Genomic DNA, 57,671 nt, shown 5'->3' on the forward strand with positions numbered 1-57,671 from the left:
ATCAGGTGGCGAAGGCGGGTATTGCGCGTACGTTCCAGAACATCCGTTTGTTCGGCGGCATGACCGCGTTGGAAAACGTGATGGTGGGGCGCCACGTGCGCACGAAGCACGGCCTGATCGGCGCGGTATTCCAGACGCCGGCCGAGCGCAAGGAAGAGCGCGAGATCAAGGAACGCGCAGTCGAACTGCTGGAATACGTCGGCATTGCGCAGTACGCGGACTACACGTCGCGCAATCTGTCGTACGGTCACCAGCGCCGCCTGGAAATCGCCCGCGCGCTGGCAACGGATCCGAAGCTGCTCGCACTGGATGAACCGGCTGCCGGCATGAACGCAACGGAAAAGGTCGAACTGACCAAGCTGCTCGACAAGATCCGCAGCGACGGCAAGACGATTCTCCTGATCGAGCACGACGTGAAACTGGTGATGGGTCTGTGCAACCAGATGACGGTGCTCGACTACGGCAAGGTGATTGCGCAAGGTCTGCCTTCAGACGTGCAGAAGGATCCGAAGGTGATCGAAGCTTATCTGGGTGCGGGGGTCCACTAATGGCTACGGCAATGTTGAAAATCAAGGGCCTGCAGGTTAATTACGGCGGCATCCAGGCAGTCAAGGGCATCGACCTCGAAGTCGCGCAGGGCGAACTGGTGACGCTGATCGGCGCGAACGGCGCGGGCAAGACCACGACGATGAAGGCGATCACGGGTCTGAAGCCGTACTCGGCAGGCGACATCGAGTACATGGGCCAGTCGATCAACGGCATCCCGGCGCACGAACTTCTCAAGCGCGGTCTGGCTATGGTGCCGGAAGGCCGCGGTATTTTCGCGCGCATGTCGATCGTCGAAAACATGCAGATGGGCGCTTATCTGCGTAACGACACGGACGGCATCAAGGCGGACGTCGATCGCATGTTCGGCTTCTTCCCGCGCCTGAAGGAACGCGCGACGCAGTACGCGGGCACGTTGTCCGGCGGCGAGCAGCAGATGCTGGCAATGGCGCGCGCGATCATCAGCAAGCCGAAGCTGTTGTTGCTGGATGAGCCGTCGATGGGTCTGTCGCCGATCATGGTCGAGAAGATCTTCGAAGTGGTGCGGTCGATCTCAGCGGAAGGCATGACTGTGCTGCTGGTCGAGCAGAATGCGCGTCTCGCCTTGCAGGCGGCGAATCGCGGCTACGTGATGGACTCGGGTCTGGTCACGATGTCCGGTGACGCGAAGCAGATGCTCGATGATCCGAAGGTTCGGGCGGCTTATCTGGGCGAGTGAATCCAGGGTGGGCGGTAGGAAACGAGGGTTCCGTCACGATAAGGCAGTCGGCTATGATGGCTTTGTCAGGTTGCGGAGTTGGTCGCGTAAGACTGCATGATGAAGAAACCGAAAACGCTCCATCAAGGCCAGCGTTTTCCAGCCGGCGTCGTTGGTTGCGTGATGCGCTGGTACTCCCGCTTCCAGTTGAGCTTGCGTGACATCGAGGAGTTGCTTTTTGAGCGCGGCATAATCGTGACGTATGAGTTGATCCATTGCTGGTGCAATAAGTTCGGCGGCGGCTTCGCTCACTGGGTGAAAGCGGCGCGCCGCAAGCCGAGTGGTACTTGGCATCTTGACGAGATGTACGTCACACTGCGCGGCGAACGCTTCGTCGCGTCGCGCGAATTCTGTGAACTCGCCCAAAATCCATCGACGGATTTTTTGAACAACGGGATCACCTGTCATCGCCTTGTCTCAAACTCATCAACTTGACAACGCGCCGAGAACCACTCTTGGGCTTCTGAAATGAAACCACGAGCTGCACGGGAGAGTGGTCGCCTGGCGTCGTAGGCAACCAGCACTTGCTGTAGTGGCAAACGATCGGTGATCGGCCTATGAACCAGCGGTTTTCCATCGTACGCGTAATCACCGAACGGACTTGTGTAGGCGATCGCCACGCCGAAACCGTTCGCCACCATGCTTCGCTGCATCTCGAAAGAACGCATTTTCCCTAATACAGACGGAGACAGGTCGTGGAGTTGGAACAAGCTCAAAATGTATTTCCAGCTGTCTTCCTGGTCGCTCAACACCAGCGAGTAGCGCGCCAGTTCAGCAAGGCTGACGGATTTGCCGCGAGTCAGCGGATGATCGGCCGGCAATAACGCGTATGGCTCCAACGTACGGAGTACCTCGACCTCGACGTCGGGCGGAAGGGCGATGTTATAGGTCAGCGCAATGTCGATTGCGCCTTCGACCAGCCTTCGACCGAGTGCATGAAACGATTCTTCACGCACAGTCGCACGGATGTGCGGATGGCGTTCCTTCAGGCGGTGCAGTAGGGCGGGCGCGCAATACGGAGCAAGGTCTTCGAAGCAGCCGACGTTCACCTCGCCGACAAGCGCGTCCTCGTCAAAGGCAAGGCCCTCAAGCTCTTCCATTTCGGCGACGATTCGCGCGGCCCGGGTCAACACGGCGCGACCGAACGGAGTCAGGCTGACACCAGCGCCGCGTTGCCGCACGAACAGCGGCTGACCCATCACGTCTTCGATCTGGGTTATCGCGACTGAGATAGACGGCTGCGAGACATTCAGTTCGTTGCCCGCCAATGTCAGGTTTTCGTGACGACCGGCGGCAAGCGCGTATCGCATCTGACGCAGGGTCAGTCTCATAAGATTTTCCTATTTGAAAAATACGATCTTATTATTTTACACGCGAATAATCGCTACTGATGATCAGTCATGCCAACACGGAGACACCTCACATGACTACCTCAACCTCTAATTTCTCTATCACTGAAGATCAGGTTTCGGCGTTCGCACGCGACGGTGCAATCTGCTTGCGAGGCATCTTTGCCGATTGGGTACCAACGCTTGCAGCAGGTATCGAACGCAATATGAAGGAGCCCGGCATCTACGGATCTGACATTGCTAGCGGCAAGCCGGGCAAGTTCTTTGACGACTACTGCAACTGGCAGCGCATACCCGAATTTCGGGATGCCGTTATGAACTCGCCGGCAGCGGCGGTCGCCGCAAAAGTAATGGGTTCGAAGACCGCGCAGTTCTTCCACGACCATGTCCTGGTCAAGGAAGCGGGCACGCAAAAGGCGACGCCCTGGCATCAGGACATTCCTTACTATTTTTTAAGCGGCGAACAATCGGTTAGCTTCTGGATACCGGTCGACCCGGTCAAGGAAGCGACCCTCCGCCTGGTCGCGGGCTCGCATCGCTGGAGCAAAATGATTCGCCCGGTCCATTGGGTTGATGACAGCAGCTTCTACGGCGGGGAAGACAAATACCGGGACGTACCTGATCCCGACAACGAGGAAGGAACGCGTGTCCTAGAGTGGGAAATGGAGCCAGGCGACGCTGTGCTGTTCAATTTTCGCACCGCTCATGGCGCGCGCGGAAACACGACGACGGCTCGCAGACGCGTGATTTCTCTGCGCTGGATCGGGGATGACGCCCGCTATGCGAGCCGACCAGGTAAAACCTCGCCGCCGTTTCCCGGGCACGGCATGGCCGACGGCGACCGACTGCGAGAAGACTGGTTTCCCGTTGTCTGGACCGGCGGTACAGACGCTGGCGCTGCCTCGTAAATCGCTTGTTCAGGCAGTTTTCTTGGGTTGCCGGGCTTTGAAGTCGTAATTGCGCAACCGTGCCGGCACGGTCGAACATGCCTCGTCCGCCTCCATCTATGGGTCACTGATGCGAACTATAACTTTGGAAAACTCGCTTACGTGGAGCGAGATAGCGGAAATCGCGGATGGTGCGCGTTTGAAACTGTCGGAGTCGGCCCGTGCCCGCGTGATCGCTGCGCGAAAGATCGTTGACGCGGTTGTCGCTCGTGATATCCGAAGCTACGGATTAAACACTGGCGTTGGCGCATTCCAGAATGTGCGGATTGACCGCGACAAGCAGCGTCAGATGTCGCGCAATGTCGTCATGAGTCATTCAGCCGCTGTTGGCGCGCCGCTTGGCATCGCGGAAACACGCGCAATTATCGCGGCGCAGGTCAACAACTTTGCCCACGGATATTCGGGTGTGCGCATTGAGGTGGTCGATCATCTCCTTTTGCTGCTAAACGAGGGCTGTACGCCGGTCGTCCCCTCGAAGGGATCCGTCGGCTATCTCGTTCATATGGCCCATATCAGTGCGGTGCTGATCGGCGAAGGTTTCGCCCGGATCGGCGATGAGGTGTTGCCTGCGTCTGAGGCATTCACCCGTCTCGGTAGGACGCCCCTCGTTCTTGATGCCAAGGAGGGCCTGAGTCTCGTCAACGGTTCGCCGTGTGCGACTGGACTGGCTTCTTTGGCGCTGGCCCGTGGCGAACACCTGCTCGACTGGGCGGATGCGATTGCGGCCCTCTCCTTTGAGGCATTGTCCGGCCAACTCGCTAACTATGCCGAGGAATCGAAGGAACTCCACCGATCGCCGGGCCTGAATGACACGGCTGCCGTCCTGCGCGCGTACCTTGGAGACAGCAAACGGTTGCTCAATGCGGGTGGTAGTCGGACGCAGGATGCGCTATCGGTGCGAGCGATTCCGCACGTGCACGGTGCCGCACGAGACGCGTTTACATACGTCAAGCGTCGTGCAGCGGGAGCTTGATTCCGTGACCGATAACCCCGTGGTTTTTGGCACATCCGGAACTCCGATTGTCAGGATGGAGGCCAACGCAGTCGCCGCGGGGGTGGGTATTGCGATGGACACACTCGCCATTGCCATTGCGGAAGTCGCGGCGCTTGCGGAACGGAGACTCGATCGGATGGTGAATCCGCTTGTCAGTGGCCTACCGGCTTTCCTCGTTGCGGAGGAAGGGGTGCGTTCCGGGCTGATGATCGCTCAATATACGGCAAGCGCGCTGGTCAGCGAGAACCGGCGTCTGGCAGCCCCCGCAAGTCCCGATAACGGGATTAGTTCGGCGTTGCAGGAAGATCATCTCGCCCATGCTACCCCGGCCAGCTTGAAAGCGTTGAGCATTGTCGAGAACTTCGCTTATATCCTCAGCATAGAACTCGTTTGTGCGACACAGGCGGCAGAATTTTTCGACCGAAACGAACTCGCGTCCGCAACGCACGCCTTGTTCCGCCGGGTTCGCTCTCTGGTGGAAAGTTACGATGACGACCGCCCACTCGCGCTCGACCTGGAACGTATCAAAACGCTGCTATTGGAGGAGTACCCGGACCGACAACGTGATGATCGGCGAGTCGCTCGCGTGAGTGCATCAGCGTCAGGTGTTTTCGCTAACTAGTCTTTGGATTGACCGGACATATTGATCAACCCATGCTGGCGATTTCATCTGTCTGGATAGATCGCCTGGTTTTCCTCCCTAATCAACGCTTCGGACTCTAACCATGAAAAAGCTTCATGTGAACCAGCAAAGGCTCGACGTCATCCGACGCGGCCTGACGTCGCAGCAAAACCATGTCATTGATGAATTCGCCGCCTCCCACATCAGTCGACGAGACTTCTTGCGTTTTGGCAGCGTGTTCGGTGTGGGTATCCCGGCCATTAGTGCAGCGCTCGGTGCATTCGGACTCACGGAGTCCCCGAAGGCACTAGCAGCCGGTAAACCCGGTGGGACGATCCGGATCGCACTCACAACGCCGGCGGCGGCAATCGATCCGGTCCTCTCGGCCGATGGCTCGTCCGCGACGCTGCTGCAGCAAACGGGCGAATATCTGATCAACGACAATCCTCAATTGGTCCTTGAGCCCGCACTCGCCGAAAGCTGGTCGCCGAACACCGATGGCAGCGCATGGACGTTCAAGATTCGCCGAGGCGTCAAGTTTCATGATGGTAGTTCGATGACCGCGGACGACATCGTTGCGACCTTCGACCGGCTGACCGACCCAAAAAATTCGTCAAACGCACTTACGGCGTTCGCGGGAACGCTATCGAAAGGCAATACCAGGAAGGTCGACGACTACACGGTGGTTTTCCATCTCGACGGACCGAACGGAAACTTCCCGTATTACGTCTCGTCGGACAACTACAACGCGATCATTTTGCCGCGAAGCTATTCGGGCAACTACGAGAAGACGTTCGTTGGTACGGGTCCGTTCAAGCTGGAAAAATTCACGCCAAAAGTCAGTGCATCGTTCGTTCGCAATCCAGATTACTGGGGCAAGAAGGCGCTCGTAGACCGGACCACGTTCAGCTTCTATGCCGACTTCCAGTCGCAGATGCTCGCCATGCAGGGGCGGCAGGTGGACATTGTGGCTCAGGTACCGGTCCAAGGCGGCCAGGCGCTGATCCACAATCCCGCCGTGCGTCTGATCACCGTCAAGTCGAGTTGGAACAATCAGGTGCATATGCGCTGTGACGCCGGCCCGTTCAAAGATAAACGAGTGCGTCAGGCATTGGCCTTGAGTCTGAATCGGGAGGGCATCATCAAGGGGTTGTTGGGCGGCATGGCTGACATCGGCAACGACCACCCGTTTGCACCGATCTTTCCGTCGAGCGATCACAGTGTTGCCCAGCGTAAGCAGGATCTTGCGAAGGCCAGGCAGTTGATGGCAGAAGCTGGCCTCGCAAACGGTTTTTCGACAACGCTAACCACCGAGCAATACATCGAGATACCTGCCTATGCCCAGGTCATTCAGGACTCTGCCCGACAGATCGGCATCGCGATCAATTTGAAGGTGGAAAGCCAGGATAGCTATTACGGAAAGGCTGTTTTCGGGCAATCCGACTGGCTTGATTCGCCACTGGGCATCACCGACTATTCGCATCGAGGCGTTCCTAATCTGCTTGTGTCCGAATTGACCTCTACAGGGGGCTGGAACGCGGCCCACTTCAAGAGCCCCGAGTACGATCAACTTGTCGCGCAGTACATCGCAACACTTGACCTTGGCGCCCAGCGCGCAGTGGCCGGAAAGATCGAACGACTGTTGCAGGATGAGACACCCGTCATATACGGCTATTTCTCAAATTTCATTACTGCGACGACTCCGAACCTTAGCGGGGTGGTCCCGACGGCCAACAACCAGTTGTTCCTGAACGGTGCGTCATTCTCCTGAGAGGGGGCGGCGACACACCCAAAAGAGGGAATGCAATGCGCAACATGCTTCAAGTTCTAGTCTGGCGGCTGTTCCTCGCGCTCGTCACACTCTGGCTGCTAAGCCTGATCGTGTTCGCCGGCGCTCAGGTTTTGCCGGGGGACGTCGGCCGCACCATGCTCGGCCCACTCGCTGACGCGCAAGCGGTGGCCGTACTTAATCATCAACTCGGTGTTGATCGCCCGCTCGTCGTGCAATACGTATCCTGGATCGGCAAACTGCTTCAAGGCGATCTCGGGCAATCGTACTCGTACGGCGCGCCGGTGAGCAATTTTCTCGGCGATGCTTTAGTGAACTCACTCAAGCTTGCAGCGGTGGCGCTCGTCATTGTCGTACCGCTTGGCATTGCCGGTGGTGTGTGGGCCGCACTGCGGGTCGGGCGAGTGGTCGATCGTCTCATTTCGATCGGTGGTTTGACAGCATCGGTCATTCCTGAGTTTGTCTCGTCAATCTGCCTGATCCTGGTGTTGGGTGTCTGGCTGAATCTGCTACCGGTCTCGGCCGTCTGGCCACCGGACGCAGGCGTATTGACGCAGATTCATTACCTTCTACTTCCTGCCATGCCGTTTGTGTTTTCGTTGTTCGGGTACCTCGCAAGAATGGCCAGAGCAGGAATGGTCGAAGTACTCGACTCGGATTATGTCCGCACTGCCGTGCTGATGGGGCTCCCATTCAGAACCGTCATCTGGCGTCACGCGCTGCGCAATGCGCTGTTGCCGAGCATCAGCGTCGTCGCAACGCAGGTTGGCTACCTGATTGGAGGCTTAATCATCGTCGAAACCATCTTTCACTATAACGGGATCGGCGGGCTGATCTATACCGCGGCGCGTGCCAAGGACTTTCCAATGCTCGAAGCGGGTGTACTTTGCATTGGCCTGATCTACACGATATCGATGCTGCTCGCCGACATTCTGTACGTGGCCCTCAATCCTCGGATTCGCTCGGGAGCTCGCTCATGACCCAAATTACGCAAGCAACAGCGCTCCTGTCGACCCGGCGCAACAGCTTGAGCCGGCGACCCAGAAGCTTCGTGTTGCTACGCTCACCGACTCTTATCGTGGGGGCGCTAATCCTTGCCTTTTGGGTCTGCTGCGCGACGTTCGGCAGTCACCTGACGCCCTATGATCCGTTAGCCACCGATATGCTGAATGTGCTTTCTCCGATCTCGCCGCAACACTGGTTCGGCACCGACCAACTTGGGCGCGATGTGTTTTCGCGTGTCATTGTCGGTGCTCGCGACGTCCTGATCGTCGCTCCACTTGCGACGCTCCTGGGCGTCATGCTCGGGACGGTCGGTGGACTAACGACAGCCTATTTCGGCGGGATCGTCGAGGTCATGATGAGCCGTGTTATCGAAGCTCTCCTGGCACTGCCTGTCGTTGTGGTTGCCCTGCTGGCACTCGTTGCCATCGGACCGTCAAATGTCACTGTTGTGATTGTGATCGGTGTCGTATTCGCGCCCAGCATTGCGCGCACTGTCCACGCCGCAGTTCTCTCGGAGCGCTCGCTCGAATACGTCAGCGCAGCCCAGATGCGTGGCGAGAACTCGCTCTACATCATGTTCATCGAGATACTGCCGAACGTCAGCGCCCCGATCATTGTCGAAGCGGCGGTGAGACTTGGCTATGCGATTTTTACCGTTGCGTCACTCAGTTTCCTCGGCTTCGGAATCCAGCCGCCGTCCCCTGACTGGGGGCTCGCGGTATCGGAGAGTTATGGTCTGCTGGCCGGCGGGTATTGGTGGACAGTCGTATTTGACGGGCTTGCGACCGCCTCGCTGGTTGTCGGCGTCAACCTGATGGCGGATGGTGTCGAGGGAGCTTTATCGTCACGATTGCTAAAACGACAACCGACAATACCGAGGTACTCCGCATCGAGAACCTGCATGTGGACTATGTCGTACGCGGACGCCGGCTGGCGGTACTGCGTGGACTCGACCTGACGATACGTAAGGGCGAGGCATATGGTCTTGTTGGGGAGTCTGGATGCGGCAAATCGACTGCTGCGCTGGCTGCGGTTCGATATCTGCCGCGCAACGGGGTCGTCAACGCTGGGCGTGTGATGCTCAACGGGACCGACGTGCTCCGTGCCGATGCAGCGGCGTTGCAGGACTTGAGACAGCACGCTGTCTCAATGGTTTACCAGGATCCGGGCCGCGCGTTGAACCCTGCTATCAAGGTTGGGCGACTTCTCAGCGAAGTGTTCGAAGTCACAGGGGTAGGCCGCAGACAGGCGAAGGAACGTGCGCTTTCGATGCTGGAAAGAGTGCAGATCGCTATGCCGTCACGCGTCATGGATGCCTATCCGCATCAACTCTCCGGAGGGATGCAACAACGGGTGATTATTGCAATGGCTCTGGCGAAGGAGCCGTCGCTGCTAGTCCTCGACGAACCGACAACCGGACTCGACGCAACAGTCGAGGCTGGTGTAATCGATCTGATCGCTCACCTTCGGCAGGAGTTCGGTACATCCGTCCTGTTCATCAGCCACAATCTCGCCGTCGTCGCACGGTTGTGCGACCGCGTCGGAGTTCTGTACGCAGGAACGCTCGTTGAAGAAGGGCCGGCTCGGGATGTGCTGGATAGTCCGCACCATCCCTACACGGTTGGGTTATTGCGATGCCTGCCTCGTGCTGACTTCCGCAAGGGCCGCAACCGGCTTGAAACAATTCAGGGCTTCCTGCCGCCCATAGGCGCCGCTTTGCCAGGTTGTGTATTCGCTGATCGCTGCGCGCTCGCCGACGAACGCTGCCGGACCACACCGCCGGAGATGGTTTTCCGGGACGCTACACCCACTGGGGCAGGCGCTGGTCGAGGAAGCCGTTGCTACTACGTCGAACGCGCCGCCTCAATGTTGTTGAAGCCGCCGGTGGCGGGCCCCGGACCAACGGAAATTGATCGCAGCGGACCGCCGGTGCTGCGCGCGATTAACCTCTCAAAGACTTTTGTGACGGGGGGCATCGCGTCAATGCGCTTGACAATGTGTCGTTCGATTTGTGGCCTGGCGAAACGCTTGGACTGGTGGGTGAATCGGGTAGTGGCAAATCGACACTTGCCAAGTCGATGGTTGGCCTGTCGTCCTTCGATGATCGAAGCGAACTGCAGTTGCGAGGCGAGCCACTCGTTTGTCCTACACGAAAGCGTCGCCGCGACCAGATCAAGGCCGTGCAGATGGTGTTCCAGAATCCGGCCTCCGCATTGAATCGCTCGCATAGCGTGCACGGTATGGTCGGACGCGCACTGGGGCGTCTGGCGGGGCTCAAAGGCAGTGCGCGCGAGCGCCGCTTCACCGAGCTTGCCGAAGGGGTGCGGCTGGGCGAGAGGCATTTTTTTGCGCGACCCTCCCAGCTCTCGGGGGGACTCAAGCAGCGGGTAGCGATTGCGCGCGCGTTCGCAGGGAACCCCGACCTCGTCGTTTGCGATGAACCGACGTCGGCGTTGGATGTCTCGGTGCAGGCGGCCATCCTGAATCTACTTGTCGATTTGCAAGCAGAGCGCCGCGTCAGCTATCTCTTCATCTCGCATGATCTCAACGTGGTGCGTTACCTGTCGGACCGGATAGCAGTGATGTATCGCGGAACGCTGGTTCAGATTGGTCCGAGCGAAGCACTCTTCTCCGAATATCAGCACCCGTACACGGAGATGCTGCTCGCGGCGATGCCGAACATCGAAGATAGAGATCGATCCTGCGGTGGTAGCCGGACAACGGCCGAATCGCGTACTACCGTGCTCCACACGTCCGGTTGCATCTTTCAGGCTGTATGCCCGCGCAAACTCGGTGAGGTATGCGAGATGGTTCGGCCGCCGGAACGCGTTGCGAGTGACTACCACACGATCCTGTGTCATCTACCTCTCGAGAAATTGCGAACAAGGCCCTATGCGGTTGACGTTCACCCGGAGTTGACTAGTTTGGGTTCGTAGTTTTCGTCCTGTGTTCTTTATGGATCTGCTTGTTCTCAAGGAGCTTGTTTACCGTGCGTTCATACGAATGTGATAGCCCGGCGGCGATGGCTCGAATTGTCATTATCTCGATGCTAGCCGACGCCGAGTTTGGAGCGGAGGAAGTCACTGCTATTGCGCGAGTCACGATCGCCCCCTCGCTCGGTCTAAGCGGCGATGAGTTTGCGGTGACGGTACAAGCGGTGCGCGAGGATCTTTCTTCTGGCATCGACTTCGATTGGGGAGACGTTCGCCCCCTCGATCCTGAACTGATTAATCGACTTGCCGGCGAGGTACACGATGCGGATCTTCGCATGAAGGTGAGGAATTTGTGTAACGTCGCGCTTCACATGGAGAACGATGTTCTGAAGGGCGACGCGCCGGTCGTACGCGCTCTTTCCACGGTTTGGAAGTTGCTGCCGCTACGAACACAGTGAATCTCCAATTCTTGTCGGCAATCCGTGTCAAATCTTTGCCGAGAGTTTGGCCGGCTTAGAGTTGTGACTCATTGATTGAATTGACATTGCTCAGGATATTTTTTATGAAAACCAAAGCAGCAATCGCCTGGAAAGCCGGCGCCCCGTTGACGATCGAAGAAGTGGATCTGGAAGGCCCGCGCGCCGGTGAAGTGCTGATCGAAGTAAAGGCGACGGGCATCTGTCACACCGACTACTACACGCTCTCGGGCGCCGACCCGGAAGGCCTCTTCCCGGCGATTCTCGGTCACGAAGGCGCGGGCGTGATCGTCGATGTCGGCCCGGGTGTCGGCACGCTGAAGAAGGGCGATCACGTGATTCCGCTCTACACGCCGGAATGCCGCCAGTGCAAATTCTGCCTGTCGCGCAAGACCAATCTCTGCCAGGCGATCCGCGCGACGCAGGGCAAGGGTTTGATGCCTGATGCAACGTCGCGTTTCTCTCTGGATGGCAAGCCGCTGTTTCACTACATGGGCACGTCGACGTTTTCGAACTACATCGTGGTGCCCGAAATCGCGGTCGCGAAGGTGCGTGAAGACGCGCCGTTCGACAAGATCTGCTACATCGGCTGCGGCGTGACGACGGGCGTCGGCGCGGTCGTGTATTCGGCGAAAGTGGAAGCGGGCGCGAACGTGGTGGTGTTCGGTCTCGGCGGCATCGGCCTGAATGTGATCCAGGGCGCGAAGATGGTCGGCGCGGACAGGATCATCGGCGTCGACATCAATCCGGGCCGCGTCGAACTCGCAAAGAAGTTCGGCATGACGCACTTCATCAACCCGAACGAAGTCGAAAACGTGGTTGACCACATCGTGCAACTCACCGATGGCGGCGCGGACTATTCGTTCGAGTGCATCGGCAACACCAGGGTAATGCGCCAGGCGCTGGAGTGCACGCACAAGGGCTGGGGGCAGTCGTTCATCATCGGCGTGGCGGCAGCGGGCGAGGAGATCAGCACGCGTCCGTTCCAGCTGGTGACGGGCCGCGAGTGGAAAGGCTCGGCATTCGGCGGCGCACGCGGCCGCACGGACGTGCCGAAGATCGTCGACTGGTACATGGAAGGCAAGATCAACATCGACGACCTGATCACGCACCGTCTGCCGCTTGAGCGCATCAACGAAGGCTTCGATCTGATGAAGAAGGGCGAGTCGATCCGCTCGGTCGTGCTGTACTAATACGGCACTGGGCTAAGACAGAAAGGAGCCTCGCGATGCTTGAACTCTTGTCGTCGCATGCCTGCCATGGCGGCGAGCAGCGGATCTACCGGCATGACTCGCAGACCATCGGTCTGCCGATGCGCTTCTCGGTGTATCTGCCGCCGCAGGCCTTGCAGACCAATGCGAATGTGCCCGCGCTGTTCTATCTCGCGGGTCTGACCTGTACGGAAGAAACCTTTCCGGTCAAGGCGGGCGCACAGCGCTTCGCGGCACAGCACGGCATCGCGCTGATCGCGCCGGACACCAGTCCGCGCGGTGCGGGCGTGCCGGGCGAAAGCGCGGCGTGGGACTTCGGTGTGGGGGCGGGCTTTTACGTCAACGCGACGCAGCAGCCGTGGGCAAAGCACTATCGGATGTACTCGTATGTGCGCGATGAACTGCGCGAAACAGTGCTCGCGAATCTGCCGGTGGACGGTGCGCGTCTGGGCATCTTCGGGCATTCGATGGGGGGACATGGCGCGTTGATGCTGGCGCTGCGCAACCCCGGGATCTATCGGTCGGTGTCGGCGTTCGCACCGATTGCCGCGCCTTCACAGTGTCCGTGGGGCGTGAAGGCGTTCAGCGGGTATCTGGGCGAAGATCGTGAAGCGTGGCGGCAGTACGACTCGAGCGAGCTGGTCGCCCACGCAAAGCGCAAGTTCGCTGAGGGGATTCTGGTCGATCAGGGGCTGGCGGATCAGTTCCTCGCGGAGCAGTTGAACCCGGATGTGTTCGAAGCCGCCTGCAAGGCCGCGGGACAGCCGCTGACGTTGCGTCGACATGTAGGCTACGACCACGGGTATTACTTCATCTCAACTTTCATCGAGGATCACATCGGGTTTCATGCCGAACTTCTGCGATGAGCGAATGGATCACCTCGAAACTTCAGGTTGCTGTTAAACAAAGGAGCTTCACATGATCCGACTGTACGACTTTGAGCTGTCCGGTAGCTGCTACAAGATTCGGCTTTTCCTCAACATCCTCGGGGTAGAGTACGAAAAGCAGCCGGTCGACTTCGTCAGCAAAGAGCACAAGAACGAGAGCTATCTCAAACTGAATCCCTTTGGCGAAATTCCAATCCTGGAGGACGAAGACCTGCGTTTGCGTGACGCACAGGCCATCCTCATCTACCTGGCGAAGAAATATGACGGCAGTGGCCAGTGGTTTCCAGAGGATGCGGCAAGTGCTGGCCGCGTAGCGCAGTGGCTGGCAACGGGCGGCGGAGAAATTATGAATTCTGCTGGTGCGCGACTCGTCAAGATACTTAATATCCGTTGGATCTGGAAAAGCTCCAAGCCGGCGCCGAACGCGTCTTTGGCATCTTGAATGATCATCTGGCGGATAGGGAATGGCTGGAACTTGGCCATCCGACCATCGCGGATATTGCCTGTTTTCCATACACGGCTTTGGCTGGTGAGGGCGGTATCGACCTTTCGCTCTACCCAAACGTACTGAGTTGGATCGAGCGTGTTAAGGCTCTTCCGCAGTTTATCTCCATGCCCGGCATCTAAATTCTAGCGATCAGTCCGTTCGCGCAGGCCGGGAAGCTAACGGTCTCTCTTGTTGCTCCTGTTTCAACGAATCTCTCAAGATATTCGATAGGCGTAACGCCGCAGCGCGCGGCCGCCACTTTCATTTGAGGTTGGCTATTTTAGTCGATTCCCCGAAAACTGGAAATTCGCCGCTCCCTCGTGGTGAATTGCAGGTGCGTGACAATCAGCAGCGCACGCGTTTCCTGCTTGTTTGGAGCAATTCTGACGACGAGCCGGCCGTGCTTGCAACGAGTCAAACCTTCCACACGATCCGCTCGGCGATCGCTGAAGGTGTTGCCCGCTTTGGCTCTATCCCGGTGCGACGCAAACTTCCATTGTCTGGCGTGCAGTGTCGCAAATGAGCTCAGGTCGACGACATAATCGCAGACGGTATGTATTTCACCGTATCCCCGGCGGCCATGATTTCCTTTCGTTAGGGTTTTACTCGGACTCGCAAAACGACTTGCCGCTACCGCAGAAAGCGGCAAGGCCTCGCGTGGTAAATGCCGACGCCGCTCTCCTGACTCACGCGCAACAGGTATCGTAGCCGGTATTGAGGTGGGCGATGAACCGCTCACGCCGCAAGCCGGCAAGCACGCATCGCTGGCATGTTCGTGTTTGGTGGGAAAACGTTCCACGATCCGTCATCGTGTCGGAAGAAGACGATGGCCAGATATCCTTGGGGTCCAAATGTACCAACGCGCACGTAGCGCCTGCGATCCGATGGAGTGCGGCTGCATTCCATCACGCGCACTGTCATTGCCGAATCGGTCCAAAACCACTTTTCAACCAATACGCGCAGGGACCTCTCACCGGTATGCATGTCGTTCTCCTTCAACCAATTTCGTCTCTCGCTGCACGCCTCATCAGCGTGGTCATGCCATCGAAGGATCGGTCAGGCTCGCGGATTGGCTGGGGAGACCATTGCAGGTGGTCGCTGGCGAACCGGTAGAGACTCGCTGAAAAGTGCGACTGCTCTTCTGTCAGACAATCGGATTCAATGAGTTCTGGAAACTCGCCGAAGCGGGCCGATCCTGTCTCCTGTTTGCATAGTTCTGCGTTGCCGCAGGCCACCGGTCTGTGTTACGTCAGGCGTCGCGATGTTCGTATATGAACTCATCGCTCATTACTATCCTAGTTCGAGGGCTGCAATAATGCAACTATTTGTTGCATTATATGGGTGCGCTCGCTGGGAGAGATGGCTCATCCCGGCAGACGTTGAAGCGTCGTTGTCCGAGCGGGGCATCTGCCGGTGCCACGACACAATCGCACCTCGCCGCGAAACCGCAAAAGCGATATTCTTTCGTCAACTCCCCATATCGACTCGATATCGCGCCATGGAATTGCGTCACCTCCGGCATTTCGTCGCGGTCGCCGAGACCCAGCATTTTGGTCGCGCGGCAGCACGGCTTGGCATGGCCCAGCCGCCGCTCAGCCAGTCCATCATGCGTCTGGAGGAATCGCTCGGCATCAAATTGCTCGAGCGTACGCCACGCGGGGTCTCGCTGACCGCCGCTGGCGCGGCGTTGATGGCAGAGGCGAAGCCGCTGCTGGCCCAGGCGGATCTGGCCGAGCGAAGGGTACGTCAGGCGGCGGATGAACTGGCCAGCCTCAGTATCGCGTTCGTGCCGATGTGTGCGATGCGCATCATGCCGCTCGCCATGCACGCGCTTCACAAGCAGTGGCCCGGCGTCGATGTCCGTCTGCTCGAGCGGGGCAGCGCGCTGACCGCGGCCAGTGTGAAGAATGGGAGCATTGATCTTGGCGTCGTGGTTACCAGCGTCGCCCAGGTCGCGGAACTGGAAAGCGTCGTCATCGAACGTTTAGGCATGGTCGCCGCCGTGCCCGCGAACTGGCCGCTCGCACAGCAGACCCGAGTCAGCCTGACGGATCTCGCTGCGTATCCACTCATCATGTTTCCGCAGCAGATCTCCCAGCCCGTGTTCGCCGCGCTCGAGGCTGCCCGGCGCGATGCCGACGTGTCCCCCAAAGTCACGCAGCAAGCCCGTCATCCTTACACGATGCTCAATCTCGTGGCGAATGAGCTCGGCGTCGGGCTGATGCTGGATTCGGCGAGGCATCTCCCAGTGCAGGGCGTGACCTTCGTCGATATCGAAGATCTATCGCCGACATTCAGTACTGAAGTTTCTCTGATCTGGACCGATCGTCCGCATAAACCCTATCATCGCGCGATGCTCGATATCATTCGCGATCTGTCGGACACCGCGCAACCGTGAGCGGTTCGTCCGGACCGAACGAACCGCTGCCGATATACGGTTCTAGTCGCCACCGGGACCGTGCATAGCGCAAGCATCGGGTTGCGCCTTGTCCACGCTGCATCGACTCGCGGGCTCCCTTCCTCCCCTGGGTCGGGTACAGGCGACATATCCCAGACCTGTGCATCCAGGCCGGGCCAACTCATGCCCGTCGTGCGCCCACCGGGATTTCCTCTGTATTGACAACATCGAATGAGGCGTTTACTTTCGTGAATGACGTTCACAAAATAACCGTTCGCGTTGCGGGCAATAGGAGGAGCAGTGAATACATTGAATGTGGCGAGCCTGTTTAATCTGGACGGGCGAGTTGCGCTGGTGACCGGAGCAGGGTCTGGTATCGGGCGAGAAACGGCGCTGTTGCTGGCGTCGGCAGGCGCGCTCGTCGTCGCGGCTGATCTGAATGAAGAAGGGGCTCAGCAAACGGTCGGGCAGATCGAAAAGGCATCGGGTAAGGCGATCGCGGTGGGCGTCGATATCGGTGACGAAGTGTCGATCGTTGCGATGTTCGAGACAGTGCACGCTAGACTCGGCCGGCTCGACGTGCTGGTGAACAACGCGGGAATCTATCCGAAGACGAGCTTCGTCGATACGTCGGCGGAGAAATGGGACCGGGTATTGCGGGTCAATCTGCGTGGAACGTTCCTGTGCATGCGCGAGGCTGTCAAGCGGATGCGGGCAGGCAAGGCTGGCGGTTCGATCATCAATATTTCTTCGGTCGCCTCTCTGCAGCCAGTGATTTTTGACAATGGCGATTACGGCGCGTCAAAGGCCGGAGTGAACAATCTGACGAAGGTCGCCGCGCTCGAATTCGCGGCGGACCGGATCCGTGTCAATGCCGTGCTTCCGGGCGGCGTTGCAACCGAAGGCGCCGCGGCATCGACGAAAGTGCATCAGGCACACGGGCCGATCACGCAACCGGGGCGCATGCCCTTGGGCCGCATTGGCGTGGCCGCTGACATCGCAAGCGCCGTGCTGTTCTTCGCGTCTCCTGCTGCCGATTATGTCACCGGGCAGTTGCTCGCCGTCGACGGAGGGTTCCAGGTCTCCTGAAAGATGCCGGAATAACCGGCCACGCCTGCCGCGATAGGCCGGGCGACGTTATTCGTGTGGTGAACAGCATGTGAAGCCTATGCATGGTGTCCGTTCGTCCCCGGAACCGGTAGTACGGTGCCGGGGATTTTTTATGTGCCAACGTGGTGCGAATATCGTTGCGCTGTCTCTGAGGGCGCGGCGTCCAGCATCGACGTGAGATGCATCCTGGTCCGCGCCGGAGCGGGGGCTGAGGTGGTTTTTGCGCGCGTGGCGGCACTCAAACAGGTAGTGAAAACACTGACGCGAATAATTGAACGGATAGTTGCATATCAGAACGTCCTCGCCTACGATGAACGTCAAGAGGTGCCTCATGAGCATCCACCAGGCCCCGCCCGATTGGAGACAAACGATGTATCTCCTGTATAGCGATTTATGCGGCTCGCTCGCCGATTACTCGCTTCATTCTGAAGCCCAGTGTGTCGACGCGGGGCCACCATGCGAAGACGTTTGCAAGGCGAGTCCCACAACCGCAGTCGCTGCACCCTCGCGATTGACCTCGCTGATTCGCAAGGTCAGCGTGCTTCGCTTGCGAAGCAGGCAACTCAATGGCGGCACGTTGAGTCCAGCAGAGACCCTCGGAGGAGAACACCCATGACTCGCCTTACACACAAATTTTCCAGTGACGAGCGGCGTGTGATGTTCCCGCTCCTACTCCTGTCTATCGTCGCGGCAGCCGTCTATCTGCTGATACGCGACTGGCGGATGGAGGAACTCGGCCGCTCGGCGATCTTCGACGTTGCCATGGCTTTCGTCGTGCTGGGCGGTGCGGCGTTCTTCGGTGTGATCAGTTGCCTCGTGCGACGCGGGCAGCGTGCTGAAGACAGCCAGAACGAGGGATATTGCTTTCTCGGTGCGCTGATCGGCGCAGCCGTATTCTTCATCGCGGTGCTCAGTTGAGCGCGGGACCATGACGCCGGAACTGGCGTAGAGGCTGCCGGAGTTGCTGGACCGACAGGCGATTCTCGACTGCATTCAGCGCTACTGCCGCGGTGTCGACCGGATGGATCGGCAGTTGACGCTGTCGGCCTATCGTCGCTGACGCGATCGACGAACACGGCACATTTGTTGGCAATCCAGATGAATTTGTCGACCTGGCTTCCGGATACCATCGTGAGCACCAGTTGGCGCGGCATCCCATGGTGTTTAATCACGGCGTCGACCCGTCAGGTCGACATCGTCATTCAGGTGTTGGGTAGCGGCGCCGTCGTGCTATTGCCAATGATCGACAGAAGCTCCCGGCGAGTCGACGGGTCTTCGCGAAACGCGCCGAGCATCCGGCTTGTCACCAACGAGGTTCCGGGCTTGTGTACGCCACGCGTGCTCATGCATTGATGCGCAGCCTCCAGAATCACGCCGACGCCTTTGGGCTGCAATACCGTGTCTAGCGCATCCGCGATCTGCACGGTCATCTTTTCCTGAATCTGTAACCGCTTCGCGTACGTATCGACGAGCCGTGCCAGCTTTGAAATACCCACCACCCGATGCTCTGGCAAATACGCGACATGGGCGCGTCCAATGATCGGCACCATGTGATGCTCACAATAGCTTTCGAAACGGATGTCCTTCAACACGACCATCTCGTCGTAGCCATCGACCTCGGAGAACGTCGTGGCCAGGATCTCCATGGGGTCCGAAAGATAACCCGAAAAAAACTCCGTATAGGCACGCGTGACTCGCCCAGGCGTTTGCAGGAGTCCTTCCCGCAATGGATCGTCCCCAGCCCATCTGATGAGTGTTCGAACTGCTTCTTCCGCTTCTGCCTGCGATGGCCTGGCAGAGACTGGCGGGTTGCCGATGTCGTCTCGCTTGTTCACTAAGCCTCCCTGAATCCGTGCGTGACCTGACGTTTCCCGGCGCGAGCCATGCTCCGCAGAGCAACAGCCAAGTTGAATCGCCATGTCACGGCCGGTCGCGTCATGGCGAGTGTTGGTAGGGTGATGAAAAGTGTATATAATTGTACATCGTTCGTAAATAGGAACGTTTGGGCGTGTGTTTCCTCGGCAGATTTTCTGTGCCCGATAGCAGTAGGCGTGCGAGGAAGAGATCGCTTCACGGAGGCTAGAGCATGAAGACACGCATCACTGAGCTACTGGGAATTCGCTATCCGATTGTGCAGGGCGGCATGATGTGGGTGGGGCGTGCCGAACTGGCATCGGCGGTATCGAATGCCGGCGCGCTCGGCACCATCACCGCGCTGACACAGCCGACGCCCGACGCCTTACGCGCCGAGATCAGGCGCGTAAGGTCGATGACAGGCGAACCCTTTGCCGTCAACCTGACTATCCTGCCGACCATCAAGCCGGTTCCGTATGACGAGTATGTGCAGGCCATTGTCGAGAGCGGGGTCAAAATCGTCGAGACGGCGGGACGCAATCCTGAGCCCTATATGCCTGCTTTCAAGGCCGCCGGTATCAAGGTGATCCACAAGTGCACGTCAGTGCGTCATGCCTTGAAAGCGGAAGCGATTGGCTGCGACGCAGTCAGCGTCGACGGTTTCGAATGTGCGGGACACCCTGGCGAAGACGACGTGCCGAACCTTGTCTTACTGCCGGCTGCGGCGGCGCAGCTTCACATTCCGATGCTCGCGTCGGGCGGCATTGCCGATGCGCGCGGGATGGTCGCGGCGCTCGCGCTCGGCGCGGACGGCATCAATATGGGCACGCGCTTCATGGCGACGCGCGAAGCCCCGATCCACGACAACGTCAAGCGCCAGTTGACGGAGCATGATGAACGCAAGACCGCGCTGATTTTCCGCTCGCTTAAGAATACGTCGCGCATTTTCCGTAACGCCGTGGCGGAACAGGTGCTCGAGCTGGAGAGCCAGCAGGGCACGACCTTCGCAGACCTGAAGCCGCTCGTGAGCGGCGAGCGCGGCAAGCGCGTCTACGAAACCGGCGACACCGACGATGGAACGTTTCCCGCGAGCCTGGCCATTGGCCTGATTCACGATATTCCGACCTGCGAGGAACTCGTGACCCGCATGGTTGCGCAGGCGCGCGATCTGATTCACTCGCGGCTTGCCGCGATGATGGACAAGGCTGGTAGCGAAACGGCGCGCGCAGCTTGAAGGGAGAGTTGAGTACAACTTTTGGTGACGAACAAGGAGCAGATCGTGTCAGAAAGTCGTGAGAAGGGACGTCAGGTGGTTCGTGAAATGTTGGGGGAGGAATTTCTGGGTGCAATGGATGCCGCCGCCGCATCCGGCGGCTTCGGTGCCGACGCGGCGTCGCTCGCCCTTGAAAATGCGTTTGGCGATGCATGGGCGCGGCCGGGCCTCGATCGCCGCTCGCGAAGCCTCGTCACGCTGGGCATGCTGATCGCACAACGTACGCCTTGGGAGTTCAGCAATCATGTCCGCATCGGACTTGCGAACGGTTTGACGGAGAAGGAACTGGAAGAGGTGGTCCTGCATGCCATTCCGTACGTCGGCTTTCCTGCAGTGAGCATCGCGCTTAAGGCTTGCAAGGATGTGCTGGGTGAACGGGTCGCGACTGTTCAGGAGTAGCGGGCATCAGGGGCGGCGCGACGAAGTTCGAAAATGGCGCATAGAGTAGTGAGCCCACGAGCAGGACAAGCTAACGACGGGATGGCGGAGATGAATGCAGGACGACCTTCACACGACCCTTGGATGGACATGCCATTTCGACCGCTCCGCCTTGGCGGGACAAAGGCAACCATTGAACAGCGTCCTGACGGGAGCGTGGTCTACGAGCTGGAGGAAGCACTGGAGCCCTATCCGACACGTCTGACTGAGCGGTTGGTGCATTGGGCCGCGCTCGCACCTGAGCGGCCACTGCTTGCGCGACGCTCAGCCGCTGGCGCCAGCTGGGAGTATTTGACGTACCGGCAGGCGCTCGACGGCGCACGGGCGCTGGGCGAGGCGTTGCTCGCCCGGGGTCTGTCGCCGGACAAGCCGCTGATGATCCTCTCGGATCGCGGTTTCGAACATGCGCTTCTCGCGCTGGCCGCGCTGCATGTCGGCGTGCCCTATGTCCCGGTTACGTCAGCGTATTCGTTGCTGTCCGAGGACTTCTCCAAGCTGAAACATCTCGCAGCGGTGTGCACGCCGGGCCTGGTGTTTGCGGACGATGGCGCGCTTTACGGCCGGGCGCTGCGCGAAGTGTTCGGCGAGGTCGAATGCCTGGTGAGCGGCACGCTGCCGGAAGGACGCGCCGCCTCACGCTTTTCCGACTGGCTTGCGACGCCCGTTACCGCTGCGGTCGATGAGGCGTTCGCCAACGTCGGCCCCGATACGGTGGGCAAGATCATGTTCACGTCCGGTACGACCGGAGCGCCGAAGGGCGTAATTTACTCGCAGCGTATGTTGTGCAGCAACCGGCAGCAGGTCGCACAGACCTTCGCCTTTCTTCAGGATGCACCACCCATGCTGGTCGACTGGCTTCCGTGGCATCACACCTTTGGCGGCACGCATAACTTCGGCATGGTGCTCTACGGCGGCGGGACGTACTACATGGATCCCGGCAAGCCCACTCCTGAGCAGATTGGTCCGACGGTTGAAGCATTGCGGGAAATCGCGCCGGTCATCTACCTGAATACGCCTCAAGGGCTGGCGGCGCTGATTCCGCATCTGCGCGCCGACGATGCGTTGCGGCGGAACTTCTTCAGCAAGCTGGCGTTGATCTACTACGGCGGCGCCAGTCTCCCGGAATACATCTGGGCCGCGTTCGACGAGCTTGCTGTGGAGACGATCGGCCAGCGCGTGCTGATCATGTCAGGGCTGGGCGGCACCGAAGCTGGCCCGACGCCGATGTCGGCAGCGTGGGACCCGAGGCGGGAAGCGATTGCCGGGCTTCCGGTGCCCGGCGTCAAGGTCAAGGTGGTACCGGTGGGCGCGAAGCTGGAGATTCGCTATGCAGGCGATTGTGTGACGCCAGGGTACTGGAAGGATCCTGAGCGGACCCGCGCGTCGTTTGATGAGGAGGGCTATTTCTGTTCAGGCGACGCCGGCACGTTCATCGATCCGCAGCATCCGGAGAAGGGCCTGCGCTTCGACGGTCGCCTCGCCGAAAACTTCAAACTGTCCTCTGGCACCTGGGTGAACGTGGCCGAACTGCGTCTCGCTGCCTTGAACGTGTTGTCACCGTACGCGCGTGACGTCGTGATCGCCGGTCATGATCGCGATTTTCTCACTGCACTGGTGTTTCCTGATCTGGAAGCGTGCCGCGCATTGTGTGACGACCTGTCTGACCCAACGCTGGACGCGGAGCAGATCGTCATCAGCGCGGGCGTGCGTGCGCATTTCCAGAACGGGCTCGATACGCTGGCGACACGTTCAGGCGGCAGCTCGAGCCGGATTGTGCGGATCGCGCTCGAAAGCGAGCCACCGACGCTCGACAACGGTGAATTGAGCGCAAAGGGGGCCATCAGTCAGGCCAACGTCCTCACGCGGAGGCGCGACGTGGTGGCTGAGCTGTATGAGGCCGTCCCGACGCCGCGCACGCTGGTGGCGCGAAGCGCACGCTCTGCGAGCGCGGCTAGCCAGTCCTGACGAACTGAACCACAGGAAGCCACACGATGGATTTTCACGTCGATCCCGCGGACAAAGCCTTCCGCAAAGAGGTGCAGGATTTTCTGAAGGCGCATTTGCCTTCTGATCTCGCCTGGCGCGGCCAGCAAGGCTTTCTAGCGGGTGACGACGATGCGTTGCGCTGGACCCGTATCCTGTACGAAACGCGCGGCTGGTCCGTGCCGCACTGGCCGGCCGACGTCGGCGGTACGGAATGGACTGCCGCCCAACGCTATATCTTTGAGGAAGAGTGTTATCTGGCGGGCGCACCTGCGCAGAATCAGGCGGGTGTGTCGCTGGTCGGGCCGGTGATCTGCGAATTCGGTAACGAAGAGCAGAAGCGTCGTTTCCTGCCGCCGATCCAGCGTGGCGAGGTGTTTTGGACCCAGGGCTTTTCCGAGCCCGGCTCGGGTTCCGACCTTGCATCGCTGCGCACGACGGCCGTTCGCGACGGCGATCACTACGTCGTCAACGGTCAGAAAATCTGGACCAGCTTTGGCGGCTACGGTCAGTGGAACTTCGTGCTGGTCCGCACCGATTCAGAGGCCAAGCCGCAGAAGGGCATTTCCTTTCTGCTCCTCGATATGAAGTCACCGGGCGTGACTGTCCGGCCGATTGCGACCCTCGACGGTTGCAACCAACTCGCCGAAGTGTTCTACGACAACGTGCGCGTGCCGGCGGAAAACCTGATCGGTGAAGAAAACAAGGGCTGGGGTTACACGAAGTTCCTGCTGTTCAATGAGCGCGCTTTCCTGGGCGCCGAAGCGCCGGCACTGAAGCGCTATCTGCGCAAGATTCGTCACTACGCGATGCGTGAGCGCGCAGGCGGCGTGCCTCAGATTGAAGATCTGACGTTCGCGGCGAGGCTCGCTCAATACGAACTCGAAGTGCTTGCCATCGACATGGCGGTGCAGAAAATCCTGCATCAGGGTCTGGACGAGCGTAGCGGCGGCATGGCCATCGGCTCGATGCTCAAGGTGCGTGGTTCCGAGTTGCATCAGAAGTTTGCTGAGATGCTGCTTGAAGTCATCGGCGATTACGGCGCGGTGTTCTATGCCGATCCGAACGAAGAACACGCGCTGCGGGGGCAAACCTTCGTGGGACCGGATTACGCGCCGGGTCTTGCTGCTGAAGTGTTCTACCGGCGCGCCTGCACGATCTATGGCGGTACGGCCGAAATCCAGCGCAACATCATCGCCAAGGGGCTGTTCGGGCTGTGACGGCTGACTGGATGCACTAGCGCGGGTGACTTTATCGGCGCGACATTACTTCTCTGGCTGGCAGGAAAGGACGCGGCATGAACTTTGATCTGAGCGGCGAACAGCAAATGTTGCAGGACAGCGTACAGCGCTTCGTGCAAAAGGACTATACGTTTAAGCATCGCCGCAAACTGGTGGCGCATGGAAACGGTTTTTCGCGCGACATGTGGCGCACATTTGGCGAGATGGGTTGGCTCGGCGTCGCGGTACCCGAAGCATTCGGTGGTCCCGGCTTTACGCCGGTGGAAAGCGCGCTCATCGCGGAGCAGCTTGGGCGTGCTCTGGTACTGGAGCCTTATGTCATGTGCGGCGTCTTCCCCACAGCGCTGGTGACCCGTAGCGCGAGCGGCAAACAACGCGACGCGTTGCTGGCAGAGATCATCTCGGGCGAAACGGTGATTGCCGTCGCGCACAGCGAGCGTGAAGCGAGAGGCGTCGTGTCGCATGTGGCCGCGACAGCACGGCTCATGGCGGATGGTGCATGGCGTCTCGATGGCCACAAGACCCTGGTGGTCGGCGCGCCGGCGGCGGATCGCCTGATCGTCGTTGCACGTGTCGCTGGCGGCGTGCGCGATGATTCCGGCCTCGCGCTCTTCATCGTCGATCCGCGTGCGCCTGGTGTGACACTTGAGCCGTATCGCCTGCTCGACGGCACACCTGCCGCCGATCTGCTCCTCGCCAACGTGAGCGTTGATGCAACAGCGGTATTGGGCACACCCGGTTCGGTGCTTGCGGGCCTGCAGGCAGCCGTCGACGAAGCCATCGTCGCGAGTTGTGCCGAGCTGGTAGGTGATATCGACGATACGGTCGACCTTACAGCGGAATACCTGAAGACGCGTAAGCAGTTCGGCGTTCCCATTGGCAGCTTTCAGGCACTGCAGCACCGGATTGCCGATATGGCAATCGATGCCATGCAGGCGAGGGCAACGTTGCATCGGGCGCTACGCGCGCTGACCGCGGATGGCGAAACGCGCAGTGTGGAGGTGTCGGGTTGCAAAGCCCAAACTATCCGGAGCGGGAAATTCGTCACCCAGCAGGGCATTCAACTGCACGGCGGTTATGGCATTACCGATGAGTACAAGGTCGGCCATCACTACCGGCGCATGCTGATCGTCGATGTCTTGTTCGGCAACATGGAGTATCACCTGAACCGATATGCCCGGCGGATTCAGGAGGAAGCACGCACCCTGGTTGCATAACCGCAAGGCTGAGGCGGTGTATGCCAATGTTTGACCGCCGTTGACGCCGGTCAAACACCACGCTGCACACGGCTGCCTGTCGCGCAGGCGTTCGGTTCCGGATCGGCCACGCATGAAGGCGGCGTCGCTGACCACCGCCCTCAATACGTCGAACAACCCTTACTTCACATATTTGCGAAACTCCGGCTTGCGCTTCTCACGGAACGCATTGCCGCCTTCCTTCGATTCGTCGGTGTCGTAGTAAAGCGCCAGCGCCTGCATCGCGAAAGCACCGATACCGCGGATGTTTTCGCTATCGATATTGAACGACCGCTTGGCAAGCGCGATGGCGGTCGGGCTCATCTGCAAGATCTCGTCACACCATTTCTTCGTTTCGGCATCGAGCTGGTCCGGCGGCACAGCCGCGTTGATCAAGCCCCATTCGAGCGCTTCTTTCGCGCTGTATTTGCGGCACAGATACCAGATCTCTCGCGCGCGCTTTTCGCCGATGATGCGTGCAAGGTACGCCGTGCCGAAGCCCGGGTCGACCGATCCGACCTTGGGGCCGACCTGGCCGAAAATCGCTGTGTCTGATGCGATAGCGAGGTCGCAGATCGTGACGAGCACATTGCCCCCACCGATCGCATAGCCGTTCACGCGTGCGATAACCGGTTTGGGAATGTCGCGAATAATGCTCTGCAGTTCTTCGATGGGCAGCCCGACCGTGCCGCGGCCGCCATAACCATCGCCGGACTGGTCGCCACCCGTGCAGAAGGCTTTTTCACCCGCGCCGGTCAACACGACGACGCCGATATCCTTGTTCCACCCCGCTTTGCCGAATGCCTTGATCAGTTCCTCGCAGGTATTGGCGTTGAACGCGTTGTAGACCTTCGGGCGGTTGAGGGTGATCGTCGCGACGCCGTTGGCTTCGCGATAGAGAATGTCCTGAAATTCCATGTGGATGTTCCGGTTGCGGGTTGAATAAGCGGAATGCGGCGGTCAGCCTGCCATCGTCAGACCGCCGGAGATGCTGATCACCTGACCGGTGATGAAAGCGGCATCGTCGCTGGAGAGGAAGGCGACCGTTCCGGCGATATCGCCCGGTTCGCCCATGCGCCCGAACGGCACGGCTTTCACCAGCGCGGCCTTGATGCGTTCGCCTTTTTCACCCTGCGCCAGGTTGTCGAGCAGCGCGGTGGCAGTGGGGCCGGGACATACGACGTTGATGGGAATCTGTTGCCTCGCCATTTCGCGCGCCATGGTCTTCGAAAAGGCGATGATGCCGCCCTTGCAGAACGAGTACACCGCCTCCATCGACGAACCGACGCGGCCCGCATCCGACGAGATATTCACGACCTTCCCGCGGCCGCGTTCAGCCATGCGTTTGAGGACGGCGTGATGCATATTGAGCGGGCCGTACAGATTGATGGCGACCACCTTGTCCCAGAACGGCTTCTCGGTCTGGAGGAAAAAGGCGCCCATGTCCCAGCCCGCGTTGTTGACGAGCATCTCGATCGGACCGAGTTCTGCTTCGACTTGCGCGACAGCCGAATTCACGCCTGCGTGGTCGGTGATGTCGACACGATACGCGCGAGCCTTGCCGCCGGCGGATTCGATCTCGGTCACCACCCGCCCGGCACTTTCGGTATTCAGGTCGAACAGCGCGACGATGGAGCCTTCTTCGCCAAAGCGTTTGCAGATGGCGGTGCCGATGCCGCCCGCACCACCCGTGACTACCACGACCTTGTTCTTCAGACCTTTCATTTTCGGATTCCTCGCAGGATGTAGCGGGGCGCTTCGGCGCCCGTCAAGCCTTGGTGATAGTTTCAGGAGTGGTTGTCGTTTCGACCGGCATGCGGCCACTCAGCTTTGCGGCCTCGCTTGGGGTATATCCGGCCTCAAGGAGGATTTCGATGCTGTGCTCGCCCAGGTTCGGCGGCAGGTAGCGCACATTGCCCGGCGACTCGGAGAAGTGCACAGGGATCGACGTCATGACCATGTCGCCTTCCGTCGGGTGCTCGTAGTGCTGGAAGAACCCCGTCGCCTTGATGTACTCGTCCTGCATCAGGTCGTTCAGCTCGCGCACCGGACCGTGCGGCACATCGGCCGCCGCGAAGATAGCGTTCCACTCGGCCGTGGTGCGGGTCCGGATTGCGTCGCTGACGACGCGGTATAGCTCGTTGATATTGCGCATGCGGTCAGCCATGCGGCCAAAGCGGGGGTCTTCGAGCAGATGGGCTGCGTCGATCGCGCATAGCACGCGCCGCCATTGATCGTTGTTGACCGCCAGCAGGCAGATATGGCCGTCCTTGGTCGCATAGGGCCGGCGGTGGGACGAGAACATCCGCGTATAACCGAGGCCCTTGCCGTCGGCCGACCCCAGCGCGCCTTCCCACAGATGTTCGAACAGGTTGAACTGCAGCATCGTTTCGAACATCGGCACTTGCACGCACTGGCCGAGACCCGTGCGTTCGCGGTGGTACAGCGCCATGCTCACTGACGAGGCCAGCACATAGCCGCAGAACTTGTCGACGATCACGGTGGGGAAATAACGCGGCGAGCCATCCGCATCACGATTCATGGCGGCGATGCCGGTTTCGCCCTGGATGACATCGTCGAAAGCGGGGCGATCCTTGTAGGGGCCGTCCGGACGGTAGCCCGGTCCCGACGCATAAATGATGCGTGGATTGCGTGCCTTGACGCTTTCGTAATCGATCCCGAGACGCTTCGCCGCGCTGGGCCGCATGCTGTGAATGAAGACGTCCGCGGTCTCGGCGAGGCGCAGCACTGCTTCTCGACACTCGGCCAGCTTCAGGTTCAGAGACACGCTCCGCTTGTTGCGGTTCATGATCGTGTAGAACACCGCCATATCGGGGTTGCGGCCAGGGCCGTTCTTGCGGTTCTGGTCGCCCTCCGGCGGCTCGATCTTGATGACGTCCGCGCCCATGTCGCCCAGCAACTGCGTGGCGACGGGCCCCAGCACATTAATTGTCAGATCGATCACGCGCACGCCGGTCAGCGGGCCAGTCGGCAGATCCAGAGGTTGCTGTGGGGTGTGCATGGTCAGGCCTTGTAATTTTTACCCTTCACCAGCCGCAGGGGGGTATAGACCATGACTTCCGAGCCGTTCTGCTTGAACACCCGGTTGCGCGTGCGCACCAGTCCCAGTCCTGGGCGTCCATTGCTGGCGCGGCATTCGATCACCTCGCATTCGGCATGAACCGTGTCGCCCACGAAGGTCGGACCCTTGATATCGAGTTCCATGTTCAGGAATGCAAAGCCCACGCCTTGCATCGTCGCCTGCGTGAGCAGTCCTTCGATAAACGTAAACACCAGTGCGCCCGGTGCAACGCGGCCTTTGATGGCGGATGTCTCCTTCAGAAATTCAGTGTTGGTGAACAGCACTTCGAGCATGCCCGTTACTGAAACGAAATTGACGACATCCGCTTCGGTCACCGTACGACCAACGGTCCTGAATCTGCGGCCGACGGGCAGATCTTCCCAATGAATCCCCAAGCCAACTGTTTCGATCTCTTCCATTTGCCTGTCCTCTTTCTCTCGTTGTCGCGCGCCGTTAGGGTCAGGACGCGTGGTTCAGTTTTTCTTGACGCGTCCGAGGACGCTGTCCGCGACGATGTTTCGCTGGATTTGGTTGGTTCCCTCGATGATCTGAACCACCTTGGCGTCGCGGAAATAGCGGTTGATCGGGTATTCGTTCGAGATCCCCGCTGCACCGAACAACTGCACGGCGTCGGTGGCGACTTTCATCGCGACGTCGGAGGCGAACAGCTTCGCCATCGCCGCCATCGGGGCCAGCTCGCGCCCGGTCACGCCGGCGTCCACCAGAGATGCCGTGCGATAAACGAGCTGGCGCGCGGCCTCGGTCTGCGTGACCATGTCGGCCACCATCCAGCGCACGCCCTGGAAGTTGCTGATGGTTTGCCCGAACGCGACGCGGTCCTGAATGAAACGGATGGTGTGATCGATCGCGCCCTGCGCGATGCCCACCGCGCGTGCCGCCACGATCGGACGGCTGGTGTTGAGCGCTTCCATCGCCACCTTGAAGCCTTGCCCGCCTTCGGGGCCGAGCCGGTTGTCGGCGCTGATAATGGCGTCGTCGAAGAAGAGCGGGCAGGAAGCGACACCGCGCGCGCCCATCTTGTCTTCCTCGCGGCCGATCGTGAGGCCGGGTGTCTCGCGATCGACGATGAACAGGTTGATGCCGAGAGGCTTGCCCTCTTCATCGAGCGTTTTCGCCGCTACCAGCATGAAATCGGCGATGTGCGAATTGGTGCACCAGATCTTCGAGCCGTTCAGCACGTAGCCGTCCTGGTGGTGGCGGCGTGCGGTGGTGCGGATGCCCGAGACGTCCGAGCCGCTCTGCGATTCGGTGATGGAAAGTGCGCCACGCAGTTCGCCTGACGCAAGCCCAGGCAGCAGGCGCGCCTTCTGCTCTTCGGTGCCGCCTTCCAGAATCGCGCCGAACGGCGTCCATTGAACGACCAGCAGATAACCCGTGTTGTAGCAAACCCGCCCGAATTCCTCGACAGCGATGCAGGCGGACATCACGCTGCCGGCGCCGCCGTACGCTTCGGGAAACGGCAGCGTGAAAAGGCCCAGTTCCTTGAGCAACGCATACATGTCGTGCGGATACTCGGCGCTGCGGTCGATTGCGTCCGCGCGCGGCGCGACCCGTTCCGTTGCGACGCGCCGTATCAGATCGCGGATCTGAATCTGATCGTCTGTCAGTTGATAAGTCACGTTGTAAGTCTCTTACGAATGGCGCGAGGCCCGACACGTAAAAAGCTTTCGAAGGCGCGTATTGATGCAACGCGCGCTCAAGCCGTTTCCCGGATGCTAGTTGCTTCAAAATACTGAACAATGTTCGATAACGTAAACGATGACCTGGGGCTCGTCAAGCGCGATATCGAACGGGCAGGGGTTTGCCCGTAGTGCGTCGCGGGCGCGGTTCAGTTGTAGTGAGAGCCTTGTCAGGCGGCGCGCCAGGGCCGTTCGCCGAGATTGACATGACGGTTTCAGCGTGTTTAGAATGTGGAACATCGTTCGGATATTTGATTTTTTGCGATTGAAAACTGGTGTGACGGCTGGGTTCGGCATCAAGGCCCGTGGCGGAATTCATTGGAGGAGCGGGAAATGGAGTCTGTTTGTCCCGAAGTCGACTATCAGAGGTTTCTGGCCGAAGGCCGCTTGATGATCCAACGCAGTCGCAGCAGCGGCCGTCACGTGTTCTATCCACGGGTGGCCGAGCCGGTCACGGGCGCGCTCGATCTCGAATGGATCGAAGCCTGCGGACGCGGCACGGTTTACTCGACCACGGTGGTGAGGCAGAAGGCACCCACGCCGAGTTACAACGTCGCGCTGATCGACCTCGACGAAGGGGTGCGGATGATCAGTTGCGTCGAAGGGGTCGAGCCGGATGCGGTGCGCATTGGCATGCCCGTTCAGGCGAAGATCGTATATAGGAACGACGCGCCGCTGCTCGTCTTCGAGCCAGCCTAAGGGCAGCTAACCGGCAGCATGCGCGCAAGGCAGCGGCTGCATCGACGAGAGACAGATCGCATGGAATTCAACTTACGTGGACGTACCGCGCTGGTGGCAGGCACGACATTCGGAATCGGCGAGGCGCCGGGGATGTCGTCGCTGGATCTGGCGGCGCGGGCATCGGTCGATGCGCTGGCGCAGGTCGGAATGTCGCCCGGCGATGTCGAAGGCCTGTTCGTCTGCACGCCCGACGACATGTTGTCGGGCCTGACATTCGCTGAGTATCTCGGCATCCACCCCAGGTTCACCGACAACAACCGCAGCGGCGGCTCGGCATTCGAAATCTACGCGCACACGGCCGCTATGGCACTGGTCACCGGCCAGATCGACGTCGCGCTGATTGCTTATGGCAGCAATCAGCGCAGCGCGTCGGGCAACCTGGTGCAATCATCCCGCCCTTCGCCGTGGGAGAGCCCCTATAAGCCGATGAACCCTGTGTCGTCGTATGCGCTCGCCGCAGCCCGCCATATGCACCAGTACGGCACAACCCGCAGGGATCTTGCCGAGGTGGCGGTCGCAGCGCGCAAGTGGGCCCAACTCAACCCTGAAGCCTTCGTGCGTACCCCGTTGTCGGTCGACGATGTGCTAGGCGCGCGCCTCGTATCCGACCCGCTTTCCGTGCGCGACTGTTGCCTCGTAACCGATGGCGCGGCGGCGGTCGTGATGGTGCGCGCCGAACGGGCGCGCGACCTGACTGACAAGCCGGTGTATCTGCTGGGCGCAGCTTCAGCCACATCGCATCGCGAGATCGCGAACATGCCCGACCTGACCGTGACGGCGGCCAAAGAATCAGGGCGACGCGCCTATGAGATGGCGGGCGTCAGCGCCAGCGAGATCGATGTCGCGATGCTGTACGACGCATTTACGATCAACACGATTCTCTTCCTCGAGGATCTTGGCTTTTGTCCGAAGGGCGAGGGCGGCCGTTTCGTCTCCGATGGTGGGATCGCGCCTGGCGGCCGTCTGGCGGTCAACACGAACGGCGGTGGCTTGTCATGCGTGCATCCAGGCATGTACGGCTTGTTTCTGATCGAAGAAGCGCTGCGGCAGCTGACAGGTCGTGCTGGAGAGCGCCAGGTGCCGGGCGCGCGGCTTGCCGTCGCGCATGGCAATGGCGGCGTATTGTCGAGTCAGGCTACCGTGATTCTCGGCACCGAAGAAACGTTGTGACCGGCGCCAGCGGGCCCGTGCCCTGCGCCATGGAGTCAGCAGCGCACCGACCCAGCAGTCCGGGTCAACAGGAGACAGACAGATGAGCGAACAGGTCACCGGCGACGCGACACAGATCGTGCAGGTCCAGCATGACGGGGCGATCGCAATCGTCACCCTGAACTACCCCGAACGGCGCAACGCGTTTTCGCTGAAAATGCGCGAGACGTTGTACGACCGTCTGCATCACCTGATGCACCAAGATGAGGGGTGCCGGGCGATCGTGCTGACAGGTGCCGGCAACACGTTCTGCGCGGGCGGCGACATCTCGGAGATGAAGCCGCGCAAGGTGCTCGAATACCGTGAGCGCAACCAGCTGCCGCTCGAGATCTTCAAGCTGATGGTGTCAGGGCCGAAGGCCATCGTCGCGGCGGTCGAGGGTTTTGCGTTTGGCGCGGGCCTTTCGCTCGCCGCCGCATGCGACATGGTGGTCAGCTCATCAGCAGCGCGCTATTCGAGCGCGTTCGTCAAGGTCGGATTGATGCCGGATACAGGCCTTTACTGGTCTCTCGCGCAACGCATCGGCGGCGGACGGGCGCGCGAGCTGATGCTGAGCGCCCGCGAATTCAACGGCACGGAAGCCTTGCAGATCGGCTTCGCCAATCAGGTCGTCGAGCCCGGGCAGACGCTTGGTGCGGCGCTGGACGTCGCCCGCCTGTATGCCGCGCTGCCGGCGGTGGCCACGGCGCATCTCAAGGCGGCGCTGGCGACCGGTATCCGCACGCTCGACGAAGCGATCGAAACCGAGGTCAATCTGCAGCCCATCCTGCGCCGTAGCCGTGAACATCGCGAGGCCGTCAGCGCCTTCATGGAAAAGCGCAAACCGGTATTCGTGGCCGACTAGGGGACGCACATCATGAGCGAAAAGCATCCGGATAAGAGCAACGCGTCCGCGTCGATCGAAGTGACCCGGGATGGCTCGGTGGCGATTGTCACGCTGAACAATCCCGGCCGCCGCAATGCGATGGGGCGGCAGATGCGTCAGTCGCTGCGCGACACGATGCACTGCCTGCTGACGGCCGATCCCGACTCGCGCGCGATCGTGCTCACCGGTGCGGGCGAGCATTTCTGCGCCGGCGCCGATATCTCTGAAATGACGCAGCGGACCATCATGCAAAGCCGCGAGATTCTGGCCGAATCGTGCGTCGTGGTGCGCGACATGCTGGCGGGCGCGAAGCCGGTCGTGGCCGCCGTCGAAGGCGTGGCGTTTGGCGCGGGCCTGTCGCTGGCGGTGGCCACCGATTACGTGGTGGCGGCCTCGAATGCGCGCTTTTGCGCGGCTTTTCTGCGGGTCGGGCTGATTCCCGACACCGGCATTCTGTGGACGCTCCCCGAAAAAATCGGCATGGCGCGTGCCAGAGAGATGCTGTCGCTCGCGGCGGAGATCGATGGCGTCAGGGCCGGTGAGATGGGTCTCGCGAACGAGGTCGTCGAGCCGGGCGCGGCACTCGCTGCCGCGGTCGAAGTGGCCCGCGGCCTAGCCGCTCATCCGCCGCTTGGCGTGGCGCTGCTCAAGGCGGCGCTGACCGACGGCGCCACCACGATGGATGCGGCGTTGCGTGCCGAGGTCGACTATCAGCCAGTGCTGCGCCAGTCCAAAGACCACCAGGCCGCATGCCAGGCGTTTTTCGACAAGAGCACGCCGGTCTTTACCGGTCAATGAAGCTTGCGGAGGCTCCTATGAGTATCGAGCTAAATGAAGCACTGGGCGGCGCAAGCGGCGCGGGCGACCAGCCGGGCACGGACGATCTGAAAGACATCGTGCAGGTGCGCCACGAGGGCGATGTGGCGGTCGTCACAATGAACTATCCGCAACGCCGCAATGCGTTCTCGATGAAGATGCGCGTTGCGCTGATCGACGTCTTCCAGCACCTCATGCATGAAGACGCCGCGACGCGCGCGATCGTACTGACCGGCGCGGGCGGCCATTTCTGCGCAGGCGGCGACCTGTCCGAAATGCAGGCTCTCACGCCTACGCTGCTTGAACTGCGCGAACGCATTGCCGTGGGCGTGCGTCTGTTCCGGTTGATCTACACCGGCACCAAGCCGGTCGTCGCTGCGGTCGAGGGCACCTGCTTCGGCGCCGGGCTATCGCTGGCTGCCGCGTGCGATCTCGCCGTGAGCAGCAATGAGGCTAAATATTGCTGCGCCTTCGCCATGGTGGGCTTGCTGCCTGACACCGGGCTGCTTTGGACGTTGCCGCAGAAGGTCGGCGGTGGCAAGGCGCGCGAATTGATGTTGAAAGCGCAGGTGATCGATGCGGCGACGGCGTTGCGCATCGGCCTGGTCAACCAGACCACCGAGGCGGGCGGCGCGCTCGACGCGGCAATCCAGCAGGCTGCGCGCTTCGCCAGCTATCCGCCCGTTACGCTGGCGCTGTTGAAGGCGAGCCTCGTCAACGCAGGCAACTCGATCGAAGACGCGTGGCGGCTGGAAGTCGATTTGAACCCGTTGACGCGTCAGACTGGCGACCACACAGAAGCTGTGGCCGCGTTCATGGAGAAGCGCAACCCCGTTTTTACCGGCACCTGAGCGGCACCTGAGCGTCCCGGCGGGTGCGCCGTTTCGCCTTTGCGTTCGTTGTGTCGCCCCTTGTTTCCGGCCACTGGATTTTACGGAAGTACACCGACCATGTTCACACCCGATCTGCTCAAGAACAAAAAGATTCTGATCACCGGCGGCGGCACCGGTCTCGGTAAGAGTATTGGCCGGCGCTATCTCGAACTCGGCGCGGAGCTGGTGATTTGCGGGCGCCGCAAGGAAGTGCTCGAGGCCACCGCCGACGAATTTCGCGCCGCTATCAGCGGTGCGCAGGTCACGACGATCACCGCCGACGTGCGCAGCGCCGAGTCGGTCGAAGCGATGATGGACACCATCTGGCAGTCCAGCCCGCTTGACCTGCTGCTCAACAACGCCGCCGCCAACTTCATCGCGCGTACCGAAACGCTCTCGGCGCGCGCGGTGGATGCGGTGCTCGACATCGTGCTGCACGGCAGTTTTTATTGCACGATCGCGGCGGGCAAGCGCTGGATCGAGGCCGGCCGCAAAGGCAACGTGATCAGCACGGTTTCCACACCGACCATAACGGGTTCGGCTTTCACTGCCCCGTCGGCGGCGGCCAAGGCCGGCGTGCTCGCGATGACGCGCAGTCTCGCGGTCGAATGGGGGCCGAAGGGGATACGCCTGAACGCCGTGGCGCCGGGTCTCTTTCCGACCGAAGGGGCTTGGGAACAACTCTATCCACCGGGCTCACAGGTCGAACCGCAGGATCGCAGCGTACCGTTGCGGCGCTTCGGCGAGCATGCCGAACTGGCCGATCTGTACGCGTACCTGGCCTCGGATGGCTCCGGCTACATCACCGGCGACATGATCGTGATCGACGGCGGCCGGTGGATGCAGGGCGTAGGCGGCCCCACCTTCCGCGCCATGCAGGACTGGAGCGACGAACAGTGGGACGCCATGCGTGCTCACGCGAGGAAGAGCTGAGTATGGGGCCGCTCGCAGGCGTCAAGATCATCGAACTGGCCGGCATCGGACCGGGCCCGATGTGCGCAATGCTGCTCGCGGATCTCGGCGCGACGGTGCTGCGCATCGACCGGCGGCAACCGGTCAAGCTGGGTATCGAGCGTCCTTTGCGTTACAACCTGCTGCTGCGCAATCGCAAGACGATTGCGCTCGATCTGAAGGATCCGGCCGCGATCGAACTCGTACTGACGCTGGTGGAAAATGCCGACGCCTTGATCGAAGGCTTTCGCCCTGGCGTGACCGAGCGTCTGGGACTCGGGCCGCAAGTGTGTCTTAAGCGCAATCCGAAGCTGGTCTACGGGCGCATTACCGGCTGGGGGCAGGAGGGGCCGCTTGCGCAGTATGCGGGTCACGATCTGAACTACATCGCCATCACGGGTGTGCTGAACGCGATCGGCCGCTTCGACCAGCCGCCCTCGATTCCGCTGAATCTGATTGGCGACTACGCGGGCGGTTCGCTGTATCTGGCGATGGGCCTGCTGGCCGCCATTCTTCATGCCCGCGATGGCGGCAGGGGTCAGGTAGTGGATGCGGCGATCGTCGACGGCACGGCGAATCTCGCCACGACCTTTTTCGGCATGCAGGCGGCGGGTATCTGGCGCGACCAGCGCGGCACCAATATCACCGATTCAGGCTCGCATTTCTACGATGTCTACGAATGCGCCGACGGCAAGTGGATAACGGTGGGTCCGATCGAAGACAAGTTCTATCTGCAACTGCTGGGTTTGCTCGAGATCGCGCCGGACACGCTGGGCGCCCAGCTCGATCAGCACAACTGGCCGGCCGCGCGCGCCTTGTTCGCGCTGAAGTTCAAGACTCGCAGCCGCGCCCAGTGGACCACCCTGCTCGAGCATTCCGATGCGTGTTTCGCGCCGGTCCTGTCGTGGTGCGAAGCGCCTGAGCATCCGCATCTGAAAGCGCGCGGAACGTTTATTGAAGTGGATGGAATCGTGCAGCCGGCGCCCGCGCCGCGTTTTTCGGCGACTGTGCCCGCGCCGCCGACGCCGCCGGAAGCACCTGATCCGGCGGCGCTGGATGCCGCGCTGTCGGTCTGGCTCGACGCGCACGCCATCAACGAACTGAAGCAGGCGGGGACGTTGGCCTGAGAGACCGATGAGCGGGACAAAAAGAATGGACGGCCGAGCGCGCTGCCGCAACGAATCGAGACGAGACACTTATGGATCTGCGATACACCGATGAAGAGCTGGCCTTCCGCGACGAGGTGAGAGCCTTTTTCAAGGAAGTGTTGCCGGAAGACATCCGTCGCAAGGCAGCGCTGGGTCAGCGCTACTCCGCCGCCGACCTGCGCCGCTGGCAGCGCATTCTGTACCAGCGCGGCTGGGCGACGCCCGCGTGGGACAAGGCATGGGGCGGAACGGGCTGGAGCGCGGTGCAGCAGTACATCTTCAAGGAAGAGCTGCATATGGCGCCCGCGCCGGAGCCGCTGTCGTTCAACGTCAACATGATCGGGCCGGTGCTGATTGCGTTCGGCAGCGACGAGCAGAAACGCGCTTTTCTGCCGCAAATCGCGAGTCTCGAATACTGGTTCTGTCAGGGCTTTTCGGAGCCAGGCGCCGGCTCGGATCTGGCCGCGCTGCGCACCCAGGCCGTTCGCGAAGGCGACCATTATGTGATCAATGGCCAGAAGCTGTGGACCTCCACGGCGCATCACGCGGACTGGATGTTCTGCCTTGTGAGGACCGACGCGAGTGCGAAGAAGCAGCAAGGCATCACGTATTTGCTGATCGATATGAAGACGCCCGGTTTGACCGTGCGCCCCATCATCACCATCGACGGCCATCACGAAACCAACGAGGTGTTCTTCGATAACGTGCGCGTACCGGTGGCGAACCGGATCGGCGAAGAAAACAAGGGTTGGGACTACGCCAAGTATCTGCTCGGTAACGAGCGCAGCGGAATCGCCCGCGTGGGGGTGTCGAAGATGCGAATCCGGCACGCCAAAGACCTCGCGAAACGCACGCCGTGCGGCGATGGCGTGCTGTGGGATCAGCCGCAGTTCCGCGAGCGCGTGGCGGCGATCGAAGTCGAACTCAAGGCGCTGGAAATCACCCAGATGCGGGTGATCGCCGAAAGCTCGGCACGGGGCAGCCATGTGCCGGACCCGAAGACGTCGATCCTGAAGATCAAGGGTTCGGAGTTGCAGCAACGCTCGGCCGAACTTCTTCTGGAAGTGGCCGGCCCCGACGCGCTACCGCTCGATCTCGACTTCCTGCGTGGCCTGGGCGAGCCGATCCGCGAGCCGGACTGGGCGCTGACCATCGCGCCGAATCATTATTTCGCGCGTCACGTTTCGATTGTGGGCGGATCGAACGAGATCCAGAAAAACATCCTCGCCAAGTCCGTTCTCGGGCTTTGAGCGCCAATCGAAACGAGGAGAAGCATCGGCCATGGATTTTGATCTCACCGACGAGCAACGCATGCTCAAGGACAGCGTCGAGCGGCTCGTGAAGGACGAGTACAGCTTTGAACAGCGTGCGCGGTACCTGGCGGAGCCGGAAGGCTTTAGTCGCGCACAGTGGGCCCGCTACGCGAGCATGGGCTTGCTGGGCCTGACGTTCGACGAAGCGTTCGGCGGCAGCGGCTGCGGCCCGGTCGAAACGATGATTGTGATGGAGGCGTTCGGCCGCGGGCTGGTTGCCGAGCCCTATCTGGCGACGGTGGTGCTCGGCGGCAGCTGTATCCGGCTTGGCGGCAGTGTTGCCCAGCGCGAAGCGATTCTGCCGCACATCGCCGACGGTTCATTGCTGATGGCCTTCGCACACGCCGAGCCGCAGTCGCGCTACGACCTCGCTGATGTGGCCGCCAGCGCGCGACGCGATGCAAAGGGTTGGTTACTGGACGGTGCAAAGCGCGTCGTCATTCACGGCGGCAGTGCGGACCGGCTGATCGTGTCGGCACGCGTCTCGGGTGCGCGCCGCGACCGCGCCGGCATCGCGCTGTTTCTGGTTGACGCGAACGCGCCGGGTCTCACACGCCGCGGCTATCTGATGCAAGACAGACTGCGTGCCGCGGATATCGATCTGTCGGGCGTGCGCGTGACCGACGACGATGTGATTGGCGTGGCAGGCGAGGCGCTGCCGCTGATCGAAACGGTCGTCGCGCAGGCGATTGCCGCGCTGTGCGCCGAAGCGGTCGGCTCGATGGCGGCCGCGTATGAGGAAACCGTTGCATACCTCAAGGTGCGCAAGCAGTTTGGCGTCGCGATAGGTTCGTTTCAGGCGTTACAGCATCGTGCCGTGGACATGCTGGTCATGGTCGAGCAGGCGCGCAGCATGGCGCTGTTCGCCACCATGATGAGCGCGGAGCAGGATGTCGCGGAACGCGAACGCAGCATGTCAGCTGCCAAGGTGCAGATCGGCCAGGCCGGCCGTTTTGTCGGCCAGCAGGGCGTGCAACTGCACGGCGGCATTGGCATGACCGAGGAATGCAAGGTGGGGCATTACCTGCGTCGCCTCAGCGTGATCGACATCCTGTTTGGCGCTGCCGAACACCATTTGACCCAGCTCGCCAGCGCGGGCGGACTGATCGACGCGGCTGCTTAAGTGCGCCGCTGGATCTTGTGACCGGAACCCTTCAAATGAGCAAACCCAGCCCCTCTGATCCGCATCGGGAACTGCGCGACGCATTGCGCGATCTGTCGAAAGAATACCCTGACGAATACTGGCGCCGCATCGACCACGAGCGGGTTTATCCGGAAGCGTTCGTCGATGCCTTGACGCGTGCTGGCTGGATGGCCGCGCTGATTCCACAGGAATACGGCGGCTCTGGGCTCGGACTGACCGAAGCTTCCGTGATCATGGAAGAGATCAATCGCAACGGCGGCAATTCCGGGTTTTGCCACGGCCAGATGTACAACATGAATACGCTGCTGCGCAACGGCTCCGAAGCGCAAAAGCGGGCGTACCTGCCGAAGATCGCCAGCGGCGAACTGCGTCTGCAGTCGATGGCCGTGACCGAACCGACCACGGGCACGGACACCACCAAGTTGAAAACCCTGGCGCTGAAGAAAGACGGCCGCTATGTGGTCAACGGCCAGAAGGTGTGGATCTCCCGCGTGCAGCATTCGGACCTGATGATTCTGCTGGCCCGCACCACGCCGCTCGCCGATGTAAAGAAGAAATCAGAAGGCCTGTCATGTTTTCTGGTCGACCTGCATCAGGCGATCGGCAACGGTCTGACCGTGCGGCCGATTCCGAACATGGTCAATCACGAAACCAACGAACTATTCTTCGACAATCTCGAGATTCCCGAAGAGAACCTGATCGGCGAGGAAGGCAAGGGCTTCAAGTACATCCTCGACGGTCTGAATGCCGAGCGTGCGTTGATTGCCGCTGAGTGTATCGGCGACGGTTACTGGTTCGTCGATCGCGCCTCGAAGTACGCGAGCGAGCGCCAGGTGTTCGACCGGCCCATTGGTATGAATCAGGGCGTGCAGTTTCCTATTGCCGAAGCGTATATCGATGTGCGGGCCGCCGATCTGATGCGCTACAAGGCGTGCGAACTGTTCGACAGCCGCGAGCCGTGCGGCGCCGAGGCGAACATGGCCAAGCACCTGGCTGCAACCGCTTCATGGAAGGCCGCTAACGCGTGTCTGCAAACGCACGGTGGCTTCGGCTTCGCCTGCGAATACGACGTCGAGCGCAAATTCCGCGAAACCCGCCTTTATCAGGTGGCGCCTATCTCGACCAATCTGATTCTGTCCTACGTGGCCGAACACGTGCTGGACATGCCGCGATCGTTTTGAGCGGCGCGCCAATTGAGGGAGACATCCATGGGCTACGAGACCATTCTGTATGACGTGAAGGACCGGATCGCTACGGTCACGCTGAACCGTCCTGAACAGATGAACACCTGGAACGACACGGTGGCCACCGAGGTTTACGACGCCATGCAGGCCGCCGGCGCGGATCGCGGCGTGCGCGTCATCGTCTTTACCGGTGCGGGCAAGGCGTTCTGCGCGGGTGGCGACATTCATAGCTTTGGCGGCGATCCGAACGCACTGATGACCAAGCTGCCGCGTCCGTTCGACATGCGCAAGCGTGCCGACTGGCAGACGCGCTGCTCGTACTATCCGGCGATACCGAAACCCGTCATCGCGATGCTCAACGGCGCGACGGTCGGCATCGGCCTGATCCATGCGCTGTTCTGCGATATCCGCTTCGCGGCCGCGGACGCCACGATCACCACCGCCTTCGCGCGTCGCGGGTTGACTGCTGAGTACGGCATGGCGTGGATCCTCTCGCATCACGTCGGGCACGCACGGGCGCTCGATTTGCTGCTGTCCGCACGCAAGATCAAGGGCGGCGAGGCAGAACGCATGGGGCTCGTGAACCGCGCGTTCCCATCCAGCACATTGGCGGACGAGACCTATGCCTATGCGCGCGACCTGGCGGAGAACTGCTCCCCGCGCTCGATGCGCATCATGAAAGCGCAGCTATGGGAGGTGCCGTTCCAGACACCGCATGAAGCGATCATGTCTGCCGGGCTGGACATGCCGATCGCCAATCAATGCGCCGACTACCAAGAGGGCATCGCAAGCTTTCTTGAGAAGCGCAAGCCGAATTTCACCGACGATTGATACGTTGCGAGGCAAAGTCATGCTGAAGTACGAAGTCATCAAGAACTGGCCGATCGAAGACGTCACCCAGGCGTACACCGAACGCGATGTCATGCTGTACGCGCTTGGTCTTGGCATCGGCGGCGATCCGCTGGACGCGACGCAACTTCGCTACGTCTACGAGAAGGATCTGCAGGCGATGCCGACCTGCGCCGCCGCGTTTGCGTGGCCCCGGTCCTGGATGCGCGATCCCCGTGCGGGCGTCGACTATCTGAAGGTCGTGCATGGCGAACAGGACGTCCGCTTCCTCCGCCCGATGCCGACTGCCGCCACTCTCGTCAGCAAGACGCGTGTGAGCCTTGTTTCGGACAAGGGCGCGGACAAGGGCGCAATCGTCGAGCTCAAGCGCGATCTGATCGAGGCGTCAAGCGGCGAGCGGCTCGCTGAAGTGCGGCAGGTGTCGTTCCTGCGCGGCGACGGCGGCTTCAGCGCGGAATCAGGCGTGAGCGATGCGCCGCCCGAAGCATTGCCCGCTGTTCCCGAGCGCGCGCCCGACAGCGAATTCGAGTTCGGGACCTCGACGCAGGCCGCGTTGATTTACCGCCTGTCCGGCGATTCGAATCCACTGCATGCCGACCCCGAAGTGGCCGCGAAGGCTGGCTTTAAACAACCCATACTGCACGGTCTCGCGACCTACGGGATCGCCGGGTACGCGGCGATTCGAACCTGCGCGGGAAATGATGCCGCACGGCTAAAGCGGCTTGCGCTTCGCCTCACTTCACCGGTCTATCCGGGCGAAGTCATCCGTTTCCAGTTCTGGCGCGACAGTGGCACCCGTTTGTATTTGCGTGCGCGAGTCGACGCGCGCGATGTGGTGGTGTTGAACAACGGCATCGTCGAAATCGGCTGAACACGGGACCCGGTGTTTGTCCTGCGCAGGCGTAAGGTCAAAGGAGTGTAGGTATGGATTTGCGAGAAAGTCTCGAAGACAAGGCCTTTCGTGCATCGGTGCGGGAATTTGTGACTGCCCAGTTGCCCGCGGATATCCGCGATCGCGTGCTGAATTTCCGCCATCTGCCGCGCGAAGATTACGTGCGCTGGCAGCGCATCCTCGCGGCCAATGGCTGGGGTGCGCCTGCATGGCCAATCGAATACGGCGGGGCAGGGTGGAACGCTGCGCAGCGCAATATCTTCGATGAGGAATGCTTCACCGCGGGTGCGCCGCGCCAGATGCCGTTCGGTCTGTCGATGGTCGGGCCGGTGCTGCAGAAATTCGGCACACCGGCGCAACGTGACTATTTTTTGCCTCGCATCGTGTCGATGGAGGACTGGTGGTGTCAGGGTTATTCGGAGCCCGGCGCCGGTTCCGATCTGGCTTCGCTGAAGACCCGCGCCGAGTGCATTCCGCGAGACGGCGAACCGTTCTATATCGTCAACGGCCAGAAGATATGGACGTCGTTTGCACAGTGGGCCAACTGGATCTTCTGTCTCGTGCGTACCCACAGCGATGGCCGTCCGCAGGAAGGCATTTCATTCCTTCTGATCGACATGAAAACGCCCGGCATTACCGTGCGGCCGATCAAGACGCTCGACGGCGGCCATGACGTCAACGAGGTGTTCTTCGAGAACGTCGAAGTGCCGATTTGCAATCTTGTCGGTGAGGAGCATCGCGGCTGGGCGATCGCCAAATATCTGCTCGGCCATGAGCGCACCAATATTGCGGGGCTTGGCAACTGCAAACGCTTCATGCTGCGGCTGAAGGAAATCGCGCGGACCGAACAGAAGCACGGCAAGCCGCTGATCGACGATATCCGCTTTCGCGACCGGATCGCGAAGGTCGAGATTGATCTCATCGCGCACGAGTGGTCGTTGTTGCGGGTCATTTCCGCTGAGTCAGCCGGTCGTCCGCTGGGGCCCGAGGCGTCGGTGCTGAAAATCCGAGGTTCGGAAATCCAGCAGGAACTGACCGAGCTGATCATGGCATGCGCGGGGCCTTACGCGGTGCCGTTCGTGCCCCAGGCACTCGAGCCGGATTGGGCCGAGGACGCGGAGGCCACGGCGCACGGCGAACTGCTCAACGCGCTGGCGCCGCACTATCTGGACTGGCGCAAGATCTCGATCTACGGCGGTTCGACTGAGATTCAGAAAAACATCATCGCCAAACTGGTGCTTGGCATCTGAGGACACGTCATGGATTTCACGCTCGTTGAAGAGCAGCAGATGCTAGCCGACCTGGTGGGCCGCTTCGTGGAGAAGGAGTATTCATTCGAGGCGCGGCGCAAGCTATCGGCGACACCGCGCGGCTGGTCCGAACAGCATTGGGGCACTTTAGCCGATATGGGCCTCCTCGCGCTCAACGTTCCGGACGCATACGGCGGAATGAACGCGAGCGTGGCAGAGACCATGATCGTGATGGAGGCGTTGGGTCGCGCTCTGGTACTGGAGCCCTACCTCTCGGCCGCGGTGCTTGGCGCACGGTTGATCAGCGAGGCCGGCACCGACGCGCAAAAGGACCGCTGGCTGCCCGAGCTTGCGGCTGGCCGCCTGAAAACGGCGTTGGCCACCCTCGAGCCCGGTGAGCGGTTCGATCTGTCGAACATAACGACGACCGCCAGACCGTCGAACCAGGGTTTCGTCGTCGATGGTCGCAAAGGGGTGGTCTTGCACGGCGATAGGGCCGACCTGCTGCTGGTGTCGGCGCGGACATCCGGCGCTCAGACCGACACGGCCGGCGTTACGCTGTTCGCGATCGACCCAAAGACACCGGGCGTCACGCTCAGGGCTTTTCCTACGCTGGACGGGCAGCGGGTCGCCGAAGTGTGCTTCTCGGGCGTGCCGGTCGGCTCCGACGCAGTGATAGGCGCGATCGGCGACGGCTATCCGCTGCTTGAATGGACCGTCGACCACGGGCTGTTCGCGCTATGCGCGGAGGCGGTCGGAACCATGGCGAGGCTGGCAGAGATGACCTACGACTACCTGCGCACGCGCACTCAGTTCGGCAGACCCATCGGCGAGTTCCAGGCGCTTCAGCACCGCGCGGCAGACATCCTGACGGCGGTCGAGCAGGCCCGCTCGGTGCTGTACTTCGCCGCATCGCGGGTGGCCGGGGCGGATGCCGACGAACGGCGCCGGGCGGTGTCCGCCGCCAAGAACCTGATTGGCCGGTGCGGCCGGTTCGTGGGCCAGCAGGCGGTGCAGTTGCACGGCGGAATGGGCATGACCGACGAACTTCCGATCGGCTGGTACTTCAAGCGGCTGACCTGCATTGACATGACATGGGGTGACGCCGAGCACCATCTGGAACGCTACGGGACATACGTGTAACGCGGCGCCGTGATACGTCCCGCGCGCGAAGCCGCGCGCTTCCGTTTAGCTTCGCCCATCGACCCGCTTCCTTGTCGTTCCAGCAGAATCGCGGGTCCAGCGGGTTCCCGCTGCCCGGCAATGGCGCGACTGCCACATGCGGTGCGAAACCTCTCCACGTCGATTCCTGGGCGATAGAAAATATTTTGTCTGGCCGACGTCATTCGCGCAGCAGAAAATATATGATACATATGTGAACGTCATTCATAAACCTGTTGGCGCGGCGGTTTTGTGAACTGCCAGCTGGCCCGGAATCACGAAGGAGACATCGAATGTCAGAGACCACTCAACGCACGACGCCTGAAGCGGCGCCGATTCCCGCGCATGTACCGCCGGAACTGGTGGTCGACTTCGACATATACAATCCGCCCGGCGCCGCCGACGACTATCATCTCGCGCTCAAGAAGCTCCACGACGACGCCGTGCCCGACATCTTCTGGACGCCGCGCAACGGGGGCCACTGGATCGCCACGCGCGGCGACGACATCTACCGCATCTTCAAGGACTACGAGCATTTTTCGTCACGCCAGTTGACGGTGCCGTTGGTCAATCATGCGCCGCTGCCGCCGATCTTTTTCGACCCGCCCGATCACACCGCCTACCGCGCGTTGATCGCGCCCGCCTTCATGCCGCAAGCGATCAGCAAGCTCGAAGAAAAGGCGCGTGAAATGGCAATCGAGCTGATCGAAGGCTTTTATCCGCGGGGCGAGTGTGAGTTCGTCTCCGAGTTTGCGCAGCACCTGCCCATTGGTATTTTCATGAACATGGTGGCGCTGCCCGTGGAAGATCGCGACTATCTGCTAGGCCTTGCAGACAAGATGGTGCGGCCTGCCTCCGCCGGGCAGAAGCTTGAAGCGCTCGGCGCGATCTTTGAATACCTTGGCGTGAAAATCGCCGAGCGCCGTGCAAACCCGGGAGACGATCTGATCAGCCGGATCGTTCAATCGACGATTGACGGTCGTGAGCTTAGCGACCAGGAGCTTAAAGGGCTGTGCGGTCTCGTCCTGATCGGTGGTCTCGATACGGTCGCCTCCGCGATGGGTTTCATTGCCAACTTCCTGGCGAAAAGTCCCGCGCATCGCAAACAACTGATCGACCACCCGGAGTTGACGCAGAAAGCGGTAGACGAGTTGTTACGCCGCTTTCCAGTGGTCAACCAGGGACGCCAGGTAGCGCGTGACTTCGAATATCAGGGCGTGCAGATGAAGGCCGGCGACATGATCGTCATACCGACGACCTTGCATGGTCTGGACGAGCGCAAGTTCCAGAACCCGCTCGATGTCGACTTCAACCGCCCGACACCGATTCATTCCACCTTCGGCAATGGGGCACATCGTTGTCCGGGCTCGTTCCTCGCCCGCGTCGAGATCAAGGTGTTCCTCCAGGAGTGGCTCAAACGCATCCCAGATTTTTCACTCAAGCCCGGCGCCAGAGCTGGCGTGCATGGTGGTGTCAACGGCACGCTCTACCATTTGCCGCTGGTCTGGGACGTGAAGTGAACAGCACACGCTGACGATCGGCGGCTGCCCGATCGTCAGGATCAGCCGTCACCGCAGACAAGCGGCGCAGCGCATGGATCCTCGCGTTCGCGCTGACAGGCGCGACAGCCTTAGTCACGGTATTTCGTCAGGCATCCCCAAGTGGGCGGCCGCGGCAGGTCCGATTGTCCCGTTGTGACGGGGCTGCCGCGGCCGGCATCAGCATTCGCCAGCCGCGCGAATCGATTCCGTATTCGTGGGACTTCAGACGATTTCCTGACGTCTCGATCGGCCGGTCGAACCTCGGTCCGCCTGTGCGAAAGGGTCCAGGTCTCTACTGGAAAACACTATTGACACCCCACGGTGCGATGTTTACCATTTTGAACAGCATTCATATTTTTGGCTGAGCTTAAAATGTGGGAAGCAGGCCGGCTCGAAAAATACAACGAATAGAACTCGTGTGAAGGTCCTCGCGGAGGAGACAGAAATGAATCGGATTTTCAGAGGCGGGGCCGTTTACCGGCGTCGTATTGAAGTGATGCTGCTGGCTGGTGTTTGCGGCAGTTTTGCGAACGGAGTGCAGGCGTTCACGTTTACTACGCCCAATCCAGACATCGAGATGGATCTGGATACGACGGTTCGCGCGAACTACGGGTTACGGCTACAGGGCATCGACCCGGCGATCGGTAACAACCCGAGCTATGACGAAGGCGACAACACCTTCAGGCGCTACCAGACCATACTTGCGCGGCTCGACGTGACGAGCGAATTCGACTTCAAGTACAAGGGGACGACAGGCTTCCGGTTCAGCGTCGCTGGCTGGTATGACGCCGCCTATTCGGGAAAGGACAAGAGCGGGCCGGGCCTGGCAAGTGTCGCGAACTACCCGGGGAATAACTACACCAGCTACATCAAAAAGTATTACATCGGACCATCGGCCGAGGTGCGCGACGCGTTCGGATTCACCACCGTCAATGCGGGCCCCGTTCCAATCGACATCAAGGTAGGGCGCCTCGCGCAAATCTGGGGTCAATCGCTGATCGGCAGCGTGGGCGGCGTGAACTCGGTCGCGGTGTCGCAGGCTCCGCAAAACCTGATCGCCGCGACGCAAAGCCCCGGGGCATCGCTGAAGGAACTGTCGCTGCCGACAGGGCAGGTCGCCATGTCGGCCCAGCTGACCGACCGGATGCAATTGAGCGGCTACTACACATTCGAATGGGCGCACGACCGCTATCCGGAAGGCGGCACCTATTTCGGTGGGTCGGACTCCATCGACTATGGGCCGCCGATTTCCGCGTATGCAGGGCCGAACTTCGCGATCCACAACGTCAAGGGACCGCAAGGGAAGATCGGGGATATCGGTGTCGAAACCAAGTACCGCTTCGAAAAATTCTCGAGCACAGTGGAGTTGACCTATCGCCGCTTCAGCTACAAGACTCCCTGGTTTGCTCAGTTCAATGCGAACAATTTCACAACCGAGGATATATACGCGAACAAGGTTCAGCTGCTGGGCCTCGGCGTGAACAGCACGATTGCCGGCACGGCGGTCGGCGCCGAAGTGTCGTATCGCCGCAATACGCCTTTGGCTTCCGCCGGCAGCGGCACGCCGGGCACGCTCGAAGGCGCGCGCGGCGATACGTTGCACGCACTGATCAACACGACCACCTACCTCGGCAAGTCGTTCCTCTGGAACGAGGCGCCGCTCGCGATGGAAATCGCGGCGGCCCACCTGATCAAGGTGACGTCGGGCGCGCAGAACTTCAATTCTCCCGGTTACTCCGCCGCCTGCACGAAGGCTGCCGATGCGGTCGCACTGGGTTGTTCGACGAAGAATTTCTATACCTTCGGCGTGTCGTTCACACCGCACTGGAATCAGGTGTTTCCCGGTGTCGATCTCGACCTGCCGATGTTCGTACAATGGAACATCCACGGCAATACGCCGACTGTCGACGGCGGCAACCAGGGCAGCAACATCTACCAGGTAGGACTGAAATTCACGATCTACAACAAGCACATTGTGAATCTCACCTACACCGGTTATACCAACTGGAAGAAAACAGCGACCAATGTGAACGGCGCGCCGTATTCCGACAAAGGCTGGATCGGGATTACTTATCAGACCACGCTTTAACCAAAGCCGACTATCTGGTACCTCAGAGGACATTCGCAAATGAACATCCCAAAGTTACTGACGGCTGTGTTGATCGCCGCCACCTATGGTTCCACCGTGCACTCGGCGGTATCGACCGAAGAAGCCGCCAGGCTTGGCACGACGCTCACATTATTCGGCGCGGACGCCGCAGCCAGTACGGACGGTCAGATTCCGGCATACACGGGCGGCATCGCCAAGGCGCCTGCGGAGTTCAAGCCTAATAGCGGCAAGTGGATGGACCCGTTTGCCGGCGAAAAGGCGGTTCTGACGATCACGGCGCAGAACTGGCAAGAATACGCGGACAAGCTGAGCGAGTCGTCCAAGGAACTGTTCAAGCGCTTTCCCGATTACAAGATGATGGTCTATCCGACCCATCGCAGCGCGTCGTTTCCGGACTGGTACGGTGAAAATTGCAAGATCAATGCGGTGCAGGCCAAGCTGACGAACGGCGGACAGGATATCGAAGGCGCCTTTGGCTGTATTCCTTTCCCGATTCCGAAGACCGGCGAGGAAGCGCTCTGGAATTACATCATGCGCTACGTCGGCACCAAGCAAAAGAACTTCGTGAATACCTGGCTGATGGACAGCTCAGGCAGCCCGGTGCTGACGGGTTCGTTCAAAAGCAGCATCTATTTTCCGTACTACGATCCCACTCTCGGCCGGGACGGGTTCAAGAAGTCGGATGGCGTCTGGTACCAGGTGCAGAATGATTACGCCGCGCCCGCACGCCTGAAGGGCGAAACATCTCTGTTCTGGGACTACACCGCGAGTTCGCGTGACTGGCCGGGCTGGGCATATTCGCCGGGCCAGCGTCGCACACGCGTCGCCCCTGACCTCTCTTACGATACGCCTAACCCCGGCTACTCGGGCGTGATCACAATGGACGATATCCAGCTGATGTACGGCAAGCTCGATCGCTGGAAGGTCAAGATGCTCGGCACCAAGGAAATGTACATTCCGTACAACGGATACAAGTGGCAATACGCAACGCCGGACAAGGACATGCTGACACCGCATTTCCCCAATGCCAACCTGATCCGCTGGGAGCTGCACCGCGTGCGCATACTTGAATTGACGCTCAAACCCGGTGCCCGGCACCTCTACAGCAAAAAGATCATCTATACGGACGAGGATCTGGGCGGTGGCATGATGGATGCCTATGATCAGGCGGGCAAACTGTATCGAGGCGGCTTTGCCGACACGGTACCGGCCTACGACACCAAGGTCCCGTATTCACTCGGCAACTGGTTCTTCGACTTCAACAGCGGCGTGTATCTACTGGGCAGTCATCCTGCGGAGACCGCCGGCATTTTCTTCAACGTGGACTTCCCCAACGGATTCTTCACGCCTGAACGAATGCAATCGACCGGCATCCGCTGACGCCTCGCGCGTTGCCGGCAGCATAGCCTGGAGAGGCAGGGCCGCAGCGGGTTTCGTCCGCTGCGGCCATCGAGTATCGGGCGGGCATAAGGAGACGTAATGCTGAGCACCTGTATGAACGCGGCAGTGTCGGCATTCGCGCTGACCCTCGCGCTGACCGTTTCGCAGCCGGCGCTTGCCGCGTTCGCCGATCCGATCGACACGCCGGCCACGACCAACCCCCATGCACAGACAGCGCCGCTGCTTGCCGTGGCCCATGCCGGAGACCGGCTGGTCGCGGTCGGCTTGCGCGGACTGATCGTCCTCTCCGACGACAATGGCGAGACCTGGCGCCAGGTTCCCGCACCGGTGAGCTCGGACCTGGTCGCGGTGTATTTCGTTTCGCCGCGCGCGGGCTGGGCGACCGGTCAGGACGGCATCGTATTGCACACCGCGGACGGCGGGGCAACGTGGACCAGGCAGCTCGACGGCCGGTCGGCGGCCGCCTCGATGTTGGCCTATTACCAGAAGCAGGACCAGTCGAACCCGAAGGTCGCAGCCGGACTCGAGGAAGCGCGGCGCTTTGTCAACGACGGCCCGGGGCGGCCATTTCTATCGGTCTGGTTCGATAACGAACGCACGGGCTTCATCATCGGTTCATTCAACATCATCTTCAAAACCGAGGATGGCGGGGTCAGTTGGACACCGTGGTTCGACCACACCGAAAACGAACAGGACGCTCTGAACCTGCATGCGATACGCAGAATCGGCAATGCGTTGTACGTGGTCGGCGAACAGGGGCTGGTCATGCGCCTCGACGAGACCTCACAACAGTTCGTCAAGGTTCCGGTGCCGTACAAGGGCAGCTTTTTCGGCATTTTCGGCACGCCTGAAAACCTGATTCTCTACGGCCTGCGTGGCAATGCGTTGCGCAGCGCGGACGGCGGGCAGACCTGGACCAAGGTCGGCATTCCCGGCGAAGCGAGTCTGCTCGGCGGTGCGCGCCTGGCCGACGGGCGGCTCGCGCTGTTCAGCCAGGATGGACGCGTGCTGATCAGCACGGACGGCGGCGCCAGCTTCAGTGCGGCGAATGCGGCGGGTCAACCCTGGTCGCTCTGGGACGGCACGAGCCTCGCTCGCGGCGGCATTGTGGTGGTGGGCGCCGGCGGCGTAAAAAACATCGCGGTACTCAAGTGATTGCGGGATAGGGAGCACAAGATGGCCGGTAAGAGCAATGAGCAGATCAGTTCGATGCCCGTGGTTCGGGAGCGCAGCGCGTTCGACTCGAATTCCGGCAATGCGCTGGAGCGACTGGTTTTCAATCATCGACTTGTCCTGATCCTGCTGTGCGCGGTGCTGTCGGTCTTTTTCGGCATCAAGGTGGCGATCGGGCTGCAGATCAACGCCAGTTTCGAAAAGATGATTCCGCAGTCGAACGCGTACATCCGCAACTACCTGGCGAACAAGGGCGACCTGAAGGGGCTCGGCAACAGCTTGCGGATCGTGGTCGAGAACACGCAGGGCAACATTTACGATCCCGCGTATCTGGAAGCGCTGAGAAAGATCAACGATGCGGTGTTCCTCATGCCCGGTGTCGACCGGCCGTGGGTCAAATCGATCTGGATGCCGGCGGTGCGCTGGAATATCGTGACCGAGAAAGGCTACGCGGGTGGCCCGGTCATGCCGTCGACGTACAACGGCTCGCCCGCGGCGATCGACGCGTTGCGAACCAATATCGCGCGCGCGGGCATCACCGGTTCGCTGGTCGCCAACGATCTGAAGTCGAGCATGATCGTGGTGCCGCTGCTCGAACGCGACGCGGCGGGCAATCCGATCAACTATGGCCACTTCTCGCATCTGCTCGACGACATGGTGCGCACGCAGCAGCACGGCAACATTCGCATCCATGTGGTCGGCTTCGCCAAACTGATCGGTGACCTGATCGACGGCCTGAAGCAGGTGATGACGTATTTCGGTATTGCGGCGACCATCGCGCTCGGCGTGATTTTCTTTTATACGCGCTGTCCGCGCAGCACGTTTCTGGTGGTCGCATGTTCGCTGGTCGCGGTCCTGTGGCAACTCGGCATCGTCACGGCGCTGGGTCTCGTCATCGACCCGTATTCGGTTCTGGTGCCGTTCCTGGTATTCGCCATCGGCGTGTCGCATGGCGCGCAGAAAATGAACGGCATCCTGCAGGACGTGGGGCGTGGCACACATAAGTACGTGGCGGCGCGCTACACCTTCCGCAGGCTCTTTCTCGCGGGTCTCACCGCGCTCATGGCCGACATGGTGGGCTTCGCTGTCCTGACGATCATCGATATCCCGGTCATCAAGGATCTGGCGCTGACAGCCAGCATCGGCGTGGGCGTGCTGGTCTTCACCAATCTGCTGCTACTGCCGGTACTGCTGTCGTATGTCGGCGTGAGTCCTGCCGCCGCGCAGCGCACGCTGATTGAAGAGGCCGCCGAAGCGGGCAGCCGCTCGCGCGTCGCGAGCCTGTGGGACTGGCTGGATCGTTTCACCGAACGGCGCTGGGCGTCGGGAGCGATCGTCGTGACCTTGCTGCTGGCGGTGGCCGGTTTTGCGGTCAGCCAGCGTCTGCAGATCGGCGATCTCGATGCGGGGGCGCCCGAATTGCGGGCGGACTCGGTCTACAACCGTGACAATGCCTTCATCAACGCGCACTATGGCCTGTCGAGCGACATGTTCGTGGTGATCGGCAAATCGTCACTGCCCAATTGCGACGCGGATCATTATCAGATGCTGGCCGATGTCGATCGCCTCGAGATCGCATTGCAGAACCTGAGCGGCGTGCAGACCACGAGTTCGGCCGCGTCCCTCACCCGGCTCGTTACGTCCGGCGCTTACGAAGGCTATCCGAAGTGGTTCACGATCAATCGCACGCCGTCGATCCTGAATCGCTCGCTCTTCCAGGTTTTACTTGATCGTCCCGATCTGATCAGCGCGGCCTGCAACACGATGCCGATCATCGCTTACCTGACCGATCATAAGGCGGCCACGCTGAACCGCGTGCTCGACGCGGCGCAACGTTTCGCGGATGCGCACAAGGATCCGAACCATCAATTTCTTCTGGCCGCGGGATCGGCAGGTATCGATGCCGCGACCAATATCGTCGTCAAGGAAGCGAATGAGCGCATGTTGCTGCTGGTCTACGCGGCCGTTGTCCTGCTCTGCCTGATCACGTTCCGTAGCTGGCGCGCCGCGGTCGTCGCACTGGTGCCGCTCGTCATCACATCGGTGTTATGCCAGGCGTTGATGGTGATGCTGGGCATCGGCGTGAAGGTGGCGACCTTGCCTGTGATCGCCCTTGGCGTGGGCATCGGTGTCGATTACGCGCTCTATCTGCTGTCCGTGCAGCTCAACTATCAGCGCGCCGGCTTGCCGCTGCGGGACGCCTACCGTCGAGCGGTCCAGTTCACCGGCAAGGTGGTGGCGCTGGTGGGCGTCACGCTGGCCGCGGGGGTCGTCACGTGGGCATGGTCGCCGATCAAGTTTCAGGCCGACATGGGCATTCTGCTGACTTTCATGTTCGTCACAAACATGATCGGCGCGCTGATTCTGATCCCGTCGCTGTCTCACTTTCTGTTGCGCAATGTGTCGTCCAGACCTGGGCACGCGGCGTTACGCAGCGCGATTGCACTCGTCGAGAATTCGAAAGGCGCGTGATGACCTGGCTGAGTGAGCGCAATAGGCGCGTAAGCAGGGCGCGTAAAAAGCGGGCGCCGGCCACGCTGCGGCGCTGACTGTGGCTAGAGCACCGACATCGGGAAGCTCAGGATCTCCGAGACACCGCCGTCGACCATCAGCATTTGGCCGTTCATATAGGAACTGGCGTCGGAGGCGAGGAATACGGCGGCGCCGCCGAGTTCTTCAGGGCGCCCCCAGCGTCCGACGGAAATGTGCGAACGGACGATCTCTTTCATTTGCGCATTCGACGTGACCGGCTCGGCCATATCGGTCATGAAATAGCCTGGACAAATGCCGTTGCAGCGGATTCCGTAGCGCCCCAGTTCGGCGCCGAGCGACTTGGTGAGACCTGCCACTGCGTGCTTGCTCGCTACATAGGCCTGCAGCTTTTCGCGCCCGAGTACGGAAACGTACGAGCCGACATTGATGATGCGGCCGTGTCCGCGTTCGATCATCGGCGGGGAAGCTTGTTGCGCGAGCAGGTACGCCGCGGTGACGTTGGTGTCCATGGTGCGGCGCCACATCTGCGGCGTCGATTTCAGGAAATCGCTCCACTCGCAGATACCGGCGTTGTTCAGCAGAATGTCGATCCTTCCGTGACGCGCGAGAACGTTCTGCACGGCGGCCTCGATGGCGGCCTGATCGGTGAGATCGAATGGCTCGACATCGATCGCGCCGCCGCTACCGCCGCTGACCGCACGAATGGACGCAGCGGCAGCGTCGAGACTGGCACGCGAGCGGGCGGCGAGCACCACCGTCGCGCCGGCGCACGCAAGCGCGCTGGCCATCGCCAGCCCGAGGCCGCGTGAGGCGCCCGTGACGAGCGCAACCTGACCATCGAGAGAGAACATTTTCATGGACGAGTTTTCAACGGGAGCCGCTGCCGACGATCCTGCGACAGAGCACGCAGTCAGTCGATCCGCGGAGAATTTTAAAATGCGAACGATGTTCTAAATTATGGATATATTCTGACGGCCGTGAAATGGGGTATACGCGGGGCAGGGTCCGGAAAGGCCACGTTCGAAACAGCAGGCCGCCGATCATCCGGCCCGCAACCGCTAGCCGTGCCGGACCAGGATCTTGCGGAAATGGCGCTGGCTTTCGAGGTGACGCAGCGCATCCGGCACGTTGGAGTCGTTGACAGCAGCAAAATAACAGGTTCAGAATATAGAACATTGTTCACAAACGCGTCTGGAGCGTCAATTGAAAATACTGGTCGCAGTAAAGCGTGTGATCGACTACAACGTGAAGCCCCGGGTCAAATCCGACGGCTCCGGCGTCGATCTTGCCAACGTCAAGATGGCCATGAATCCGTTCGATGAAATCGCGGTGGAGGAGGCGGTACGGCTAAAGGAAGCAGGGGTCGCCACCGAGATCGTGGTGATTTCCGCTGGCACCGCGCAGTCGCAGGAAGTCTTGCGCACCGCTCTTGCCATGGGCGCCGACCGGGCGATCCTGATCGAGACCGCAACCGAGCTGCAGCCGCTGGCGGTCGCGAAGCTCATGGCAGCGATCGTCGAGCGTGAAGCGCCGCAACTGGTGCTGCTCGGCAAGCAGGCCATCGATAACGATGCCGGCCAGACGGGTCAGAAACTCGCTGGCCTGCTCGGCTGGCCGCAAGCGACATTCGCCTTCAAGACCGAAGTCGCCGACGGTGTGCTGACCGTGACGCGTGAAATCGACGGTGGGCTTGAACGCGTCGCGCTCGATCTGCCCGCAGTGGTAACGACAGATCTGCGTCTGAACAGTCCGCGCTATGTGACGCTGCCCAACATCATGAAAGCGAAAAAGAAACCGCTCGATACACTGACGCCTGAAGTACTCGGTGTCGATGTCACGCCACGTCTTACGGTACTGGAAGTGACCGAGCCACCGGCGCGCAAGAGCGGAATGATGGTGCCCGACGTTCAGACGCTGATCGAAAAACTGCGCAACGAAGCCAAGGTGATCTGATCATGTCCATCCTTGTTATTGCTGAACACGACAATGCGACGCTCCATCGCGCGACGCTCAACGCCGTCACTGCCGCGATGCAGATCGGCGGCGAGGTTCATTTGCTGGTAGCCGGTCATGAAGCGGCGGGAGCGGTGGCCGATGCAGCGAAAGTCAGCGGAGTAAGCAAGGTATTGCACGTAGACGCCGCCGCCTACGCGCATCCGCTCCCCGAAAATCTCGCGTTGCTGGTGCTGTCGCTGGCTCACCCGTACAGCCATGTGATTGCAGCAGCGACGGCTGTCGGCAAGAACTTCATGCCGCGCGTCGCTGCGTTACTCGACTGTGCACAAATTTCCGAAGTCGTCGCCATCAAGGGCGCCGATACGTTTGTGAGGCCGATCTACGCCGGCAATGCGCTCGCCTCTGTCAGGTCCGCCGATCCGCTGAAGGTGCTGACGGTTCGCACGACAGCCTTCGACGCCGCACCATTGCAGGGCAACGCACCGGTCGAGTTGGCGCCGGCTGCGCCAGCCTATGTGCGGACACGTTTCGTCGACCAGCAACTGACGAAATCGAGCCGACCGGAACTGGCGGCCGCCAACATCGTGGTGTCAGGCGGCCGTGGGATGCAGAATGGCGACAACTTCAGATTGCTCGACGCGCTCGCCGACAAACTCGGCGCGGCAGTCGGCGCATCGCGCGCCGCGGTGGACGCAGGATTCGCGCCGAACGACTATCAGGTCGGGCAAACGGGCAAGATCGTCGCGCCGCAGCTTTACATTGCCGTAGGCATTTCAGGCGCGATTCAGCATCTGGCCGGGATGAAAGATTCGAAGATCATCGTCGCGATCAACAAGGACAGCGAGGCGCCGATTTTCCAGGTTGCCGACTATGGTCTCGCCGCCGATCTTTTTGAGGCCGTACCGGCGCTTACCGCGGCGCTGGACTGACGTTGGACCGGATTGACAAGGTTCTCCCCGTCAGCCTAGTATTTTGAACGGCGTTCATATATACCGACCGGTGCGCCACATAGCCTCCATGGGCGGTGAGCCGGCAAGAAGAAACCAGAATCGGCATGCGAGCCGGCGAAACCATGAAGGAGATATCAATGCGTGACACGAATTCCGGTTCGGGTGAGCATCCCGTCCGCCTCGATTTTGTGCCCAAGGATAGCTACCTGTCGAAGCAGTTCCTCGACCAGGAAACGCGCAACCTGTGGCCGCGCGTGTGGCAGGTGGCGTGCCGGCTCGAGGAGATTCCCGGGGTAGGCGACTACGTCACGTTCGATGTGATCGGTGAGTCGATCATCGTGGTGCGCACGGCGGCCGACCGGATCAAGGCCTATTACAACGTTTGCCAGCATCGTGGCCGGCGTTTGACGAATGGCTGCGGCAAGGCGGCGAAGTTTCATTGCAACTTCCACGGCTGGCAGTGGAATCTTGACGGCAGCATCGCGCGCGTGCTCGATCGCAGCGATTGGGAAGGCTGCCCCGACATGACCGACGGCGATCTGCGGCTTCAGGAAGTACGGGTGGACACGTGGGGGGGATTCGTGTTCATCAACATGGATGACAACGCGGAGCCGCTCGCAAAGTTTCTCGAACCGGTACCCGAAATCACGAACAGCTTCGAGTTCGAAAAGATGCGCTACCGCTGGTACAAGTCGATCCGGCTGCCGTGCAACTGGAAGGTCGCGCTGGAGGCCTTCAACGAGGGCTATCACGTCTCGGCCACGCACCCGCAACTGCTCGATGTCGCCGGCGACGATGTGACTCGCAGCTTCGCCTATGGACGCCACGGCATGTTCGGCTACGCGACGGCCACGCGTTTTATCGGCGCCCCCTCGCCGCGTACCGGCAAGCCGATGCCCGAAGACGTGCGGCAAGGCCTGGTCAATTTCTTCAAGGTGATGGAAGACACGCTGAAGGCCATCAACTCGGCGCGAGACTACGAAGCTTCCAAACGTCTGCTGACCGAGATGGCGCCGAGCGGCAACCAGTTCGAAGTGCTGGCGAAGGCCATGGAATTCCAGCGCGAAGCGGCTGTTGCCGAAGGTGCGGGCTGGCCTGACATCTCGTTCGAACAGATGGGGCGCGCGGGCGCCGACTGGCACGTGTTCCCGAACCTGATTTTCCTGCCTTACCCGGACGGTGCGCTGTTCTACCGTGCGCGGCCCGACGGCGACAATCCGGATTCCTGCATTTACGACATCTGGTCGCTGGTCCGCTATGCGCCGGGTGCGGAGCCGCCGCTCAAGCGCGAGCTCTATCACGGCGTCGACGACTGGAAGCAGAACGCGCTGGAGA

The 57,671-nt window shown here is 60.8% G+C and carries 52 protein-coding genes and 4 pseudogenes (1 of these 56 running past the window's edge); 46 read left to right on the forward strand and 10 right to left on the reverse strand.

The genetic code is table 11. The features are described 5' to 3' along the window. The 3 genes and pseudogenes from GNZ13_RS04540 to GNZ13_RS04550 all read left to right on the forward strand — a co-directional run. Positions 1-548 (forward strand): ABC transporter ATP-binding protein (locus GNZ13_RS04540; RefSeq protein WP_172160882.1); only part of this gene is annotated, 548 nt, incomplete at its 5' end. Continuing rightward, positions 548-1,264, forward strand: coding sequence for an ABC transporter ATP-binding protein (locus tag GNZ13_RS04545; RefSeq protein ID WP_172160884.1), 717 nt, complete (start codon positions 548-550; stop codon positions 1,262-1,264). The genes GNZ13_RS04540 and GNZ13_RS04545, both read left to right, overlap by 1 nt. Before the next feature lie 99 nt (positions 1,265-1,363). Further along, positions 1,364-1,648 (forward strand): annotated as a pseudogene (locus GNZ13_RS04550) (IS6 family transposase); the annotation flags it as partial. Between the two features lie 59 nt (positions 1,649-1,707). Here the strand turns inward: GNZ13_RS04550 and GNZ13_RS04555 are convergent. Then, positions 1,708-2,634, reverse strand: a complete 927-nt coding sequence (locus GNZ13_RS04555) for a LysR family transcriptional regulator (protein ID WP_172160886.1) — start codon at positions 2,632-2,634, stop codon at positions 1,708-1,710. 92 nt (positions 2,635-2,726) lie between these two features. Between GNZ13_RS04555 and GNZ13_RS04560 the strand changes: the two genes are divergently transcribed. The 6 genes and pseudogenes from GNZ13_RS04560 to GNZ13_RS52010 all read left to right on the forward strand — a co-directional run. Then, on the forward strand, positions 2,727-3,560 hold the full coding sequence (locus tag GNZ13_RS04560; RefSeq protein WP_172160888.1) for a phytanoyl-CoA dioxygenase family protein: 834 nt from the start codon (positions 2,727-2,729) through the stop codon (positions 3,558-3,560). A 109-nt stretch (positions 3,561-3,669) separates the two neighbouring features. Next, positions 3,670-5,215 (forward strand): annotated as a pseudogene (locus GNZ13_RS04565) (HAL/PAL/TAL family ammonia-lyase). Between the two features lie 103 nt (positions 5,216-5,318). Further along, a complete protein-coding gene (locus tag GNZ13_RS04570) occupies positions 5,319-6,986 on the forward strand; it encodes an ABC transporter substrate-binding protein (RefSeq protein WP_172160890.1) in 1,668 nt (555 codons plus the stop codon). A 44-nt stretch (positions 6,987-7,030) separates the two neighbouring features. Next, on the forward strand, positions 7,031-7,984 hold the full coding sequence (locus tag GNZ13_RS04575) for an ABC transporter permease (protein ID WP_236001806.1): 954 nt from the start codon (positions 7,031-7,033) through the stop codon (positions 7,982-7,984). Next, on the forward strand, positions 7,981-8,967 hold the full coding sequence (locus GNZ13_RS04580) for an ABC transporter permease (protein ID WP_172160894.1): 987 nt from the start codon (positions 7,981-7,983) through the stop codon (positions 8,965-8,967). The genes GNZ13_RS04575 and GNZ13_RS04580 overlap by 4 nt, the downstream gene beginning before the upstream one ends. After that, positions 8,913-9,365: pseudogene (locus GNZ13_RS52010) on the forward strand (ATP-binding cassette domain-containing protein); the annotation flags it as partial. The gene GNZ13_RS04580 and the pseudogene GNZ13_RS52010, both read left to right, overlap by 55 nt. 36 nt (positions 9,366-9,401) lie before the next feature. On the opposite strand, the gene GNZ13_RS52015 reads toward GNZ13_RS52010, so the two are convergent. Beyond that, entirely contained in the window at positions 9,402-9,620 is a 219-nt protein-coding gene (locus tag GNZ13_RS52015) for a hypothetical protein (RefSeq protein WP_236001814.1), read from the reverse strand. On the opposite strand from GNZ13_RS52015, the pseudogene GNZ13_RS52020 reads away from it, so the two are divergent. The 7 genes and pseudogenes from GNZ13_RS52020 to GNZ13_RS52030 form a co-directional block, all read left to right on the forward strand. Continuing rightward, positions 9,600-9,740, forward strand: a pseudogene (locus tag GNZ13_RS52020) (ABC transporter ATP-binding protein); the annotation flags it as partial. The gene GNZ13_RS52015 and the pseudogene GNZ13_RS52020 overlap by 21 nt on opposite strands. A 266-nt stretch (positions 9,741-10,006) precedes the next feature. Beyond that, positions 10,007-10,945, forward strand: a complete 939-nt coding sequence (locus GNZ13_RS52025; protein ID WP_328807178.1) for an ABC transporter ATP-binding protein — start codon at positions 10,007-10,009, stop codon at positions 10,943-10,945. Positions 10,946-10,998: 53 nt separating this feature from the next. Next, positions 10,999-11,400, forward strand: a complete 402-nt coding sequence (locus tag GNZ13_RS04590) for a hypothetical protein (RefSeq protein ID WP_172160896.1) — start codon at positions 10,999-11,001, stop codon at positions 11,398-11,400. Between the two features lie 104 nt (positions 11,401-11,504). After that, positions 11,505-12,611, forward strand: coding sequence for an S-(hydroxymethyl)glutathione dehydrogenase/class III alcohol dehydrogenase (locus tag GNZ13_RS04595; RefSeq protein WP_172160898.1), 1,107 nt, complete (start codon positions 11,505-11,507; stop codon positions 12,609-12,611). Positions 12,612-12,646: 35 nt separating this feature from the next. Then, positions 12,647-13,495 carry an S-formylglutathione hydrolase gene (gene fghA / locus GNZ13_RS04600; protein WP_172160900.1) on the forward strand — a complete coding sequence of 283 codons (849 nt, stop codon included), beginning with the start codon at positions 12,647-12,649 and terminating at the stop codon, positions 13,493-13,495. A gap of 52 nt (positions 13,496-13,547) precedes the next feature. Further along, a complete protein-coding gene (locus GNZ13_RS04605) occupies positions 13,548-13,958 on the forward strand; it encodes a glutathione S-transferase N-terminal domain-containing protein (protein ID WP_236001808.1) in 411 nt (136 codons plus the stop codon). Next, the gene (locus tag GNZ13_RS52030) at positions 13,955-14,143 is read left to right on the forward strand and encodes a glutathione S-transferase family protein (RefSeq protein WP_236001809.1); all 189 of its coding nucleotides are present in this window, start codon (positions 13,955-13,957) and stop codon (positions 14,141-14,143) included. Before GNZ13_RS04605 ends, GNZ13_RS52030 begins: the two co-directional genes overlap by 4 nt. A gap of 140 nt (positions 14,144-14,283) precedes the next feature. On the opposite strand, the gene GNZ13_RS04610 is transcribed toward GNZ13_RS52030, so the two are convergent. Continuing rightward, a complete protein-coding gene (locus GNZ13_RS04610) occupies positions 14,284-14,802 on the reverse strand; it encodes a hypothetical protein (protein WP_172160902.1) in 519 nt (172 codons plus the stop codon). A gap of 699 nt (positions 14,803-15,501) precedes the next feature. Here GNZ13_RS04610 and GNZ13_RS04615 point away from each other — a divergent pair. The 3 genes from GNZ13_RS04615 (at position 15,502) to GNZ13_RS04625 (ending at position 18,429) form a co-directional block, all read left to right on the forward strand. Further along, the gene (locus GNZ13_RS04615) at positions 15,502-16,401 is read left to right on the forward strand and encodes a LysR family transcriptional regulator (RefSeq protein WP_172160904.1); all 900 of its coding nucleotides are present in this window, start codon (positions 15,502-15,504) and stop codon (positions 16,399-16,401) included. Between the two features lie 300 nt (positions 16,402-16,701). After that, entirely contained in the window at positions 16,702-17,490 is a 789-nt protein-coding gene (locus GNZ13_RS04620; RefSeq protein ID WP_172160905.1) for an SDR family NAD(P)-dependent oxidoreductase, read from the forward strand. A 633-nt stretch (positions 17,491-18,123) separates the two neighbouring features. Further along, on the forward strand, positions 18,124-18,429 hold the full coding sequence (locus tag GNZ13_RS04625; protein WP_172160907.1) for a hypothetical protein: 306 nt from the start codon (positions 18,124-18,126) through the stop codon (positions 18,427-18,429). Positions 18,430-18,713: 284 nt separating this feature from the next. On the opposite strand, the gene folE is transcribed toward GNZ13_RS04625, so the two are convergent. Continuing rightward, the gene (gene folE, locus GNZ13_RS04630; RefSeq protein ID WP_328807179.1) at positions 18,714-19,346 is read right to left on the reverse strand and encodes a GTP cyclohydrolase I FolE; all 633 of its coding nucleotides are present in this window, start codon (positions 19,344-19,346) and stop codon (positions 18,714-18,716) included. A 251-nt stretch (positions 19,347-19,597) separates the two neighbouring features. Between folE and GNZ13_RS04635 the strand changes: the two genes are divergently transcribed. From GNZ13_RS04635 to GNZ13_RS04655, 5 genes are all read left to right on the forward strand, one after another. Continuing rightward, on the forward strand, positions 19,598-20,599 hold the full coding sequence (locus GNZ13_RS04635; protein ID WP_172160911.1) for an NAD(P)H-dependent flavin oxidoreductase: 1,002 nt from the start codon (positions 19,598-19,600) through the stop codon (positions 20,597-20,599). A 45-nt stretch (positions 20,600-20,644) separates the two neighbouring features. Then, entirely contained in the window at positions 20,645-21,037 is a 393-nt protein-coding gene (locus tag GNZ13_RS04640) for a carboxymuconolactone decarboxylase family protein (protein WP_328807180.1), read from the forward strand. A 90-nt stretch (positions 21,038-21,127) separates the two neighbouring features. Then, positions 21,128-23,041 (forward strand): AMP-binding protein, encoded by a 1,914-nt coding sequence (locus GNZ13_RS04645; protein ID WP_268959132.1) that lies wholly within the window; start codon positions 21,128-21,130, stop codon positions 23,039-23,041. Between the two features lie 26 nt (positions 23,042-23,067). Then, a complete protein-coding gene (locus GNZ13_RS04650) occupies positions 23,068-24,279 on the forward strand; it encodes an acyl-CoA dehydrogenase family protein (RefSeq protein ID WP_172160915.1) in 1,212 nt (403 codons plus the stop codon). A gap of 77 nt (positions 24,280-24,356) precedes the next feature. Further along, positions 24,357-25,517, forward strand: a complete 1,161-nt coding sequence (locus GNZ13_RS04655; protein ID WP_172160918.1) for an acyl-CoA dehydrogenase family protein — start codon at positions 24,357-24,359, stop codon at positions 25,515-25,517. A 159-nt stretch (positions 25,518-25,676) separates the two neighbouring features. Here the strand turns inward: GNZ13_RS04655 and GNZ13_RS04660 are convergent, their stop codons facing one another. Genes GNZ13_RS04660 through GNZ13_RS04680 form a run of 5 tightly spaced genes read right to left on the reverse strand, consistent with a single transcriptional unit; the run spans position 25,677 to position 30,257 of the window. After that, positions 25,677-26,453 carry an enoyl-CoA hydratase-related protein gene (locus GNZ13_RS04660; protein ID WP_172160920.1) on the reverse strand — a complete coding sequence of 259 codons (777 nt, stop codon included), beginning with the start codon at positions 26,451-26,453 and terminating at the stop codon, positions 25,677-25,679. Between the two features lie 42 nt (positions 26,454-26,495). Further along, entirely contained in the window at positions 26,496-27,260 is a 765-nt protein-coding gene (locus tag GNZ13_RS04665; RefSeq protein WP_172160922.1) for an SDR family oxidoreductase, read from the reverse strand. 43 nt (positions 27,261-27,303) lie between these two features. Continuing rightward, positions 27,304-28,557: a CaiB/BaiF CoA transferase family protein gene (locus tag GNZ13_RS04670; protein WP_172160924.1), complete on the reverse strand. Its 1,254-nt coding sequence runs from the start codon at positions 28,555-28,557 to the stop codon at positions 27,304-27,306. Between the two features lie 2 nt (positions 28,558-28,559). After that, positions 28,560-29,036 (reverse strand): MaoC family dehydratase, encoded by a 477-nt coding sequence (locus tag GNZ13_RS04675; RefSeq protein WP_172160926.1) that lies wholly within the window; start codon positions 29,034-29,036, stop codon positions 28,560-28,562. Positions 29,037-29,090: 54 nt separating this feature from the next. After that, the gene (locus GNZ13_RS04680) at positions 29,091-30,257 is read right to left on the reverse strand and encodes an acyl-CoA dehydrogenase family protein (RefSeq protein WP_172160928.1); all 1,167 of its coding nucleotides are present in this window, start codon (positions 30,255-30,257) and stop codon (positions 29,091-29,093) included. Positions 30,258-30,650: 393 nt separating this feature from the next. Between GNZ13_RS04680 and GNZ13_RS04685 the strand changes: the two genes are divergently transcribed. From GNZ13_RS04685 to GNZ13_RS04775, 19 genes are all read left to right on the forward strand, one after another. Further along, positions 30,651-31,016 carry a Zn-ribbon domain-containing OB-fold protein gene (locus tag GNZ13_RS04685; protein WP_172160930.1) on the forward strand — a complete coding sequence of 122 codons (366 nt, stop codon included), beginning with the start codon at positions 30,651-30,653 and terminating at the stop codon, positions 31,014-31,016. Positions 31,017-31,076: 60 nt separating this feature from the next. Next, positions 31,077-32,228 carry a thiolase gene (locus tag GNZ13_RS04690; protein ID WP_172160932.1) on the forward strand — a complete coding sequence of 384 codons (1,152 nt, stop codon included), beginning with the start codon at positions 31,077-31,079 and terminating at the stop codon, positions 32,226-32,228. An 82-nt stretch (positions 32,229-32,310) separates the two neighbouring features. Next, the gene (locus tag GNZ13_RS04695; RefSeq protein ID WP_172160934.1) at positions 32,311-33,111 is read left to right on the forward strand and encodes an enoyl-CoA hydratase/isomerase family protein; all 801 of its coding nucleotides are present in this window, start codon (positions 32,311-32,313) and stop codon (positions 33,109-33,111) included. 12 nt (positions 33,112-33,123) lie between these two features. After that, a complete protein-coding gene (locus GNZ13_RS04700) occupies positions 33,124-33,930 on the forward strand; it encodes an enoyl-CoA hydratase/isomerase family protein (RefSeq protein WP_172160935.1) in 807 nt (268 codons plus the stop codon). Positions 33,931-33,947: 17 nt separating this feature from the next. Continuing rightward, entirely contained in the window at positions 33,948-34,799 is an 852-nt protein-coding gene (locus tag GNZ13_RS04705; protein ID WP_172160937.1) for an enoyl-CoA hydratase/isomerase family protein, read from the forward strand. 99 nt (positions 34,800-34,898) lie between these two features. Continuing rightward, entirely contained in the window at positions 34,899-35,753 is an 855-nt protein-coding gene (locus tag GNZ13_RS04710) for an SDR family oxidoreductase (protein WP_172160939.1), read from the forward strand. A gap of 2 nt (positions 35,754-35,755) precedes the next feature. Continuing rightward, a complete protein-coding gene (locus tag GNZ13_RS04715) occupies positions 35,756-36,898 on the forward strand; it encodes a CaiB/BaiF CoA transferase family protein (protein ID WP_172160941.1) in 1,143 nt (380 codons plus the stop codon). A 71-nt stretch (positions 36,899-36,969) separates the two neighbouring features. Then, positions 36,970-38,169 carry an acyl-CoA dehydrogenase family protein gene (locus GNZ13_RS04720; protein WP_172160943.1) on the forward strand — a complete coding sequence of 400 codons (1,200 nt, stop codon included), beginning with the start codon at positions 36,970-36,972 and terminating at the stop codon, positions 38,167-38,169. 31 nt (positions 38,170-38,200) lie between these two features. Continuing rightward, positions 38,201-39,355: an acyl-CoA dehydrogenase family protein gene (locus tag GNZ13_RS04725; RefSeq protein ID WP_172160945.1), complete on the forward strand. Its 1,155-nt coding sequence runs from the start codon at positions 38,201-38,203 to the stop codon at positions 39,353-39,355. A gap of 35 nt (positions 39,356-39,390) precedes the next feature. Next, on the forward strand, positions 39,391-40,557 hold the full coding sequence (locus GNZ13_RS04730; protein WP_172160947.1) for an acyl-CoA dehydrogenase family protein: 1,167 nt from the start codon (positions 39,391-39,393) through the stop codon (positions 40,555-40,557). 27 nt (positions 40,558-40,584) lie between these two features. Next, on the forward strand, positions 40,585-41,391 hold the full coding sequence (locus GNZ13_RS04735) for an enoyl-CoA hydratase (protein ID WP_172160949.1): 807 nt from the start codon (positions 40,585-40,587) through the stop codon (positions 41,389-41,391). Between the two features lie 19 nt (positions 41,392-41,410). After that, positions 41,411-42,280, forward strand: a complete 870-nt coding sequence (locus GNZ13_RS04740) for a MaoC/PaaZ C-terminal domain-containing protein (RefSeq protein WP_172160951.1) — start codon at positions 41,411-41,413, stop codon at positions 42,278-42,280. A gap of 53 nt (positions 42,281-42,333) precedes the next feature. Further along, the gene (locus GNZ13_RS04745) at positions 42,334-43,551 is read left to right on the forward strand and encodes an acyl-CoA dehydrogenase family protein (protein ID WP_172160953.1); all 1,218 of its coding nucleotides are present in this window, start codon (positions 42,334-42,336) and stop codon (positions 43,549-43,551) included. Positions 43,552-43,560: 9 nt separating this feature from the next. After that, the gene (locus GNZ13_RS04750; protein WP_172160955.1) at positions 43,561-44,694 is read left to right on the forward strand and encodes an acyl-CoA dehydrogenase family protein; all 1,134 of its coding nucleotides are present in this window, start codon (positions 43,561-43,563) and stop codon (positions 44,692-44,694) included. Between the two features lie 311 nt (positions 44,695-45,005). Next, positions 45,006-46,232: a cytochrome P450 gene (locus GNZ13_RS04755; protein ID WP_172160957.1), complete on the forward strand. Its 1,227-nt coding sequence runs from the start codon at positions 45,006-45,008 to the stop codon at positions 46,230-46,232. 466 nt (positions 46,233-46,698) lie between these two features. After that, positions 46,699-48,342 (forward strand): DUF1302 family protein, encoded by a 1,644-nt coding sequence (locus GNZ13_RS04760; protein ID WP_172160959.1) that lies wholly within the window; start codon positions 46,699-46,701, stop codon positions 48,340-48,342. Between the two features lie 39 nt (positions 48,343-48,381). After that, positions 48,382-49,743, forward strand: a complete 1,362-nt coding sequence (locus tag GNZ13_RS04765) for a DUF1329 domain-containing protein (RefSeq protein ID WP_172160961.1) — start codon at positions 48,382-48,384, stop codon at positions 49,741-49,743. A 99-nt stretch (positions 49,744-49,842) separates the two neighbouring features. After that, a complete protein-coding gene (locus GNZ13_RS04770; protein WP_172160963.1) occupies positions 49,843-50,919 on the forward strand; it encodes a WD40/YVTN/BNR-like repeat-containing protein in 1,077 nt (358 codons plus the stop codon). 21 nt (positions 50,920-50,940) lie between these two features. Then, positions 50,941-53,409 carry an efflux RND transporter permease subunit gene (locus GNZ13_RS04775; protein ID WP_172160965.1) on the forward strand — a complete coding sequence of 823 codons (2,469 nt, stop codon included), beginning with the start codon at positions 50,941-50,943 and terminating at the stop codon, positions 53,407-53,409. 83 nt (positions 53,410-53,492) lie between these two features. On the opposite strand, the gene GNZ13_RS04780 is transcribed toward GNZ13_RS04775, so the two are convergent. Beyond that, positions 53,493-54,287, reverse strand: a complete 795-nt coding sequence (locus tag GNZ13_RS04780; RefSeq protein WP_172160967.1) for an SDR family NAD(P)-dependent oxidoreductase — start codon at positions 54,285-54,287, stop codon at positions 53,493-53,495. 346 nt (positions 54,288-54,633) lie between these two features. Between GNZ13_RS04780 and GNZ13_RS04785 the strand changes: the two genes are divergently transcribed. From GNZ13_RS04785 to GNZ13_RS04795, 3 genes are all read left to right on the forward strand, one after another. Next, positions 54,634-55,383, forward strand: a complete 750-nt coding sequence (locus GNZ13_RS04785) for an electron transfer flavoprotein subunit beta/FixA family protein (protein WP_172160969.1) — start codon at positions 54,634-54,636, stop codon at positions 55,381-55,383. Between the two features lie 2 nt (positions 55,384-55,385). Further along, positions 55,386-56,315, forward strand: coding sequence for an electron transfer flavoprotein subunit alpha/FixB family protein (locus tag GNZ13_RS04790; RefSeq protein WP_172160971.1), 930 nt, complete (start codon positions 55,386-55,388; stop codon positions 56,313-56,315). 158 nt (positions 56,316-56,473) lie between these two features. Then, a protein-coding gene (locus tag GNZ13_RS04795; RefSeq protein ID WP_172160973.1) for an aromatic ring-hydroxylating oxygenase subunit alpha crosses the window boundary here: on the forward strand, positions 56,474-57,671 show its 5' portion. 161 nt of this gene lie beyond the right edge of the window; only the first 1,198 of its 1,359 coding nucleotides appear in the window; the start codon lies at positions 56,474-56,476; the stop codon falls past the right edge of the window.

Source organism: Paraburkholderia elongata (assembly GCF_013177735.1).
GTDB lineage: Bacteria > Pseudomonadota > Gammaproteobacteria > Burkholderiales > Burkholderiaceae > Paraburkholderia > Paraburkholderia elongata.

What these genes read in the sequence shown, in the direction of transcription:
- GNZ13_RS04790 (WP_172160971.1), top strand. Translation starts at nt 55,386, where the DNA reads ATGTCCATCCTTGTTATTGCTGAACACGACAATGCGACGCTCCATCGC.
- GNZ13_RS04580 (WP_172160894.1), top strand. Translation starts at nt 7,981, where the DNA reads ATGACCCAAATTACGCAAGCAACAGCGCTCCTGTCGACCCGGCGCAAC.
- GNZ13_RS04545 (WP_172160884.1), top strand. Translation starts at nt 548, where the DNA reads ATGGCTACGGCAATGTTGAAAATCAAGGGCCTGCAGGTTAATTACGGC.
- GNZ13_RS04655 (WP_172160918.1), top strand. Translation starts at nt 24,357, where the DNA reads ATGAACTTTGATCTGAGCGGCGAACAGCAAATGTTGCAGGACAGCGTA.
- GNZ13_RS04740 (WP_172160951.1), top strand. Translation starts at nt 41,411, where the DNA reads ATGCTGAAGTACGAAGTCATCAAGAACTGGCCGATCGAAGACGTCACC.
- GNZ13_RS04570 (WP_172160890.1), top strand. Translation starts at nt 5,319, where the DNA reads ATGAAAAAGCTTCATGTGAACCAGCAAAGGCTCGACGTCATCCGACGC.
- GNZ13_RS04660 (WP_172160920.1), bottom strand. Translation starts at nt 26,453, where the DNA reads ATGGAATTTCAGGACATTCTCTATCGCGAAGCCAACGGCGTCGCGACG.
- GNZ13_RS04715 (WP_172160941.1), top strand. Translation starts at nt 35,756, where the DNA reads ATGGGGCCGCTCGCAGGCGTCAAGATCATCGAACTGGCCGGCATCGGA.
- GNZ13_RS04605 (WP_236001808.1), top strand. Translation starts at nt 13,548, where the DNA reads ATGATCCGACTGTACGACTTTGAGCTGTCCGGTAGCTGCTACAAGATT.
- GNZ13_RS04755 (WP_172160957.1), top strand. Translation starts at nt 45,006, where the DNA reads ATGTCAGAGACCACTCAACGCACGACGCCTGAAGCGGCGCCGATTCCC.
- GNZ13_RS04595 (WP_172160898.1), top strand. Translation starts at nt 11,505, where the DNA reads ATGAAAACCAAAGCAGCAATCGCCTGGAAAGCCGGCGCCCCGTTGACG.
- GNZ13_RS04720 (WP_172160943.1), top strand. Translation starts at nt 36,970, where the DNA reads ATGGATCTGCGATACACCGATGAAGAGCTGGCCTTCCGCGACGAGGTG.
- GNZ13_RS04745 (WP_172160953.1), top strand. Translation starts at nt 42,334, where the DNA reads ATGGATTTGCGAGAAAGTCTCGAAGACAAGGCCTTTCGTGCATCGGTG.
- GNZ13_RS52015 (WP_236001814.1), bottom strand. Translation starts at nt 9,620, where the DNA reads ATGGTGCGGACTATCCAGCACATCCCGAGCCGGCCCTTCTTCAACGAG.
- GNZ13_RS04650 (WP_172160915.1), top strand. Translation starts at nt 23,068, where the DNA reads ATGGATTTTCACGTCGATCCCGCGGACAAAGCCTTCCGCAAAGAGGTG.
- fghA (WP_172160900.1), top strand. Translation starts at nt 12,647, where the DNA reads ATGCTTGAACTCTTGTCGTCGCATGCCTGCCATGGCGGCGAGCAGCGG.
- GNZ13_RS04675 (WP_172160926.1), bottom strand. Translation starts at nt 29,036, where the DNA reads ATGGAAGAGATCGAAACAGTTGGCTTGGGGATTCATTGGGAAGATCTG.
- GNZ13_RS04615 (WP_172160904.1), top strand. Translation starts at nt 15,502, where the DNA reads ATGGAATTGCGTCACCTCCGGCATTTCGTCGCGGTCGCCGAGACCCAG.
- GNZ13_RS04735 (WP_172160949.1), top strand. Translation starts at nt 40,585, where the DNA reads ATGGGCTACGAGACCATTCTGTATGACGTGAAGGACCGGATCGCTACG.
- GNZ13_RS04625 (WP_172160907.1), top strand. Translation starts at nt 18,124, where the DNA reads ATGACTCGCCTTACACACAAATTTTCCAGTGACGAGCGGCGTGTGATG.
- GNZ13_RS04750 (WP_172160955.1), top strand. Translation starts at nt 43,561, where the DNA reads ATGGATTTCACGCTCGTTGAAGAGCAGCAGATGCTAGCCGACCTGGTG.
- GNZ13_RS04695 (WP_172160934.1), top strand. Translation starts at nt 32,311, where the DNA reads ATGAGCGAACAGGTCACCGGCGACGCGACACAGATCGTGCAGGTCCAG.
- GNZ13_RS04765 (WP_172160961.1), top strand. Translation starts at nt 48,382, where the DNA reads ATGAACATCCCAAAGTTACTGACGGCTGTGTTGATCGCCGCCACCTAT.
- GNZ13_RS04730 (WP_172160947.1), top strand. Translation starts at nt 39,391, where the DNA reads ATGAGCAAACCCAGCCCCTCTGATCCGCATCGGGAACTGCGCGACGCA.
- GNZ13_RS04665 (WP_172160922.1), bottom strand. Translation starts at nt 27,260, where the DNA reads ATGAAAGGTCTGAAGAACAAGGTCGTGGTAGTCACGGGTGGTGCGGGC.
- GNZ13_RS04770 (WP_172160963.1), top strand. Translation starts at nt 49,843, where the DNA reads ATGCTGAGCACCTGTATGAACGCGGCAGTGTCGGCATTCGCGCTGACC.
- GNZ13_RS04685 (WP_172160930.1), top strand. Translation starts at nt 30,651, where the DNA reads ATGGAGTCTGTTTGTCCCGAAGTCGACTATCAGAGGTTTCTGGCCGAA.
- GNZ13_RS04725 (WP_172160945.1), top strand. Translation starts at nt 38,201, where the DNA reads ATGGATTTTGATCTCACCGACGAGCAACGCATGCTCAAGGACAGCGTC.
- GNZ13_RS04760 (WP_172160959.1), top strand. Translation starts at nt 46,699, where the DNA reads ATGAATCGGATTTTCAGAGGCGGGGCCGTTTACCGGCGTCGTATTGAA.
- GNZ13_RS04670 (WP_172160924.1), bottom strand. Translation starts at nt 28,557, where the DNA reads ATGCACACCCCACAGCAACCTCTGGATCTGCCGACTGGCCCGCTGACC.
- GNZ13_RS04705 (WP_172160937.1), top strand. Translation starts at nt 33,948, where the DNA reads ATGAGTATCGAGCTAAATGAAGCACTGGGCGGCGCAAGCGGCGCGGGC.
- GNZ13_RS04700 (WP_172160935.1), top strand. Translation starts at nt 33,124, where the DNA reads ATGAGCGAAAAGCATCCGGATAAGAGCAACGCGTCCGCGTCGATCGAA.
- GNZ13_RS04555 (WP_172160886.1), bottom strand. Translation starts at nt 2,634, where the DNA reads ATGAGACTGACCCTGCGTCAGATGCGATACGCGCTTGCCGCCGGTCGT.
- GNZ13_RS04690 (WP_172160932.1), top strand. Translation starts at nt 31,077, where the DNA reads ATGGAATTCAACTTACGTGGACGTACCGCGCTGGTGGCAGGCACGACA.
- GNZ13_RS04575 (WP_236001806.1), top strand. Translation starts at nt 7,031, where the DNA reads ATGCTTCAAGTTCTAGTCTGGCGGCTGTTCCTCGCGCTCGTCACACTC.
- GNZ13_RS04775 (WP_172160965.1), top strand. Translation starts at nt 50,941, where the DNA reads ATGGCCGGTAAGAGCAATGAGCAGATCAGTTCGATGCCCGTGGTTCGG.
- GNZ13_RS04780 (WP_172160967.1), bottom strand. Translation starts at nt 54,287, where the DNA reads ATGAAAATGTTCTCTCTCGATGGTCAGGTTGCGCTCGTCACGGGCGCC.
- GNZ13_RS04635 (WP_172160911.1), top strand. Translation starts at nt 19,598, where the DNA reads ATGAAGACACGCATCACTGAGCTACTGGGAATTCGCTATCCGATTGTG.
- GNZ13_RS04710 (WP_172160939.1), top strand. Translation starts at nt 34,899, where the DNA reads ATGTTCACACCCGATCTGCTCAAGAACAAAAAGATTCTGATCACCGGC.
- GNZ13_RS04645 (WP_268959132.1), top strand. Translation starts at nt 21,128, where the DNA reads ATGAATGCAGGACGACCTTCACACGACCCTTGGATGGACATGCCATTT.
- GNZ13_RS04560 (WP_172160888.1), top strand. Translation starts at nt 2,727, where the DNA reads ATGACTACCTCAACCTCTAATTTCTCTATCACTGAAGATCAGGTTTCG.